At 46.7% G+C, this 57,671-nt stretch carries 57 protein-coding genes and 1 riboswitch; of the genes, 40 read left to right on the forward strand and 17 right to left on the reverse strand.

Annotated features, from left to right (window positions below; translation table 11 throughout):
• Positions 1 to 112: 112 nt before the first annotated feature.
• From C1T29_RS02530 to C1T29_RS02545, 4 genes are all read right to left on the reverse strand, one after another.
• Positions 113 to 1,531 (reverse strand): MDR family MFS transporter, encoded by a 1,419-nt coding sequence (locus tag C1T29_RS02530; protein ID WP_095432786.1) that lies wholly within the window; start codon positions 1,529 to 1,531, stop codon positions 113 to 115.
• 19 nt (positions 1,532 to 1,550) lie between these two features.
• Positions 1,551 to 2,429: a TetR/AcrR family transcriptional regulator gene (locus C1T29_RS02535; RefSeq protein WP_103749867.1), complete on the reverse strand. Its 879-nt coding sequence runs from the start codon at positions 2,427 to 2,429 to the stop codon at positions 1,551 to 1,553.
• 163 nt (positions 2,430 to 2,592) lie between these two features.
• The gene (gene nfsA, locus C1T29_RS02540; RefSeq protein WP_014662779.1) at positions 2,593 to 3,342 is read right to left on the reverse strand and encodes an oxygen-insensitive NADPH nitroreductase; all 750 of its coding nucleotides are present in this window, start codon (positions 3,340 to 3,342) and stop codon (positions 2,593 to 2,595) included.
• A gap of 16 nt (positions 3,343 to 3,358) precedes the next feature.
• Positions 3,359 to 3,646, reverse strand: a complete 288-nt coding sequence (locus tag C1T29_RS02545; protein WP_014662780.1) for a putative quinol monooxygenase — start codon at positions 3,644 to 3,646, stop codon at positions 3,359 to 3,361.
• A gap of 140 nt (positions 3,647 to 3,786) precedes the next feature.
• Here C1T29_RS02545 and C1T29_RS02550 point away from each other — a divergent pair, with 140 nt between their 5' ends.
• Positions 3,787 to 4,101: an ArsR/SmtB family transcription factor gene (locus tag C1T29_RS02550; protein ID WP_003234476.1), complete on the forward strand. Its 315-nt coding sequence runs from the start codon at positions 3,787 to 3,789 to the stop codon at positions 4,099 to 4,101.
• A 1-nt stretch (position 4,102) separates the two neighbouring features.
• On the opposite strand, the gene gabR is transcribed toward C1T29_RS02550, so the two are convergent.
• A complete protein-coding gene (gabR, locus tag C1T29_RS02555) occupies positions 4,103 to 5,542 on the reverse strand; it encodes a MocR-like transcriptional regulator GabR (RefSeq protein WP_103749792.1) in 1,440 nt (479 codons plus the stop codon).
• Positions 5,543 to 5,647: 105 nt separating this feature from the next.
• Here gabR and gabT point away from each other — a divergent pair, with 105 nt between their 5' ends.
• The 4 genes from gabT (at position 5,648) to gdh (ending at position 10,206) form a co-directional block, all read left to right on the forward strand.
• Complete coding sequence (gabT, locus tag C1T29_RS02560; RefSeq protein ID WP_103749791.1) at positions 5,648 to 6,958, forward strand: 4-aminobutyrate--2-oxoglutarate transaminase; 1,311 nt, start codon at positions 5,648 to 5,650, stop codon at positions 6,956 to 6,958.
• 68 nt (positions 6,959 to 7,026) lie between these two features.
• Entirely contained in the window at positions 7,027 to 8,415 is a 1,389-nt protein-coding gene (gene gabD / locus C1T29_RS02565; protein WP_071581043.1) for a succinate-semialdehyde dehydrogenase, read from the forward strand.
• Between the two features lie 122 nt (positions 8,416 to 8,537).
• Positions 8,538 to 9,401 carry a glucose uptake protein GlcU gene (gene glcU / locus C1T29_RS02570; RefSeq protein ID WP_014662784.1) on the forward strand — a complete coding sequence of 288 codons (864 nt, stop codon included), beginning with the start codon at positions 8,538 to 8,540 and terminating at the stop codon, positions 9,399 to 9,401.
• A gap of 19 nt (positions 9,402 to 9,420) precedes the next feature.
• Positions 9,421 to 10,206 (forward strand): glucose 1-dehydrogenase, encoded by a 786-nt coding sequence (gdh, locus tag C1T29_RS02575; protein WP_103749790.1) that lies wholly within the window; start codon positions 9,421 to 9,423, stop codon positions 10,204 to 10,206.
• Positions 10,207 to 10,250: 44 nt separating this feature from the next.
• On the opposite strand, the gene C1T29_RS02580 is transcribed toward gdh, so the two are convergent.
• The 3 genes from C1T29_RS02580 to ycnK are packed head-to-tail and all read right to left on the reverse strand — an operon-like array spanning position 10,251 to position 13,111.
• On the reverse strand, positions 10,251 to 10,865 hold the full coding sequence (locus C1T29_RS02580; protein ID WP_103031563.1) for a YcnI family copper-binding membrane protein: 615 nt from the start codon (positions 10,863 to 10,865) through the stop codon (positions 10,251 to 10,253).
• Between the two features lie 13 nt (positions 10,866 to 10,878).
• Positions 10,879 to 12,504, reverse strand: a complete 1,626-nt coding sequence (ycnJ, locus tag C1T29_RS02585) for a copper transporter YcnJ (protein ID WP_103749789.1) — start codon at positions 12,502 to 12,504, stop codon at positions 10,879 to 10,881.
• 34 nt (positions 12,505 to 12,538) lie between these two features.
• Positions 12,539 to 13,111: a copper uptake transcriptional regulator CutR gene (gene ycnK, locus C1T29_RS02590; RefSeq protein ID WP_014662788.1), complete on the reverse strand. Its 573-nt coding sequence runs from the start codon at positions 13,109 to 13,111 to the stop codon at positions 12,539 to 12,541.
• Between the two features lie 164 nt (positions 13,112 to 13,275).
• On the opposite strand from ycnK, the gene C1T29_RS02595 reads away from it, so the two are divergent.
• The 6 genes from C1T29_RS02595 (at position 13,276) to sipU (ending at position 18,673) form a co-directional block, all read left to right on the forward strand.
• Entirely contained in the window at positions 13,276 to 13,629 is a 354-nt protein-coding gene (locus tag C1T29_RS02595; protein ID WP_103749788.1) for a hypothetical protein, read from the forward strand.
• Positions 13,630 to 13,802: 173 nt separating this feature from the next.
• Positions 13,803 to 15,239: a PTS mannitol transporter subunit IIBC gene (locus C1T29_RS02600; protein WP_103749787.1), complete on the forward strand. Its 1,437-nt coding sequence runs from the start codon at positions 13,803 to 13,805 to the stop codon at positions 15,237 to 15,239.
• A 24-nt stretch (positions 15,240 to 15,263) separates the two neighbouring features.
• Positions 15,264 to 15,695 (forward strand): PTS mannitol transporter subunit IIA, encoded by a 432-nt coding sequence (locus tag C1T29_RS02605; RefSeq protein ID WP_003234440.1) that lies wholly within the window; start codon positions 15,264 to 15,266, stop codon positions 15,693 to 15,695.
• Between the two features lies 1 nt (position 15,696).
• A complete protein-coding gene (locus C1T29_RS02610; RefSeq protein WP_103749786.1) occupies positions 15,697 to 16,818 on the forward strand; it encodes a mannitol-1-phosphate 5-dehydrogenase in 1,122 nt (373 codons plus the stop codon).
• Positions 16,819 to 16,911: 93 nt separating this feature from the next.
• Positions 16,912 to 17,976: a tartrate dehydrogenase gene (locus tag C1T29_RS02615; RefSeq protein ID WP_103749785.1), complete on the forward strand. Its 1,065-nt coding sequence runs from the start codon at positions 16,912 to 16,914 to the stop codon at positions 17,974 to 17,976.
• Between the two features lie 133 nt (positions 17,977 to 18,109).
• A complete protein-coding gene (gene sipU, locus C1T29_RS02620; RefSeq protein WP_103749784.1) occupies positions 18,110 to 18,673 on the forward strand; it encodes a signal peptidase I sipU in 564 nt (187 codons plus the stop codon).
• Between the two features lie 61 nt (positions 18,674 to 18,734).
• On the opposite strand, the gene C1T29_RS02625 is transcribed toward sipU, so the two are convergent.
• Positions 18,735 to 19,343 (reverse strand): dienelactone hydrolase family protein, encoded by a 609-nt coding sequence (locus C1T29_RS02625; protein ID WP_103749783.1) that lies wholly within the window; start codon positions 19,341 to 19,343, stop codon positions 18,735 to 18,737.
• A gap of 85 nt (positions 19,344 to 19,428) precedes the next feature.
• Between C1T29_RS02625 and C1T29_RS02630 the strand changes: the two genes are divergently transcribed.
• Positions 19,429 to 19,821, forward strand: a complete 393-nt coding sequence (locus C1T29_RS02630) for a 3-hydroxyacyl-ACP dehydratase FabZ family protein (protein ID WP_095431757.1) — start codon at positions 19,429 to 19,431, stop codon at positions 19,819 to 19,821.
• A gap of 32 nt (positions 19,822 to 19,853) precedes the next feature.
• Here the strand turns inward: C1T29_RS02630 and C1T29_RS02635 are convergent, their stop codons facing one another.
• Positions 19,854 to 20,018, reverse strand: coding sequence for a hypothetical protein (locus C1T29_RS02635; protein ID WP_014662796.1), 165 nt, complete (start codon positions 20,016 to 20,018; stop codon positions 19,854 to 19,856).
• 132 nt (positions 20,019 to 20,150) lie between these two features.
• Here C1T29_RS02635 and C1T29_RS02640 point away from each other — a divergent pair, with 132 nt between their 5' ends.
• The 9 genes from C1T29_RS02640 to C1T29_RS02680 all read left to right on the forward strand — a co-directional run bounded on the left by C1T29_RS02640 (position 20,151) and on the right by C1T29_RS02680 (position 27,570).
• Positions 20,151 to 20,900: a Cof-type HAD-IIB family hydrolase gene (locus C1T29_RS02640; protein ID WP_103749782.1), complete on the forward strand. Its 750-nt coding sequence runs from the start codon at positions 20,151 to 20,153 to the stop codon at positions 20,898 to 20,900.
• 202 nt (positions 20,901 to 21,102) lie between these two features.
• Positions 21,103 to 21,876 (forward strand): 5-oxoprolinase subunit PpxA, encoded by a 774-nt coding sequence (pxpA, locus tag C1T29_RS02645; RefSeq protein WP_014662798.1) that lies wholly within the window; start codon positions 21,103 to 21,105, stop codon positions 21,874 to 21,876.
• Positions 21,877 to 21,890: 14 nt separating this feature from the next.
• Positions 21,891 to 23,105: an NRAMP family divalent metal transporter gene (locus C1T29_RS02650; protein WP_014662799.1), complete on the forward strand. Its 1,215-nt coding sequence runs from the start codon at positions 21,891 to 21,893 to the stop codon at positions 23,103 to 23,105.
• A 23-nt stretch (positions 23,106 to 23,128) separates the two neighbouring features.
• On the forward strand, positions 23,129 to 23,902 hold the full coding sequence (locus C1T29_RS02655; RefSeq protein WP_080478305.1) for a putative hydro-lyase: 774 nt from the start codon (positions 23,129 to 23,131) through the stop codon (positions 23,900 to 23,902).
• Between the two features lie 44 nt (positions 23,903 to 23,946).
• Complete coding sequence (gene pxpB / locus C1T29_RS02660; protein ID WP_014662801.1) at positions 23,947 to 24,669, forward strand: 5-oxoprolinase subunit PxpB; 723 nt, start codon at positions 23,947 to 23,949, stop codon at positions 24,667 to 24,669.
• A gap of 2 nt (positions 24,670 to 24,671) precedes the next feature.
• Positions 24,672 to 25,679 carry a 5-oxoprolinase subunit PxpC gene (gene pxpC / locus C1T29_RS02665; protein WP_103749866.1) on the forward strand — a complete coding sequence of 336 codons (1,008 nt, stop codon included), beginning with the start codon at positions 24,672 to 24,674 and terminating at the stop codon, positions 25,677 to 25,679.
• Positions 25,680 to 25,694: 15 nt separating this feature from the next.
• Positions 25,695 to 26,447 carry an IclR family transcriptional regulator gene (locus C1T29_RS02670; protein ID WP_103749781.1) on the forward strand — a complete coding sequence of 251 codons (753 nt, stop codon included), beginning with the start codon at positions 25,695 to 25,697 and terminating at the stop codon, positions 26,445 to 26,447.
• 63 nt (positions 26,448 to 26,510) lie between these two features.
• Positions 26,511 to 27,152, forward strand: coding sequence for a spore germination lipase LipC (lipC, locus tag C1T29_RS02675; protein ID WP_071581031.1), 642 nt, complete (start codon positions 26,511 to 26,513; stop codon positions 27,150 to 27,152).
• Between the two features lie 172 nt (positions 27,153 to 27,324).
• Complete coding sequence (locus C1T29_RS02680) at positions 27,325 to 27,570, forward strand: YczI family protein (protein WP_014662805.1); 246 nt, start codon at positions 27,325 to 27,327, stop codon at positions 27,568 to 27,570.
• A 5-nt stretch (positions 27,571 to 27,575) separates the two neighbouring features.
• Here the strand turns inward: C1T29_RS02680 and C1T29_RS02685 are convergent, their stop codons facing one another.
• The gene (locus tag C1T29_RS02685) at positions 27,576 to 27,863 is read right to left on the reverse strand and encodes an antibiotic biosynthesis monooxygenase family protein (RefSeq protein WP_069839882.1); all 288 of its coding nucleotides are present in this window, start codon (positions 27,861 to 27,863) and stop codon (positions 27,576 to 27,578) included.
• Positions 27,864 to 28,013: 150 nt separating this feature from the next.
• On the opposite strand from C1T29_RS02685, the gene pbpC reads away from it, so the two are divergent.
• From pbpC to C1T29_RS02705, 4 genes are all read left to right on the forward strand, one after another.
• Entirely contained in the window at positions 28,014 to 30,020 is a 2,007-nt protein-coding gene (pbpC, locus tag C1T29_RS02690; protein WP_103749780.1) for a penicillin-binding protein 3, read from the forward strand.
• Between the two features lie 89 nt (positions 30,021 to 30,109).
• Positions 30,110 to 31,012, forward strand: a complete 903-nt coding sequence (locus C1T29_RS02695) for an aldo/keto reductase (protein WP_071581029.1) — start codon at positions 30,110 to 30,112, stop codon at positions 31,010 to 31,012.
• Positions 31,013 to 31,198: 186 nt separating this feature from the next.
• The gene (mtlR, locus tag C1T29_RS02700; protein WP_071581028.1) at positions 31,199 to 33,283 is read left to right on the forward strand and encodes a mannitol operon transcriptional activator MtlR; all 2,085 of its coding nucleotides are present in this window, start codon (positions 31,199 to 31,201) and stop codon (positions 33,281 to 33,283) included.
• A 211-nt stretch (positions 33,284 to 33,494) separates the two neighbouring features.
• The gene (locus C1T29_RS02705; protein ID WP_071581027.1) at positions 33,495 to 35,006 is read left to right on the forward strand and encodes a class I adenylate-forming enzyme family protein; all 1,512 of its coding nucleotides are present in this window, start codon (positions 33,495 to 33,497) and stop codon (positions 35,004 to 35,006) included.
• Positions 35,007 to 35,024: 18 nt separating this feature from the next.
• Here the strand turns inward: C1T29_RS02705 and C1T29_RS02710 are convergent, their stop codons facing one another.
• Entirely contained in the window at positions 35,025 to 35,621 is a 597-nt protein-coding gene (locus C1T29_RS02710; protein ID WP_071581026.1) for a class I SAM-dependent methyltransferase, read from the reverse strand.
• Between the two features lie 155 nt (positions 35,622 to 35,776).
• Here C1T29_RS02710 and C1T29_RS02715 point away from each other — a divergent pair, with 155 nt between their 5' ends.
• From C1T29_RS02715 to amj, 5 genes are all read left to right on the forward strand, one after another.
• Positions 35,777 to 36,637 (forward strand): SDR family oxidoreductase, encoded by an 861-nt coding sequence (locus tag C1T29_RS02715; protein WP_103749779.1) that lies wholly within the window; start codon positions 35,777 to 35,779, stop codon positions 36,635 to 36,637.
• A 15-nt stretch (positions 36,638 to 36,652) separates the two neighbouring features.
• The gene (lyxE, locus tag C1T29_RS02720; protein ID WP_069148974.1) at positions 36,653 to 37,162 is read left to right on the forward strand and encodes a D-lyxose ketol-isomerase; all 510 of its coding nucleotides are present in this window, start codon (positions 36,653 to 36,655) and stop codon (positions 37,160 to 37,162) included.
• Between the two features lie 81 nt (positions 37,163 to 37,243).
• Positions 37,244 to 37,789: a GNAT family N-acetyltransferase gene (locus C1T29_RS02725; protein ID WP_014662814.1), complete on the forward strand. Its 546-nt coding sequence runs from the start codon at positions 37,244 to 37,246 to the stop codon at positions 37,787 to 37,789.
• Between the two features lie 83 nt (positions 37,790 to 37,872).
• Positions 37,873 to 38,295, forward strand: a complete 423-nt coding sequence (locus C1T29_RS02730) for a pyridoxamine 5'-phosphate oxidase family protein (RefSeq protein ID WP_014662815.1) — start codon at positions 37,873 to 37,875, stop codon at positions 38,293 to 38,295.
• Positions 38,296 to 38,801: 506 nt separating this feature from the next.
• Positions 38,802 to 39,611, forward strand: a complete 810-nt coding sequence (gene amj / locus C1T29_RS02735; protein WP_003234394.1) for a lipid II flippase Amj — start codon at positions 38,802 to 38,804, stop codon at positions 39,609 to 39,611.
• A 44-nt stretch (positions 39,612 to 39,655) separates the two neighbouring features.
• On the opposite strand, the gene C1T29_RS02740 is transcribed toward amj, so the two are convergent.
• Positions 39,656 to 39,946: a DUF3817 domain-containing protein gene (locus tag C1T29_RS02740; protein ID WP_014662816.1), complete on the reverse strand. Its 291-nt coding sequence runs from the start codon at positions 39,944 to 39,946 to the stop codon at positions 39,656 to 39,658.
• A 184-nt stretch (positions 39,947 to 40,130) separates the two neighbouring features.
• On the opposite strand from C1T29_RS02740, the gene lrpC reads away from it, so the two are divergent.
• The 10 genes from lrpC (at position 40,131) to C1T29_RS02790 (ending at position 54,620) form a co-directional block, all read left to right on the forward strand.
• A complete protein-coding gene (gene lrpC / locus C1T29_RS02745) occupies positions 40,131 to 40,565 on the forward strand; it encodes a transcriptional regulator LrpC (protein WP_071581021.1) in 435 nt (144 codons plus the stop codon).
• 64 nt (positions 40,566 to 40,629) lie between these two features.
• Positions 40,630 to 42,813: a DNA topoisomerase III gene (locus C1T29_RS02750; protein WP_103749778.1), complete on the forward strand. Its 2,184-nt coding sequence runs from the start codon at positions 40,630 to 40,632 to the stop codon at positions 42,811 to 42,813.
• Positions 42,814 to 43,014: 201 nt separating this feature from the next.
• Complete coding sequence (locus C1T29_RS02755) at positions 43,015 to 44,103, forward strand: glycosyl hydrolase family 8 (protein ID WP_103749777.1); 1,089 nt, start codon at positions 43,015 to 43,017, stop codon at positions 44,101 to 44,103.
• Positions 44,084 to 44,935 (forward strand): cyclic-di-GMP receptor EpsK, encoded by an 852-nt coding sequence (gene epsK, locus C1T29_RS02760; protein ID WP_014662819.1) that lies wholly within the window; start codon positions 44,084 to 44,086, stop codon positions 44,933 to 44,935. Before C1T29_RS02755 ends, epsK begins: the two co-directional genes overlap by 20 nt.
• A 10-nt stretch (positions 44,936 to 44,945) precedes the next feature.
• Entirely contained in the window at positions 44,946 to 46,655 is a 1,710-nt protein-coding gene (locus C1T29_RS02765; protein ID WP_103749865.1) for a DUF2334 domain-containing protein, read from the forward strand.
• The gene (locus C1T29_RS02770; protein ID WP_069839898.1) at positions 46,648 to 47,910 is read left to right on the forward strand and encodes a glycosyltransferase family 2 protein; all 1,263 of its coding nucleotides are present in this window, start codon (positions 46,648 to 46,650) and stop codon (positions 47,908 to 47,910) included. Before C1T29_RS02765 ends, C1T29_RS02770 begins: the two co-directional genes overlap by 8 nt.
• Positions 47,911 to 47,915: 5 nt before the next feature.
• Positions 47,916 to 50,027, forward strand: a complete 2,112-nt coding sequence (locus C1T29_RS02775; RefSeq protein ID WP_103749776.1) for a cellulose biosynthesis cyclic di-GMP-binding regulatory protein BcsB — start codon at positions 47,916 to 47,918, stop codon at positions 50,025 to 50,027.
• A 135-nt stretch (positions 50,028 to 50,162) separates the two neighbouring features.
• Positions 50,163 to 50,306: riboswitch (cyclic di-AMP (ydaO/yuaA leader) on the forward strand.
• Positions 50,307 to 50,499: 193 nt separating this feature from the next.
• Positions 50,500 to 52,323, forward strand: a complete 1,824-nt coding sequence (gene kimA / locus C1T29_RS02780) for a potassium transporter KimA (protein WP_103749775.1) — start codon at positions 50,500 to 50,502, stop codon at positions 52,321 to 52,323.
• 56 nt (positions 52,324 to 52,379) lie between these two features.
• Positions 52,380 to 52,829, forward strand: coding sequence for an NUDIX hydrolase (locus C1T29_RS02785; RefSeq protein WP_103749864.1), 450 nt, complete (start codon positions 52,380 to 52,382; stop codon positions 52,827 to 52,829).
• 66 nt (positions 52,830 to 52,895) lie between these two features.
• On the forward strand, positions 52,896 to 54,620 hold the full coding sequence (locus C1T29_RS02790; protein WP_103749774.1) for a pyruvate oxidase: 1,725 nt from the start codon (positions 52,896 to 52,898) through the stop codon (positions 54,618 to 54,620).
• A gap of 294 nt (positions 54,621 to 54,914) precedes the next feature.
• On the opposite strand, the gene C1T29_RS02795 is transcribed toward C1T29_RS02790, so the two are convergent.
• The 4 genes from C1T29_RS02795 to C1T29_RS02810 form a co-directional block, all read right to left on the reverse strand.
• Positions 54,915 to 55,181: a hypothetical protein gene (locus C1T29_RS02795; RefSeq protein WP_040084133.1), complete on the reverse strand. Its 267-nt coding sequence runs from the start codon at positions 55,179 to 55,181 to the stop codon at positions 54,915 to 54,917.
• Between the two features lie 102 nt (positions 55,182 to 55,283).
• The gene (locus C1T29_RS02800) at positions 55,284 to 56,561 is read right to left on the reverse strand and encodes an Nramp family divalent metal transporter (protein ID WP_071581013.1); all 1,278 of its coding nucleotides are present in this window, start codon (positions 56,559 to 56,561) and stop codon (positions 55,284 to 55,286) included.
• 234 nt (positions 56,562 to 56,795) lie between these two features.
• Entirely contained in the window at positions 56,796 to 57,053 is a 258-nt protein-coding gene (locus C1T29_RS02805; protein WP_003246519.1) for a GlsB/YeaQ/YmgE family stress response membrane protein, read from the reverse strand.
• 77 nt (positions 57,054 to 57,130) lie between these two features.
• Complete coding sequence (locus tag C1T29_RS02810; protein WP_103749772.1) at positions 57,131 to 57,583, reverse strand: DUF2188 domain-containing protein; 453 nt, start codon at positions 57,581 to 57,583, stop codon at positions 57,131 to 57,133.
• Between the last annotated feature and the right edge of the window lie 88 nt (positions 57,584 to 57,671).

A 57,671-nucleotide genomic window follows, 5' to 3' on the forward strand; every position in this document is an offset into this window, starting at 1 on the left:
TATAGTTTTGATGTGATGGCCTTAGGTCAGGCGAATGCGATTAATCTTGGTATTAATTATCGTAAGCAAACGACTTAATATAAAAAAAGCAGCCCTAAACAGGGCTGTTTTTTTAGCGTGCCGGCTGCTGTTCGGCAGGGCGCTGAGGTTTCTTTAGTGTGAATGAGAGAAGGAAGCCGACAAGTGCTATGACGGCAGCCACAATAAAAGCGGCGTTCATGCCGTGCAGGGCGGCGTGCTTTACATTTGTCGTGCCTGCATGTGCCGCCTGGTTGCTCATCACGGAAACCAATAGCGCGGTTCCGATCGAGCCGCCGACTTGGCGAATCGTGTTGTTCATCGCCGTTCCATGCGGAATCAGGTGGCGCGGCAGCGCATTGATGCCGGCTGTTGTCACCGGCATCATGATCATGGCGGTGCCTAAGAGACGAACGGTGTATAAAACGACAATCCAAGCGAGTGACGTATGATCAGTCAGCTGCATAAACGGCAGTGATGTCAGGAAGATGATGCAGAAACCGGCAATCGCCAGCCCTCTTCCGCCGACACGGTCAAAAACTCTGCCGATAATCGGCGACATGAAGCCCATCACAACGGCTCCCGGCAGAAGCATAAGCCCTGTATCAAAAGCTGTGACGTTTCTGACGTTTTGTGTATAAAGCGGCAGGATGGTTTCCGTACCGATCAATAATGCAAAGACAAGGGTTCCCAGCAGTGTTGTTAAGCTGAAAACGCCAAACGTGAAGACGCGGAATTCCAGCATCGGTTTTTCAAGCTTCATTTGTCTTGTGATAAATAAGAGCAGCGCGATGACACCCACCAGCAGTGAAATCAAGACGGTTGAACTGGTCCAGCCGTAAGAGCCGACGCTTGAGAAGCCGTACAGAAGGCCGCCGAATCCAAATGTTGAAAGGATCACTGATAAAATATCAATCTGTGTTTTTCTTAAAGTCGTCACGTTTTTCATCAGAATGCTGGCAAGAATCAAATCAATCACAGCAAACGGAAGAATAATATAAAACAATGATCTCCAAGAGAAAGCTTCGACAGCCCATCCGGAAAGAGTCGGTCCGATCGCAGGCGCGAATGAGATGACCAATCCAACCATACCCATAGCCTGGCCGCGCTTTTCAATCGGAAAGATTGTCAGGAATACAGTCTGCATGAGCGGCATCATAATGCCGGCTCCGGCCGCTTGAATGATACGAGCCGTCAGCAGAACCGGGAAGTTCGGCGCGAATGCCCCGACAATCGTTCCGGCGGTGAAAATGCTCATTGCTGTGATGAGCAGCGCCCGGCTTGTGAATTTCTCAATTAAAAACGCAGTGATCGGAATTAAGATCCCGTTGGTTAACATAAATGACGTGGTCAGCCACTGTGCTTGGTTGGCATCGACATTGAAATCCCTCATGATATGGGGGAGGGCGGTAATCAACAATGTTTGATTTAAAATCGCCACAAACGCTCCGGCTAACAAAATGCCGACAATGACAGAACGGTTAAAAGGTTTCGGTTCAATACTTGTGTCCAATACATATCCCTTCTTTTCTCTAAGTAATTAACAGTGTTTTTAACATGGAAACGGGCTGTGTTAAAACACCGGTTTGTTCCAGATAGCCAATCAGTGATTTGAGTAAAAAAGCGCGGGGTTCTTCCTTCTTCGCTTCTTCCTCCAGCATGGCGGCTGCGGATGTCAGTTCATCTACGTTATAGTCCGCGGCAGGCAGGGAAGAGATGCCTTTATGTAATTCCTTCAGGCTTTCCGATAATAGGACTGACTTATCCTTTGGCTTGTAGGAGGATGCCGAATGAATATAAAGATCGATGGCTTCGGGCGGGAGAAGAGACTGATGGGTTTCCCTGTTTTTGACAATCTGATTGAGGGTGCTGATGATAAACGCTGCGATCGGGTCAAGCTCAAGCGGTTTTTCCTCGATTTTGATCAGCATTAAAAACTCACGCATCATGCCGTGAAGAATGATGACCAAATCCCACACAAACGGGAGAATGGTTTCTCCATACGCCTGGATCAGCGAATCACGGTGCCAGCAGATAATCGTCGATCTGGTCTGATGGATATGCTGTTTGACCCGGTCATTATGCAGCTTGGGATTTCCGTAGGTCAGCATATTGAAAAACTGCTGATTCCGCCTGAAGCCCTCCAGTTCCATTTTGACCTTTTGCGTCAAACGCTCCTCCGGTGTAAGTGCGGTATTTTCCTGAAGTCTTGAGGCCGCGGCCACCATTTGCTTCTGGTTAAATGACAGCAGCTCCAAAAGCAGGTCTTCTTTAGATTGAAACAGCTTATATATCGAAGCTTTTGACATCTTACATTCTTCTGCGATCGCCTGCATGGAAACCGACGTAAAATCCTTTTCCGAAAAAAGCTTTCGCGCGGCTAACAAGATATCTGTTTTTTTATCAAGCATCTCATGGCTTCCTTCTTTCTTGAACATTAGAAAACCCATTGGTTCACAGAAAACCAATGAGTAACAATGAAAAAATTTTACCAAATAAACAAAATAGAAGTCAATGGATTTTAACCGGGTAAATGAAAGGCCTGCCGGAAAATCCGACAGGCCGGGTGAAGGCTTATTTTTCAACCTTAAATCCTTGTTTTTCAAGCATTTCACGGATATGCGGATAGTACAGGCGCTCATAGTAGGAAGCGATGCTCTGTGACCAGTTTCTTGTTTCTTTTCCGTTTGTCCGTTTATTCATGTATTCAGACATCTGTTCGTCGTATGCCTGAATGTGAGACGTCAGCTCATCCTGGTTCAAATAAGTTTCCTGATGATTGACTGCTGCCTGCGGGAGGCGCGGTTTTTTCGCGGAACGGTCAGCAGGATGCCCAATGACAAGTCCTGATAAAGGGAACACGTATTTCGGAAGCTCAAGCAGTTCGATCAGCTCTTGAGGGTTTCCGCGAACCGCGCCGATCGGAACTGTGCCAAGTCCGAGTGACTCAGCCGCTGCTGTCGCTGTGCCGAGGGCAATACCAGCGTCTACTGCGCCGACAAGAACAGATTCCAATCCATTTGTGATTTCCATTTTGAAATCATGCAGATCTTCAAGCGCGATTTTGGCCCGGTTGAAATCTGCGCAGAACAGCAGGAAAACAGGGGCTTGATCGATCCATGGCTGGCCGCCTGCCAGCTCAGAGATTTTCTTTTTGCGCTCTTTATCCTGCACTGTGATCACAGTCACTTGCTGCCCGTTGATAGAAGAAGGGGCTGCTTGCACCGCTTCAATGATTTGGTCCAATTGCTCTTGAGCTACAGGTTCATCTGTGTAGCTGCGAATCGAGCGGTGGTCTGTTAATGATTTAATCACTTCATTCATATGAGACACCCTTTCTTTACTCGCTAAGCTCTGTGCGGACAACATCAAGAGGAGCGCTCAGCAGTTCTTTTGCTTTTGCGACAAACCCTTGGAAGTGTGCAGTTTCATTGTGGGATTTCATCGCTGCTTCACCTTTCCATTGTTCAAGCATGACAAATGTATTTTCTTCGCCTACTTTTTCAAATAGGTCGTACTGCGCGTTGCCTTCCTCAGCTCTTGAATGCTGAACAAGCGATTGCGCCTCGCTCAAAAATTCCTCGCGTTTTTCTGGTTTTACTTTCATGTAAGCTTGTAATACGATCATTCTAATCTCCTCCAATGTTATGCTGAATTTATTGTTCGAATTTCATCGAACTAACTGTACCATGTATTATACATGAGGTAAAGGAAAAACCCTTAATTAGTAAAATTGTCATTCTAATTGTTGTGTGATACATTTGTGTCATGAACATTCCAAACCATCCAGAAACAGAAACATTGCAGCTGACAAAGGTTCTTCATGCACTTAGCGATCCGCTTCGTTTAGAGCTGGTCAAGCAATTAGCTGAAGCGAAAGAAAAAACGTGCAGCACCTGTGCGGATGTGCAGGTTGCTAAATCGACTTTGTCGCATCACTTTAAAGTTTTGAGAGAATCAGGCATCGCGCAAGTTCGGATAGAAGGAAAGCGCCGGTATTACTCGCTTCGCGCTGAAGACCTTGAAAAGGCATTTCCGGGCCTGCTTGAAGCCGTGCTGAATGTAGACCAGGACCGCTGGTGAATCAATCCCCTGTAACGGGGATTTTTTTATGTCCGTAAACAGCTTTGAAAAGCCGCTGCACACCCTCCTGAATATCCTCTTCCTTCAGCCGGGCAAAGCCAATAATGAGTGCTGGCCTGCCTGTTTGCCGCTGGTTTTTCTTCAAGTTAAACCGGCTCATACCGAATATTTCAAGCTGCAGGCCGGCGGCATGTGAGAGGATGTCTTGTTCGGTGCGGCTGGTATCAAATTCGGTAACAAAGTGCAGCCCCGCATTTGCTCCTTTAACGGTAACTGCTCCGCAGAACCCTGCTTCTAAAGCGGTGATCAGGCGTTCTCTCTTTTCTTTATAATGCTGCTTCATTTTTTTTATATGCTTCTGATATTCGCCAGACTCGATAAATTCCTGCAGGGTGAGCTGCGTCAGTGACGAGCAAGTCTGCAGATCATAGCCCCGCTGTTTGTATGTCCTCAACAGCTCAGGCGGCAACACCATATAGCTGATCCTCAAGCCGGGGAGAAGGGACTTCGAAAACGTTCCCATATAGATGACATTTTGAAAACGATCTAAGCTTTGCAGTGCCGGTATACTGTCTACATCATATGTAAATTCACTATCATAATCGTCCTCAATGATGTATCGGCGCGGCTTCCCGGCTGCCCAGTTCAGCAGCTGAATTCTTCTGGATACAGGCATAATCGTTCCGGACGGAAACTGATGCGACGGGGTCGTCACCAGCACATCAGGCTGCTGTCTGGTGATTTCAGCAATCGACATGCCTTTTTCATCCAGCATGATCGTTTTTACTTGTTTTCCGGCATTCCTCAAAAGCTGGTACATGCGCCTGTAGCCAGGCTCCTCCATCGCATACACGGCTTCCTTGGGCAAAAGCTCAGTCAACAGCTGCATGAGCACCTGTGTGCCTGCCCCTATGATTATTTGTTCCGGCCTGCATTTTACACCCCGCGTCAGAGAAATGAGCCTGGTAATGGCCGCTCTCACTTCATATATCCCTTGCGGATGCGACATCTCGCCGAGCGTGCGGTATGAGCGGGAGGCCGCTTTTTGCTCGCAGCGAAACCAGCTTTTGATCGGAAAATGGTCTGTATCGGAGCTCATGTGTGAAAACGAAATCCAATCGCTCTGATCAATGTGTATCTCTTTTAGGTCATCGGGCAGTGCATATGGAGTATGCTCCTCGGCGGAAAACATGTCTAGCTCCTCCACGAAGAAACCCTTTCGCTCAATGGCGTACAAATACCCCTCAGCCAGCAGCTGCTGATAGGCTGAATTCACTGAATTTACGCTGACCTTCAGATTTTCAGCCAGCTCCCGCTTGGAGGGAACCTTCGAGTGTGGCAGCAAATTGTGGCTGAGGATTTCTTTTTTCAGCTTTTGATAAATTTGCTGATAGATATAATCAGCTTGTTCTGAACGATCGAGTGTAATCGTGATATCCATTTGCAGATTCTCCTTCTGATACCATCCAAAAGTTATAATTGGTACTTTTCATCATACCAAAGAGAAGTCAGAATGATAAGAAAATAACGACAGGGGGATATTCACATGAGTCAAACAACAGCAAGCATCACAACTGCACAATGGCAGCAAAAACGAGATCAATTTGTGTCAAAAGGTGTGAGCAACGGCAACCGCAGTCTGGCGGTCAAAGGAGAAGGGGCTGAGCTGTATGATCTGGACGGCCGGAGATTTATTGATTTTGCAGGCGCCATCGGAACGTTAAACGTCGGACACTCGCATCCGAAGGTGGTTGAGGCTGTGAAGCGGCAGGCGGAGGAGCTGATTCATCCAGGCTTCAATGTCATGATGTATCCGTCTTATATCGAATTAGCCGAAAAACTGTGCGGCATTGCACCGGGCGGCCACGAGAAAAAAGCGATTTTTCTTAACTCAGGGGCGGAAGCGGTCGAAAACGCTGTGAAAATCGCTAGAAAGTATACAAAACGTCAAGGGGTTGTCTCGTTTACCCGCGGGTTTCACGGGCGTACGAATATGACGATGAGCATGACAAGCAAGGTAAAACCTTATAAATTCGGTTTCGGGCCTTTTGCGTCAGAGGTTTATCAAGCGCCGTTCCCTTACTATTATCAGAAGCCGGCCGGCATGACTGATGAAAGCTATGACGACATGATGATCCAAGCGTTCAATGATTTCTTTATCGCTTCCGTTGCGCCTGAAACGGTAGCGTGTGTCGTGATGGAGCCGGTGCAGGGAGAAGGCGGATTTATTATTCCTTCGAAACGCTTTGTGCAGCATGTTGCTTCATTCTGCAAAGAACATGGCATTGTTTTTGTTGCTGATGAAATTCAAACCGGCTTTGCCAGAACTGGCACTTATTTTGCGATTGAGCATTTTGAAGTAGTGCCTGACCTGATCACGGTGTCTAAATCGCTTGCGGCAGGCCTGCCATTAAGCGGTGTGATCGGCCGTGCGGAAATGCTAGATGCGGCAGCGCCAGGCGAGCTAGGGGGCACGTATGCCGGCAGCCCGCTCGGCTGCGCGGCGGCTTTGGCTGTCTTGGATATTATTGAAGAAGAAGGGCTGAATGAGCGATCTGAAGAAATTGGCAAAACCATTGAAGGCAAGGCGTATGAGTGGAAACAAGAATTCCCGTTCATCGGTGACATCCGCAGACTCGGGGCGATGGCGGCAATCGAAATCGTCAAGGATCCTGACACGCGTGAGCCTGATAAAGCAAAAGCAGCAGCGATTGCTGCCTATGCGAATCAAAATGGATTACTTTTGCTGACAGCGGGAATTAACGGTAATATCATCCGCTTTTTGACACCGCTTGTCATCTCAGACAGCCTTTTAAATGAAGGGCTAAGCATCCTGGAGGCGGGCCTGCGAGCTTAATCATTGGAAAGAAAACGGCTGGGTCTGCTATCATTTTAAGTAATCATGAAAAGAAAGGAATGTTCAATATGCCTAATCAATTAACGGTCTACAACCCGGCTACGGGCGAGGAGATCAAAACGATCCCTCAGCAATCAGCCAAAGAAGTAGAAGAAGCCATTGAACGTTCACATCAAGCGTTTAAAACGTGGTCTAAAACATCAGCGAACGAAAGAGCGTCTCTTTTGAAAAAATGGTATGAGCTGATTGTTGAACATAAAGAAGAACTTGCAGATTTAATTACAAAGGAAAACGGAAAACCCTATCAGGAAGCAGTCGGAGAGGTATTATACGGCGCAGGCTACATCGAATGGTTCGCAGAGGAAGCGAAGCGTGTGTACGGAAGAACGGTCCCCGCTCCGACAACGGGTAAACGAATTGTGGTCACACGCCAGCCTGTCGGTCCCGTTGCTGCTATCACGCCTTGGAATTTTCCGAATGCGATGATTACACGCAAAGCGGCGCCTGCTCTTGCTGCGGGCTGTACATTTATCATCAAGCCGGCGCCGGACACACCGCTGTCTGCCTATGAACTGGCGCGCCTCGCATATGAAGCGGGCATTCCGAAGGATGTTCTTCAGGTTGTGATCGGCGATGGAGAAGAAATCGGAAATGTGTTCACAAGCAGTCCGAAAATCCGCAAAATCACGTTCACAGGATCAACACCTGTAGGGAAAATCCTTATGAAAAACAGCGCGGACACCGTGAAGCACGTCTCAATGGAACTCGGCGGACACGCCCCGCTGATCGTAGATGAAGATGCGGACATTGACCTTGCCGTTGAACAGGCGATGGCGTCCAAATACCGAAACGCCGGGCAAACCTGCGTATGTGCCAACCGCCTGATCGTTCATGAATCCATTAAAGATGAATTTGCTGCGAAACTGAGCGAGCAAGTGTCTAAGCTGAAAGTCGGAAATGGACTTGAGGAAGGCGTCAATGTCGGCCCGATTATCAACAAACGAGGCTTCGAAAAAATCGTCAGCCAAATTGATGATGCGGTTGAAAAAGGCGCGAAAGTGATTGCTGGGGGCACATATGACCGAAACGATGACAAAGGTTGCTACTTTGTGAATCCGACAGTGCTTACCGATGTTGATACGTCCATGAATATCATGCATGAGGAAACGTTCGGCCCAGTCGCTCCGATCGTCACGTTTTCTGATATTGATGAAGCGATTCAGCTTGCCAACGATACACCGTACGGCTTAGCTGCTTACTTCTTCACAGAAAACTACCGCCGCGGCATCTATATTTCCGAAAATCTAGAGTATGGCATTATCGGCTGGAATGACGGCGGACCATCAGCGGTTCAAGCGCCATTCGGCGGAATGAAAGAAAGCGGCATCGGCCGTGAAGGCGGTTCGGAAGGCATCGAGCCGTACCTTGAAACAAAATATTTGTCCATCGGTTTGTAAATGAATGCAAGCTCCTGAGAGCTGCCGGATTTTCCGGCAGCTCTTTTTGTGTTCCGGCGAATAATCACAACAATTCCAGCCAAAATAACAGCAAATACATTTTGAAAGAAGGTTCCCCAACAATGGATTTATTATTGGCTCTTCTCCCAGCTTTGTTTTGGGGGAGCATTGTTCTCTTCAATGTGAAATTAGGCGGCGGGCCGTACAGCCAGACACTGGGAACGACGATCGGGGCGCTCATTGTTTCTATCGTTATTTACTTTTTTGTTCAGCCCGTTCTGTCACTTCGCATCTTTATTGTTGGAATCGTATCCGGCTTATTTTGGTCACTTGGACAGGCCAACCAGCTGAAAAGCATTCAATTGATGGGCGTATCTAAAACAATGCCGATTTCCACAGGAATGCAGCTCGTTTCCACCTCGCTGTTCGGTGTGATCGTGTTCCGCGAATGGTCAACACCGATTGCGATTACACTTGGCGTTCTCGCTTTGATCTTTATCATTGTGGGAATCATTCTCACGTCCTTGGAAGATAAGAATGATAAAAAAGAAGGCGAGCCAAGCAATCTGAAAAAGGGCATTTTGATTCTCCTCGTCTCGACTCTTGGTTATTTGGTTTATGTAGTCGTAGCTAGATTGTTCAATGTGTCCGGCTGGTCCGCGCTGCTGCCGCAGGCAATTGGCATGGTGGTCGGGGGGTTAGTTTTAACCTATAGACACAAACCCTTTAACAAGTATGCAATCAGAAATATCCTCCCAGGCTTAATCTGGGCAGGCGGAAATATGTTTTTGTTTATTTCCCAGCCGCGAGTTGGCGTTGCAACGAGCTTCTCCCTTTCACAAATGGGAATTGTCATTTCTACGCTCGGGGGTATTTTCATCCTGCGTGAAAAGAAAACGAAACGCCAGCTAATAGCAATTGCAATCGGGATTATCCTGATTATCGCGGCCGCCGTCTTCTTGGGAATCGCGAAATCAAATTCATAACAAATGGAGGAAGATGTATATGTATCCGGATTTAAAAGGAAAAGTCGTTGCCATTACAGGAGCTGCATCAGGGCTAGGAAAGGCAATGGCCATCCGCTTCGGCAAGGAGCAGGCAAAAGTGGTTATCAACTATTATAGTAATAAACAGGATCCAAACGAGGTAAAAGAAGAGGTCATCAAGGCGGGCGGTGAAGCTGTTGTCGTCCAAGGAGATGTCACGAAAGAGGAAGATGTAAAAAATATCGTACAAACGGCAATTAAAGAGTTCGGCACACTCGATATTATGATTAATAATGCCGGGCTTGAAAATCCTGTGCCGTCTCACGAAATGCCGCTTAAGGATTGGGAAAAAGTCATCGGCACGAACTTAACGGGTGCCTTTTTAGGAAGCCGTGAAGCGATTAAGTACTTCGTGGAAAACGATATCAAGGGAAATGTCATCAATATGTCCAGTGTGCATGAGATGATTCCGTGGCCGCTATTTGTCCACTATGCAGCTAGTAAAGGCGGAATTAAGCTGATGTCTGAAACGTTGGCTTTGGAATACGCGCCGAAGGGCATTCGCGTCAACAATATCGGGCCAGGTGCGATCAACACGCCAATCAATGCTGAAAAATTCGCTGACCCTAAACAGAAAGCGGATGTAGAAAGCATGATTCCGATGGGATATATCGGCGAACCGGAGGAAATCGCAGCAGTAGCGGTGTGGCTTGCTTCGAAGGAATCCAGCTACGTCACAGGCATTACGCTGTTTGCAGACGGCGGAATGACGAAATATCCTTCCTTCCAGGCAGGCCGCGGTTAAACATAAAAAGCGACCCAGACATGACATCTGGATCGCTTTTTTTATTAGGCGCGTTTTTTCTTAACAAGCGCTGCTACAGATAAAATAATGGCAGCCGCGGACAGCACAATCGCTGTAATGTCTAGAGCTGAAGAACCTGCGTTTGCGGAATCATCTTCTGTTTTCGTGGCGCCGTGCTCATCTGTCACTTGTTTTGCAGAAGTGATCTTTGTAATGGAGTGAGGTGTATCGGCATTCTCGTCACCTGTCCATTCAACAATGCTGCCGTCTTTATAATATTGATATGCGTCCCAAGCGGCTTCCTCCGCTTTGTCAGGGTTTTTGGCAACAAAGGTAAACTGCTGGAACTGACCTTCCTGAATGCCGCCGCCAGTCGCTTCCCACGTCACAGACACTGATTTGTCATCATGTTTTTGGGTGGAAACCTTCCAGCCTGGAATTGGCTCGTACTGCTGGAATTCAACATCCTTCGGCATTTTGAGGACAACCTTCGTTGTCGGCAGATTTTTCTCGGAAGGAACCTTCATTGTATATGTTTCCCAAGAGCCTGCAGCGGATTCAGCCGGTTTTACAGAAACGTGCGCGCTGGCAGGAGCCGTAAAGAATAAGAGAGAGCCGACAATAGCCGGACATAGTGTCAATGCGATTTTTTTCAACAACGTAAACACTCCTTTAATTGGTCTTTGTAAACATGATATTGATTTCGTTAAAGTCACCGGTCAGTCCGTGGACTTTGATCTTCCAGTTTCCCTTCTCATTAATGGACAGGTTTTCATCCTGGAAGACGCCTTTTGTTTTCTCTTTTAATTGAAACGTGCTTTTGTTTTCGCTGCCTGACAGCCCTGTTTTATAAATGGTTAACGTGATTTGCTGAATGTTTTTCACCGGATCTCCGTTATGGTCGGTGACTCGCAGCTCAAAAACATTTTTCCCGGGCTGGTTTGGGCTGATGCTGAGTGAAACGCTTTGTCCGTTCTCAATCGCTTTGGTTTGGTAGAACGGTTCCGGCTGCGGCTTAGGCGGGCTTGGCAGGCTTGTAAACACGGCAGCCGTGATCAATACAGCAATGCCGATTGCCCACTCCGCTTTCAACGTTCGGCTGATTCCTGTGCGGCGCTGCTTTCTGGTGAGAAGAAAATGAATCGCGCCTAAAACCAGCATGAAAACAAACAGCCCGCTTTTCACTAAAAGAGCTTGACCGTACGCTGTATGGAACAGTGAATCCATTGAACGAATGATGAAAAACCCATTGAGCAAGCCTGAAAACAAAATGACGCCGACTGCAGTGAGTGCCCATGGGGAGAACCGGCTTACCGTTTCCCATGCGAGCGTTTTGTCAGGCTGCCTCCATTCTTTTGAGAGCAGCAAAACGAGTGCCGCAATTCCGCCGACCCAGATGGAAGCGGAAGATAAATGAAGGAAATCCATCAAAATGCCCACTGTTTTTTCTTCCACGACAGCCGCATGCCCTGTAAACGCCTTGGCAAGCAGGAGACCGAAAAAGAAAATGAGCGGCGCAGTCCAATAGCCAAAGGACGAAAAGCGGTTTTTCCGTATTGCAGGGATTACAGACAGTGCGAGCAGCACGAACAGTGCGGCCTGTATAATCCAAATAGAGCCGCCTGCTGTCTCAAACAGTGTTTCTCTGATGTAGCCCGGCTGGAATGCGCTGCCCCAGCCACCGCCTGCGTTCGCTTTTGTTTGAATCGGAAGCTGAAGCAAAAGCGCCAGACCCAGTGCTGCGATCGAGACGATCAGGATACGTCTCGTCCGTTTCACGAGCTGTTCTGGTTTCCCTTTATACCAGAAAAGATGGAAGAAAACCGTTCCGATAAACAGAGATAAGGCTGTATACAGAATCGCGCGATCTGCGGCTGTTCCCGGATTCAGCGCTGAAACGGATGCTTTTTGGCTGCTGAATCCGCCATCCGCTTTCCCGATACTGAACGGAATGACGCCGGAAACCGGATGCCCGTCCGCGGATACCGCATTCCATTCCGCTCTGTACACATCATGAGGCAGATTCTTTTTTAGCTTCACTGTCATGATGTGATTGTTGTCTTTTTTGATTTCCGTCTTGTCCATATCCACCCGGTCGCCGTTTGAATTATAGACTTTAATGTAATGAAACCCTTCTTCAACAGGTTCATTAAATTCAATCTCCACCTGTGCAGGCGCGCTTTTTAATTCGCTGTTTTCCCCAGGTGAGGATTTGACAATATAGGCGTGAGCAAAGCTTGTTTTCGGCAGGAAAACAAGAAAAAGCAGCAGGATGATCCACCATCTGTTTCGCTTCATCACTCAGACACCACCTTCCGCTGTATGTGTTGTGTTATTTCTTGGTGCAGGTGCAGCGTTTCTTTCTGTCTTTGAGCATGTCTTCCAGCGCTTGGTCGAAAGTACGGACGGCGCCGCCGAATCCTTTTTGAAATCGTTCGGCATGATCGAGCGTCGCAAACGGAATGGCCTGCGGCTGGCAGCAGTGCAGGTTTAATTCAGCATTTACGACGAAATAAGCCGAACCGGCACTGACGGTTGTGTGTAACAGAAAATCTCTGCAAATCAAGTGTGAAACCTCTTCCGTTTTATCGGCGTAACGCAAAAATGCACAATGTGCGCAGCATAGCTGTTCAATGTCTTGGTTTACCGTAATCAGCTGAACCGAATGAGCTTGATTGACTGGCTTCAAGCAATAGCTGCACATATGATCTGTTTGAGGTGTTCGGACGGGAAGCGTGATACCGCCGGCTGTTTTGATGACTTGATTTGACTGAACCAGCTGATTGACATCTCTATATACCGTCATTTCCGAAACGCCGAACCTTGCGCTGATGTCAGAAATTCTAAGCGAGCCTTCTTCTTTCAGCCACTTTAGTATGTGTTGCTGTCTATTAATCGGAAGCATGCATACACCCTCTTCATTAAGATCTATTTAAGCGTAGAGGATTTTAGAGACGGAGACAAGTAAGTGGATGATAAAAAATGTGAAAATGTGTTGAACAGCAACAAAACGTAACAGAAGGGACTCTGGTATAATAGACAGATGGAATAGAAAGTGAGGAATACCCTATGAAAGAAACAACATGCCCGAACTGCGGCAAACCTTTGACAGGCGATATGGTCAGATCATCAAATGTGCCTTGTCAATTTCGCTGCGGCCACTGCCGGGAACGGCTTTATGAATATAAAGTTTCAGCTCCGATTATGCTGGTATCATTAGCGGCTATCGTGCTGCTTATTTATCTTTTGATGCTCCTCCGCAATGCGGCAGGCTCAGTGCTGCCAGCTGTACAGCACGTGCCGATGGCTGTATTTGCGCTTGTATGCGCGTATCCCGTTTTTATTGTGAGTGAGCGGATGATTGCAAAGTACGTGATTCAAAACGGCAACATTATTTATAGAGGAAAAAGAAAAGGCTCCTGATATCAGGAGCCTTTTTATTTTTAAAAAATTGTCACAGTCATGTGCCAAAGTCCTCTTTACTTTCAATTGTATAGGGGCTGTAAGCGTTTTAACATAGAGTCAAAGGGAAGGCATCATTCTCTAAACATATCTTTGTATTTTATAGCGACAAACAAAACAGGGAGGGTTTATATATGCAGCAGCAAGAACAGCAGCAAGGCGGCATGAAAGTGAAAGTGCAGCGCTTTGGGAGTTATTTGAGCGGAATGATCATGCCGAACATCGGCGCGTTTATCGCGTGGGGCATCATTACCGCGTTGTTTATTCCGGCAGGATGGTTTCCAAATGAACAGCTGAATACGCTTGTCAGCCCGATGATCACGTATTTACTGCCGCTTTTGATAGCGTATACAGGCGGAAAAATGATTTACGACCACCGCGGCGGAGTGGTCGGGGCGACAGCGGCAATCGGGGTGATTGTCGGGTCAGATATTCCAATGTTTCTAGGCGCAATGATTATGGGTCCGCTTGGCGGATACCTCATTAAACAAACTGATAAATTGTTCAAGGATAAAGTCAGACAAGGCTTTGAAATGCTGATCAACAACTTTACGGCAGGGATTGTCGGCGCGGCTTTAACGATTCTCGCGTTTTACGCCATCGGCCCGGTTGTCCTGACACTAAACAAATTGCTGGCGGCTGGTGTGGAAGTCATTGTACACGCGAATTTACTGCCGGTAGCCAGTGTTTTTGTAGAACCGGCGAAAGTGTTGTTCCTCAACAACGCCATTAACCATGGAATCTTAAGCCCGATTGGAATCGAGCAAGCATCTCAAACAGGAAAGTCCATTTTGTTTTTAGTGGAAGCAAACCCAGGACCGGGGCTCGGCATTTTGCTGGCGTACATGTTCTTCGGTAAGGGATCTTCAAAATCAACGGCTCCCGGTGCGGCGATCATCCATTTCTTCGGCGGGATTCACGAGATTTATTTCCCGTACATTTTGATGAAACCGGCCCTGATTCTCGCGGCCATTGCCGGCGGAGCAAGCGGACTTTTAACATTCACGATCTTTAATGCCGGACTTGTCGCAGCGGCGTCACCGGGAAGCATTATCGCATTGATGGCGATGACGCCAAGAGGAGGCTATTTCGGCGTATTGGCGGGTGTATTGGTCGCTGCAGCTGTATCGTTCATCGTTTCAGCAGTGATCCTGAAATCCTCAAAAGCAAGTGAAGAAGACCTGGCTGCCGCAACAGAAAAAATGCAGTCCATGAAGGGGAAGAAAAGCCAAGCAGCCGCTGCTTTAGAGGCGGAACAAACCAAAGCGGAGGAAGCGTCTGAGCTGTCTCCTGAAAGCGTAAACAAAATTATCTTTGCGTGTGATGCGGGAATGGGATCAAGTGCCATGGGGGCATCCATCTTAAGAAACAAAGTTAAAAAAGCAGAGCTTGACATCAGTGTGACCAACACGGCCATTAACAATCTGCCAAGCGATGCGGATATTGTCATCACCCACAAAGATTTAACAGACCGCGCGAAAGCAAAGCTGCCGAACGCGACACACATACCAGTGGATAACTTCTTAAACAGCCCGAAATACGATGAGCTGATTGAAAAGCTGAAAAAGTAATCTTATAGAAAGAGAGTGATACTCATGCAAGTACTCGCAAAGGAAAATATTAAACTCAATCAAACGGTATCATCAAAAGAAGAGGCCATCAAATTGGCAGGCCAGACGCTGATTGACAACGGCTATGTGACAGAGGATTACATTAGCAAAATGTTTGAACGTGAAGAAACGTCTTCTACGTTTATGGGGAATTTCATTGCCATTCCACACGGCACTGAAGAAGCGAAAAGCGAGGTGCTTCACTCTGGAATCTCAATCATTCAGATTCCAGACGGTGTTGAGTACGGAGAAGGCAACACGGCAAAAGTGGTATTCGGCATTGCGGGTAAAAATAATGAGCATTTAGACATTTTGTCTAACATCGCCATTATCTGCTCAGAAGAAGAAAACATTGAACGCCTGATCTCCGCTAAAAGTGAAGAAGATTTGATCGCCATTTTCAACGAGGTGAACTGACATGATCGCCTTACATTTCGGTGCGGGGAATATCGGGAGAGGGTTTATCGGCGCGCTGCTTCACCACTCCGGCTATGATGTGGTGTTTGCGGATGTAAACGATACGATGGTCAGCCTCCTCAATGAAAAAAAAGAATACACAGTCGAACTGGCAGAAGAGGGACGTTCATCAGAGGTCATTGGCCCGGTCAGCGCGATTAACAGCGGCAGCCAGCCGGAGGAGCTGTACCGGCTGATTAATGAGGCTTCACTCATCACAACAGCTGTCGGCCCGAACGTGCTGAAGCTGATCGCTCCGTCTATCGCAGAAGGTTTAAGACGGAGAAGCGCTGCCAACACACTGAATATTATTGCGTGCGAAAATATGATTGGCGGAAGCAGCTTCTTAAAGAAAGAGATATACAGCCATTTAACGGAAGCAGAGCAGAAATCCGTCAGTGAAACGGTAGGTTTCCCGAATTCTGCCGTTGACCGGATCGTCCCGATTCAGCATCATGAAGACCCGCTGAAAGTATCGGTTGAACCATTTTTCGAATGGGTCATTGATGAATCAGGCTTTAAAGGGAATACACCAGTCATAAACGGCGCGCTGTTTGTTGATGATTTAACGCCGTACATCGAACGGAAGCTGTTTACGGTTAATACCGGACATGCGGTGACAGCGTATGTCGGCTATCAGCGAGGACTTAAAACAGTCAAAGAAGCAATCGATCATCCGGAAATCCGCCGTGTCGTTCATTCGGCGCTGCTTGAAACTGGTGACTATCTCGTTAAATCGTATGGCTTTAAGCAAACTGAACACGAACAATATATCAAAAAAATCATCGGGCGCTTTGAAAATCCTTTCATTTCGGACGATGTGACCCGCGTAGCGAGATCGCCTCTCAGAAAATTGGGAGAGAATGATAGACTCGTAGGCCCGGCAAAGAAAATAAAAGAGCCGAACGCACTGGCGGAAGGAATTGCCGCAGCCCTGCGCTTCGATTTCACCGGTGACCCTGAAGCGGTTGAACTGCAGGCGCTGATCGAAGAAAAAGGATACAGCGGCGTACTTCAAGTGGTGTGCGGCATTCAGTCCCATGAACCGCTGCACGCCATTGTTTTAAAGAAACTCAATCAATAACCAACCACCACCCGTGACACAATGTCACGGGCTTTTTTTACAATCTCGCTATCTAGTATAATAGAAAACGCTTACGATAACAGGGGGAGGAGAATGACGATGAAACAATTCGAGATTGCGGCAATACCGGGAGACGGAGTAGGAAAAGAGGTTGTAGCGGCTGCTGAAAAAGTGCTTCATACAGCGGCTGAGATGCACGGGGGTTTGTCATTCTCATTCACGGCTTTTCCATGGAGCTGTGATTATTACTTGGAGCACGGCAAAATGATGCCCGAAGATGGAATACATACGCTTACTCAATTTGAAGCCGTTTTCTTGGGAGCCGTCGGAAATCCGAAGCTGGTTCCCGATCATATTTCGTTATGGGGGCTGCTGCTGAAAATACGGAGGGAGCTTGAGCTTTCCATTAATATGAGACCAGCCAAACAAATGGCGGGCATTACGTCGCCGCTTTTGCATCCAAATGATTTTGACCTCGTGGTGATTCGCGAGAACAGTGAGGGTGAATACAGTGAAGTCGGCGGGCGCATTCATAAAGGCGATGATGAAATCGCCATCCAGAATGCCGTGTTTACAAGAAAAGCGACAGAACGTGTCATGCGCTTTGCCTTCGAATTGGCGAAAAAACGGCGCGGCCATGTGACAAGTGCGACAAAGTCTAACGGCATTTATCACGCGATGCCGTTTTGGGATGAAGTCTTTCAGCAGACGGCCGCTGAGTATAGCGGAATTGAAACGTCATCCCAGCATATTGATGCGCTGGCCGCTTTTTTTGTGACGCGTCCGGAAACGTTTGATGTTATTGTGGCGAGTAACTTGTTCGGTGATATTTTAACCGACATCAGCTCGAGCCTGATGGGAAGCATCGGCATTGCGCCTTCTGCGAACATCAATCCATCCGGCAAATATCCATCCATGTTTGAACCGGTTCACGGCTCAGCTCCTGACATTGCCGGACAGGGCCTTGCCAATCCAATCGGCCAGATTTGGACAGCGAAGCTGATGCTGGACCACTTCGAGGAGGAAGAACTGGGGGCGAACATTCTGGATGTAATGGAGCAAGTAACGGCCGACGGCATCAAAACACGCGACATTGGGGGGCAAAGCACAACGGCTGAGGTCACTGATGAAATCTGTGCGCGTTTAAGAAAGCTCTGATGAAACAGGCCGGGGAAGTTGGCTGCCCCGGCCTGTCCATTTCCTTACGAAAATTTCCACAAAAGTCTAACCAAGCTGATCCAAATGCTGTATAATAATTTGGAATTCTTAGGAAAGCACTGGGTGAAGGAAGTTGAATGCAAAAACAATCACGTTAAAGAAAAAAATAAAAATCAAATGGATCGTTGTACTCAGTATCGTTGTAATAGCAGCTCTCATTTTTACGATTAGATTGGTGTTTTTCAAGCCCTTTCTCGTTGAAGGCCAATCGATGGCCCCAACGCTTAAAGATTCAGAAAGAATTCTGGTTGACAAAGCAGTCAAATGGACTGGCGGGTTTCATAGAGGCGACATCATAGTCATTCATGACAAAATGAGCGGCCGCTCTTTTGTCAAACGTTTAATCGGTTTGCCTGGTGACAGCATCAAAATGAAGAATGATCAGCTATACATAAATGATAAAAAGGTGGAAGAACCGTACTTAAAGGAACAGAAACAAGAGGTCGAAAAGTCGGGTGGAACCTTAACAGGCGACTTCGAAGTTGAGGTGCCATCCGGTAAATATTTTGTAATGGGAGATAACCGTCTCAATTCATTGGATAGCAGAAATGGAATGGGCATGCCTTCTGAGGAAGATATCATCGGTACTGAATCTCTCGTCTTTTATCCATTCGGTGAGATGAGACAGGCAAAATAAAACGCAATGCAAAAAGTACATGGAACGTATGACGGCACTGATAAAAAAGCGCCGTGCACGTTTAAAAAAATGATGATGAAGCAGGGCGGAGACGTTTTTCCGCCCCGTTTTTTATGATGGAAAGCGTTTTGAAGAAAAGGGCCCTCTCGAAATAAACAGAATCAGGATTGGCGAAGCCGTGAAGCGCATCAAATTGATAAATCTTCAGATGGGCATGCTGTTTCTCCCGAAGTTTTTTGATCAGAAGCGCCACGTCAAACGATGGCTCATAAGAAGGGAAAAACAATAGGACCGGGCAGGCTGGCACGTGATGAAGAGAATCACGTATCCGGGAACCATAATAACAAACAGCTCCGCTAACCTCGGGCATACTGCTGCATTTCCATGCGATGGTAGCCCCTACGCTGAATCCAATCACAAAGATGTGCCGTCCGGCGTTTTGCCTGATCACATTCTGGATGATGGTTTCTCCCGTTTTCAGCCGTTCATTTTTTGTAAATTGTTCGTATGCCGTTTTTTCCTCTAGCAGTGTGTAGACTTCTTCCGGTTCGAGCAAGTTGGGCGTCAGCACGTCATATCCAGCCATGTTGATCAGCCGGGCCATCTTTTTCATATGGCTGTTTACACCGTATATTTCGTGGACAAGAATGACAAGCGGTTTTGGGGACATAACGGCCTCCTTTTGTGTTTTTTCCATTATATCCTATCGTTACGCTTTAGGCTGATATATAATGGTCAAAAAAAGGAGATATACAATGAACCCATTATCTTTGCCTCACCGCTATCCTTTTTTATTTATTGATGGCGTGACAGAAAGTGAGCCCGGAAAACATGCGGCAGCTTATAAGCTGGTTAGTGAGAACGACTGGTTTATTACTGAGACGCAAACAGAAATGCCGTTTTCACTTGTGATTGAAGCGCTAGCGCAAACTGCTGCTTTTACAGGGATTACAGATGAGAACAGCTTGGGGTTATTGTCTTCGGTGAAGAAAGCGGAAAAGCTGGGAGCGGCTGTGCCTGGTGACCGGCTTGATCTTACGTTTGAAGTCACGCGAAATCGGCGGGGATTTGTGTTCGGACATGCCAAGGCGTCAGTAGGAGAGCAGCCTGTTGCTGAAGCTGAAATCGGCATCTATATTGAAAAATGAAAAAAACCCTTCACAACATTTTGTGAGGGGTTCTATTTTGTGTCGTAATCCCGTTCGCTTTGAGAGTCATCTCTTTGCTGGCGTTTGTGTTTTTCATCATTCATATTTTCCTTCAGCTCTTCATTAGGAATTGGATCGGTTAAGTCGTTGTGCTCGGGATTTTCATTTGGTTTGTTTTGCTGTTTTCTTTCTTTCATGTTTGATCACCTCACCGTTTGTTTTCCTCTTATCCGTTCACCTTAAACATGGGAAATCGCTTTTTTGTCCCGCTGGGTATAATGTATTAGAATAGAGAGAAGCACAACAAAAAGATAAAGAGAGGTACATATATGTCTGTTCAAAGAGAAGATGTAGATATCAGGCTGATCGCAATTGATATGGATGGAACATTGCTGAACGACGAGCAGCTGATCTCGGATGAAAACCGCAAAGCCATTCGTGAAGCGGAGGATAAAGGTGTGTATGTGGTAATCAGCACGGGCCGGACGCTGATGACGTGCCGGGAGCTGGCGGAGTCGCTGAAGCTGTCATCCTTTCTAATCACGGCAAACGGCAGCGAAATCTGGGACTCGAATTTTAATTTGGTGGAACGGAAGCTGCTCCATACAGACCATATTCAAATGATGTGGGATTTGCGGAATAAACACAACACCAATTTCTGGGCTTCTACCGTGAACAAAGTATGGAGAGGCGAGTTTCCGGAAAACATTACGGATCATGAATGGCTCAAATTCGGCTTTGACATCGAGGATGACGACATCCGAAACGAAGTGCTGGAGGAGCTGAAAAAAAACAAAGAGCTCGAAATCACAAATTCAAGTCCGACAAACATTGAAGTCAACGCGCTCGGCATCAACAAAGCGGCAGCCCTTGCCAAGGTTACGGAAAAACTCGGCTTTGCGATGGAGAATGTGATGGCGATGGGCGACAGCCTCAATGACATCGCGATGATTAAAGAAGCGGGTCTGGGCGTCGCAATGGGCAATGCGCAAGACATCGTGAAAGAAACGGCTGATTGGATCACGGATACAAATATTGAGGATGGTGTCGCTAAGGCGATTCGCCATTGGGTACTATAAAAAAGAGAGTCCTAAGACGGACTCTCTTTTTTGTTTGGCAGGTTTTCTTCTGGGACCATGGTAGGTTTTCTGACAAAAGTATTTCACAAACTAATATGCTTGACTTATAATGAAATAAAGTTCAAAAATTCGGAATAGTCGTTCCGAATTTCGGGACAATAAATACATAAAGCATATCGTTTGCTTTGGCAGGAGGGATTCTGTGTTTCAAATTGATTTAAACTGTGATTTAGGAGAAAGCTTCGGAGCCTACAAGATAGGCCTTGACCAAGATATTTTAGAGTATGTGACATCAGCGAATATCGCATGCGGATTTCATGCTGGAGATCCTAGTGTGATGCGAAAAACCGTCACGCTTGCAGCAGAAAGAGGTGTGAAAATCGGCGCGCATCCGGGCTTGCCGGATTTACTCGGTTTTGGGCGCCGCAATATGGCGATTTCACCTGAGGAAGCGTATGATCTTGTCATTTATCAAATTGGCGCGCTCTCTGGCTTTCTAAAAGCAGAGGGACTTCACATGCAGCACGTCAAGCCGCATGGCGCTTTATACAATATGGCGGCAGTCGATCAAAAACTGTCGGATGCGATCGCGAAAGCTGTCTATAAGGTTGATCCCGGCCTGATTCTTTTCGGTCTTGCTGAGAGCGAGCTTGTAAAAGCGGGAGAACGGATCGGACTTCAGACCGCAAATGAAGTGTTCGCCGACAGAACATACCAATCGGACGGCACGCTGACACCGCGCTCCCAACCGGACGCACTCATTGAAAGTGATGATGCCGCCGTCACCCAGGTCATCAAAATGGTGAAAGAAGGGGCGGTCAAATCTCAGCAAGGACATGATGTGTCATTAAAAGCAGATACAGTCTGTATTCATGGAGATGGAGCCCATGCGCTGACATTTGCCCGAAAAATCAGAAAAGAGCTTAAGGCGGCAGGAATTGAAGTGACAGCTATTTCAGAACAGAAGTCGACATAAAGGAGGAACAATAGATGGAGCAGGAGAAAAAAACAGCAGGAAAAAAAGCGGGCAGCTGGTCATTGCTGATGGGCGCCGCCTTTTTAATGGCAACCTCAGCAATCGGACCGGGTTTCCTCACCCAAACTGCAACTTTCACAAACACACTCGCGGCAAGCTTCGGTTTTGTCATCTTAATCTCTATTATTTTAGATATTTTTGCCCAAACCAATGTGTGGCGCATCATCGCAGTTTCTGGAAAACGCGGTCAGGAAATTGCGAATATGGTGCTTCCGGGACTGGGGTATTTCATCGCCATTCTCGTCGTACTTGGCGGGCTTGCCTTTAATATTGGGAATATCGGAGGTGCCGGGCTGGGGCTTCAGGTGCTGTTCGGCATTAAACCGGAAACAGGCGCATTGATCAGCGCTGTTATCGCCATTTTGATTTTTGTCATTAAAGAAGCGGGAAAAGCGATGGACCGTTTTACGCAAATTGCGGGCTTTGCCATGATCATCCTAACGCTGTATGTCGCAATCACGTCTGCACCGCCAGTCGGACATGCTGTGGCGAACACGTTTGCCCCTGAACACATCAGTATTTTTGCTATTGTTACGCTGGTGGGCGGAACTGTCGGCGGATATATCACATTTGCCGGTGGACACCGTTTGCTGGATGCGGGCATTAAAGGGAAGGAATCCATTCCCCAAGTAACAAAAAGCTCGGTTGTCGGCATTTTAATTACCTCTGTCATGCGGATCGCTCTTTTCCTTGCGGTGCTTGGCGTTGTTTCAAAAGGCCTGCATATCGATGAAAGCAACCCTGCGGCTTCAGTCTTCAAGCTTGCTGCTGGAAATGTCGGTTATAAAATTTTCGGATTGATCATGTGGTCTGCGGCCATTACATCTGTGATTGGAGCAGCTTATACATCTGTTTCGTTTTTCAAAACCTTTTCTCCAAAAATTGAAAAGAATTCACGCGGCATTATTATCGGATTTATTGTGATTTCTACGTTAGCTTTTGTCACAATCGGACAGCCTGCGAAGATCCTCGTCCTTGTCGGATCGCTGAACGGCTTGATTTTGCCGATTGCACTCGGAACGCTGCTTGTTGCCGCCTACAAGAAAAACATTGTTGGTGATTATAAGCATCCGCTATGGCTGACAAGCACAGGGGCGCTTGTAGTGATTGTAATGGCAGTTATGGGAATCTACACGTTATGTACACAACTTCCTCAATTGTGGAGCTGATATAAGTGGAGCAATTAAACAAAATGGCGCCAAAAGATGTACGCGCCCTGATACGAGAGGGAAAAATAAACGGGCCGACCGCAGGCATGTCCGGCGGATATGCCCAAGCGAATCTTGTGGTTTTGAAGAAAGACCTTGCTTTTGATTTCCTGCTGTTTTGCCAGCGAAATCAAAAGCCCTGTCCTGTGCTCGATGTGACTGAAACGGGTTCGCCTGTGCCGTCTCTGGCTGCGCCGGATGCTGATATCAGAACGGACTTTCCGAAATACCGTATTTACAGGCACGGTATCTTAACGGAAGAAGTATCTGATATTACGCCATACTGGGAGGACGATTTTGTCGGCTTTCTGATCGGATGCAGCTTCTCCTTTGAACAGGCACTGATCAACAATGGGATAGCGGTCCGGCATATTGATGAGGGGACAAATGTCCCGATGTATCAAACGAATATCGATTGTGTTCCGGCGGGGGCGTTTCACGGACGGATGGTTGTCAGCATGAGACCGGTTCCTGAACGGCTGGCTGTACGTGCCGCGCAAGTGACCTCGCGTTTTCCGGCTGTGCACGGAGGGCCGATCCATATCGGCAATCCGGGAGCAATCGGCATTCGCAATCTGGACAAACCGGATTTCGGAGATGCCGTTTCCATTCGTGAAGGCGAGGTTCCTGTTTTTTGGGCATGCGGAGTGACACCGCAAGCCGTGGCTATGAATGTAAAACCTGAAATGGTCATCACACATGCGCCGGGGCATATGCTCATCACAGATATTCGAGACGAGTCGCTTGCGGTGCTGTAACCTCTCGTCATCCTGATGAACGAGAATTAAAAGAGGTGAGAAAGATGACTGTACGATATCAAATCGAACAGCTCGGTGATTCTGCAATGATGATCCGATTCGGAGAAGAAATCAACGAACAGGTCAACGGCATTGTCCATGCCGCGGCCGCTTATATAGAAGAACAGCCATTTCCGGGATTCATTGAATGTATCCCGGCTTTTACAAGTCTAACCGTATTTTATGATATGTATGAAGTGTACAAGCATTTGCCTCGGGGTATAAGCTCACCTTTTGAGAAGGTCAAGCGCGATGTCGAAGAGCGGCTGGTAGAAATAGCTGAAGACTATGAGGTCAACCGCCGTATTGTGGAAATTCCCGTCTGCTATGGCGGTGAATTCGGTCCTGATTTAGAAGAGGTGGCGAAGATCAATCAGCTGTCACCGGAGGAAGTGATCGACATTCATACAAGCGGTGAATATGTGGTGTATATGCTCGGATTCGCGCCCGGTTTTCCTTTTCTAGGCGGGATGTCAAAACGCATTGCAGCTCCGCGAAAATCATCGCCAAGACCGTCGATTCCCGCAGGTTCGGTCGGTATTGCGGGATTGCAGACAGGTGTTTATCCGATTTCAACGCCGGGCGGCTGGCAGCTGATCGGCAAAACGCCGCTGGCGCTTTTCCGGCCGCAGGAAAATCCGCCGACATTACTGCGGGCGGGAGATACTGTGAAGTTCGTTCGCATCTCAGAAGAAGACTATCACGCCTATAAGGAGGAGTCCAATTGAGCATGAAAGTATTAAAGCCCGGACTGCTCACAACGGTTCAGGATATAGGCAGAACGGGTTACCAAAAATACGGCGTTCTGGCCAGCGGCGCCATGGACACGGTTTCACTGCGCATTGCCAATTTGCTGATCGGAAACGGCGAAAATGAAGCAGGTCTCGAAATAACGATGATGGGGCCGGGTCCGTCGTTTCATGTTGCAAAAACGACGCTGATTGCGGTGACAGGGGCGGACTTCACGCTGCGTATTAATGACGAGGAAGCGCCTTTATGGAAGCCTGTGCTCGTCAAGGAAAACAGCACGGTCAGCTTCGGCCCCTGCAAGCTCGGCAGCCGTGCTTATGTAGCCGTAGCCGGCGGCATCGATGTGCCTGCCGTCATGGAAAGTAAAAGCACATACGTCAGAGCAGGCATCGGCGGACTTCATGGCAGAGCGCTTCAAAAAGAAGATGAACTGTCTATTGGAGAGATGTCAGCTCTTTCGCAAACCATCCTTTCCCGTTTAAGTCCGCAGCTTGAAAAACAGGGATTTGCAGCACCGAAGTGGTCGGTCAGCCGCAGCAGATTTCTGCCGCTGAAGAAGAATCCCATCATTCGGGTGCTGGAAGGAAAGCAATTCGCCTTTTTCACAGAAGAATCAAAAACGCGTTTTTATGAAGAAGCATTTCGTGTCACGCCGCAATCCGACCGTATGGGCTACAGGCTCAAAGGAGAGCCGCTCGAACTGAAAGCCCCGCTTGAGATGGTGTCAGAAGCGGTTTCGTTTGGAACAGTTCAGGTGCCGCCTGACGGCAACCCGATTATCCTGCTTGCAGACCGGCAGACGACTGGCGGCTATCCGAGGATCGCGCACATCATATCCGCTGATCTTCCGATTGTTTCCCAAATCATGCCGGGCGAGCACGTCCAGTTTGAGCCTGTGTCCCTTCAGGAGGCAGAAGCGCTTGCGGTAGAACGGGAACAGCATATAAAAGAACTGAAAACGAGAATGAAGATGGAATGGCTGACATAGCAAAGGGGATGAATGATGCAGAATAAAAATAAAACCGTAGTCAAATCTATGGCGCTGCTCAATTTGTTTTTGCATAAACCAAGCCTAACCTTAAGTGAATTGGTGTCGCTGACTGAAATGCCGAAGACCTCTGTTCACCGGATGGTCAGCTCTTTGGTGGAAATGGGGTTCCTCAGTCGGGATGCGTCCGGCGCTTATTCGCTGGGATTGGTGTTTTTGGAATTCGGACAGCTTGTCGCTGACAGGCTGGATATCAGAAAAATAGCGAAACCCGTGATGGAAGAGCTGTGCCGGGAAGTGGACGAGGCTGTGCAGTTGATCATGAGGGACGGCAATGAAGCGATATACGTTGAGAAAATAGAAGGGACACAGACTGTGCGGCTGTATACGGCAATCGGCAGGCGTTCCCCACTGTATGCGGGAGCGTGCGCCAGAAGCATTCTGTCCTTTCTTCCCCGTGAAGAAATCGAAGCATACATCAAACAAACCGAGTTCATTTCGATTGGCTCCGGAACGATTACCGATCCCGAAAAACTGCTTCAGGAAATTGATGCCTCCGTGCAAAATGGCTATACTGTCAGCTATTCAGAGCTCGAAAACTATACGGCGGCGATCGGCGCCCCAATCTTTAACCATAAGCGCCAGGTGGCAGCCGGCATTAGCATCGCAGGCTTTGAAGCGAGATTTACAGAAGACAGGATGCCCTATTTAACAGAAAAGGTGAAGGACGCCGCTTTACAAATTTCAAGAAAAATAGGATATACATAAGTAGCCAATCTTTACTCTGCTGCGTACATTAACGTATCGACGTTCAGGAGTGGAGGAAAGAACATGGTGCTTCGATATACAGCTCTGGGCGATTCCTTGACGACAGGGAGAGGCTCCGGGCTGTTTTCACCCGGCTTCGTCCATCGTTTTGGAGACATGATGTCAGCTGACTTGAAAACAAAAACGGCAATAGCCATATTTGCCAGATCAGGCCTGAATACAGAGGAGATTTTGGGGCTCCTGTCATATTCCTATGTGCAAAAATGCATACGAGATGCTGATATGATAACGATCACAGGCTGCGGAAACGATCTTATCGATTCGGTCTTAGCCTACCAAACCTCTAAGGATGAAACAATTTTCAGCCGTGTATCCGCCCATTGCCATGAGAATTTTGAAAAGATGATTGCCAAGATCGCCGAGATCAAAGGAGAAAACCCTTCCCCGTACGCCATCCGTGTGTTCAACTTATACAACCCGTTTCCCGGCATTGAAATCGCCGGCAAATGGATCACATCCTTCAATTCACATTTAGCAACACTTGCATCAGCACCCCATGTCAAAATCGCGGATGCCTACAGCATCTTCAAAGGCAAGGAGCAGGAATACCTGTCCTTTGACGGTGTCCATCCGAACAGCAAAGGCTATCAAGCGATGGCTGAAGCCGTTCACAAGTTAGGCTATAAAGAATTGTCAGTTTCATAGAAAACGCGCCTCATGACAGGCGCGTTTTTTATGTGTGATCGAAATATTAAAAGAAACTTAAAATTCCCTTTCTTCTGTTCTACATCCCCAAAAAGTGCGCTAGAATAATGGAGGGCGTAGGCAAATATAGCCATAACGTTCAATATTTCGTATATAAGGAAGGATGGTCCTTTTGTTTCGCATTGTTAAAATGTCCTTTGCGGTTATCATTATTTTATTGGCGCTTATTGCTTTTAAATATACGGAACACACCTCTGTTATCCAATCGGTTATGCTTGTTTTTCTTGGTGCAGTCATGTTTATGCAGGGGCTTGAAGAACGCAAAAAAGAAAATGACGGCTCAGGCGCTTTTAATATTTATACCGCCGTTTTTGTATGGTCTGTCTCCCTTATCGGTTTTACACTTCATATTATATAAATCTATTACACATCCTGAAAATGCTCGACTGTCGGGAACGGGGTATAGAACCGATGAAGCAAGGCTTTCCACTCTTGATACTCTGAAGAACCGCGAAAGCCTTCCGTATGGTCCTCAAGTGTTTCCCACTCCACAAGAAGCAGATATTTATGCGTTTCCTCCATGCATTTTGATAACGAGTGAGTGATATAGCCCTTCATGCTGGAAATGATCGGCGCCGCTTGCCGGAACGCCGCCTCAAACTCTTGTTCAAGCCCTTCTTTAATGTGAAGCATTGCTGCCTCTCTGACCATGCTATCCCTTCTTTCTGTCTTTTCAAATAGTCTACAGCAAACGATAGGAGATTTCTGCAAAATCGGTGAACTTTTCCTTCATTTTCAAAAAAATCTTGCACGCACCAATTCAATTAAGAGAAAATAACAAGTGGAAGGCAGGGGAAAGTCATGTTAAAAAAGTGTATTCTACTAGTATTTCTATGCGTCGGGTTGATTGGATTGATCGGATGCTCCAAAACAGATTCACCAGAGGATCGCATGGAAGCATTCGTGAAACAGTGGAACGATCAGCAATTCGATGACATGTATCAAAGCCTGACTAAAGATGTCAAAAAAGAAATCTCCAAAAAAGATTTCGTCAACAGGTATAAAGCCATCTATGAGCAGGCCGGCGTAAAAAACTTGAAAGTCACTGCGGGAGAAGTAGATAAGGACGATCAAGACAACAAGACAATGAAACATATCCCGTATAAAGTCAGCATGAACACAAATGCCGGCAAAGTCAGCTTCAAGAATACTGCTGTGCTGAAATTAGAAAAAACAGATGACGAGGAGTCATGGAATATAGATTGGGACCCATCGTTTATTTTCAAGCAGCTGGCTGACGACAAAACCGTGCAAATTATGAGCATTGAACCGAAACGAGGCCAAATTTACGATAAAAATGGAAAAGGCTTAGCCGTCAATACAGATGTTCCGGAAATCGGGATTGTTCCCGGAGAGCTTGGCGATAAAAAAGAGAAAGTCATAAAAGAGCTCGCGAAAAAACTTGATTTGACTGAAGACGACATCAAGAAAAAGCTGGATCAAGGCTGGGTAAAAGACGATTCGTTTGTGCCGCTCAAAAAGGTCAAGCCTGACCAGGAGAAGTTAGTTTCTGAAGCGACGTCATTACAAGGCGTAACAAGAACGAATGTCAGCTCCCGCTACTATCCGTATGGCGAAAAGACAGCCCATTTGACAGGCTATGTCCGCGCCATTACAGCGGAAGAACTAAAGAAAAAGAAAGAAGGAACGTACAGCGATACGTCTAACATCGGCATCGCCGGACTTGAAAATGTATATGAAGACAAGCTAAGAGGCACAACTGGCTGGAAAATTTACGTGCCGCAAACCGGGGAAGTCATCGCTGAAAAGAAAGCAAAGGACGGCGAGGATCTTCATCTTACAATTGATATTAAAACGCAAATGAAGCTGTATGATGAACTCAAGGATGACAGCGGGACGGCAGTCGCGCTGCAGCCGAAGACAGGCGAAACACTTGCACTTGTCAGCGCGCCTTCCTACGATCCGAACGGGTTTATTTTCGGCTGGAGCGATAAGGAATGGAAAAAGCTAAACAAAGATAAAAACAACCCGTTTTCAGCGAAATTCAATAAGACATATGCACCAGGTTCCACCATTAAACCGATTGCAGCTGCTATTGGAATCAAAAACGGCACCCTTAAAGCCGATGAAAAGAAAACAATCAAAGGTAAGGAGTGGCAAAAAGATTCGAGCTGGGGCGGCTATTCAGTGACACGTGTGTCTGAGAGACTTCAGCAAGTCGATTTGGAAAATGCCCTTATTACGTCAGACAATATTTATTTTGCCCAGAATGCGCTTGATATGGGAGCGGACACCTTCACAAAAGGCTTGAAGACATTCGGTTTTTCAGAGGACATTCCGTATGAATTCCCGATCCAGAAATCGTCTATTGCAAATGACAAGCTTGATTCAGACATTTTGCTTGCGGATACGGGCTACGGACAAGGGCAAATGCAAATGTCTCCGCTTCACTTGGCAGCTGCTTACACGCCATTTGTTGACAATGGAGACCTTGTCAAACCGAAGCTGATCAAAAAAGACTCGCAAACAGCTGATGTTTGGCACAAGCAAGTGGTCACGAAGGAAGGAGCGGCAGACATTACAAAAGGTCTGAAGGGCGTTGTCGAGGATGAGCGCGGATCAGCCTATCAGCCTGTCGTGAAAGGAATCACAGTGGCCGGAAAAACAGGAACAGCCGAGCTGAAAACATCCAAAGATGATAAGGATGGCGCGGAAAATGGCTGGTTTGTCGGCTACGATTACAAAAACAAAGACCTGCTTGTCGCCATGATGATCCAAAATGTGCAGGACCGCGGCGGCAGCCACTACGTCGTTGAGAAAGCGAAAAAGCAATTTCAATCGAATTAAAATGTCTTTTTAAAAGGGGCGAAAGGAAAAAGGGGATCTGAGGCCGAATGAACTAGTAAGGGGCAAAAAAAGGAAAAGAGGGATTTTGCATGCAACGTATTCAATTGGCGGAGGATCTTCAATTTTCAAGAGTCGTACACGGCCTTTGGCGGCTGAATGAATGGAACTATTCAGATGCTGAACTGCTGAGTCTCATTGAATGGTGTATCGATCACGGCATCACGACCTTTGATCATGCGGATATTTATGGGGGCTATACGTGCGAAAAGCTGTTTGGAAACGCCCTCGCCCTTTCGCCCGGATTAAGAGAAAACATAGAGCTGGTCACAAAATGCGGCATTGTTCTTGAATCGCCTGAACGGCCAGCTCACAGATCGCATCATTATAACACAAGCAAATCGCATATTTTGGCATCCGTTGAGCAATCACTTATGAACCTTAGGACGGATTATATCGATGTGCTGTTGATTCACAGACCGGACCCGCTCATGGATCCGGAGGGGGTAGCAGAGGCGTTTCAAGCGCTGAAATGCTCTGGCAAGGTCAGGTACTTTGGTGTTTCAAATTTTAAAGATCACCAGTATCGGATGCTGGAATCGTATTTGCCTGAGAAGCTCGTGACCAACCAGATTGAGCTTTCCGCATATGAATTAGAAAATGTGCGCGACGGCACTTTGAACCTCTGTCAGGAAAAACGGATACCGCCGATGGCTTGGTCGCCTCTGGCAGGCGGCAAAGTTTTCACTGGTGACACGGAAAAAGACCGGCGTGTCCGCACGGCGCTTGAATCCGTTCAAGCAGAGATCGGCGCCGCTTCTTTGGACGAGGTCATGTACGCATGGCTGTATACGCATCCGGCAAACATCATGCCGATTGTCGGAAGCGGAAAGCGCGAGCGGATTACCGCCGCGATAAACGCGATGTCATACAAGCTTGACCAAGATCAATGGTTTCGTATTTTTACAGCCGTACAGGGTTACGATATTCCATAAAAAGCATCAGCTTACCAGCTGGTGCTTTTTCAATGTTGTCACACCGCTTAGTGCCAAATTACCATTTATAAGTGATTGATTCTTATTTGAAAGCGTTTTATATTAAAAGGAAACCTCTCTATATCCTCTACTGCATCTCCTTGCGACTTCATCCGCACATCAAGATTGTCTAGGAGGTCTTTTTTTATGTATATGACTGCCAGAGAACAAAAGCTGTTAAAGCACTTGTTATTACAAAATAGATATATAACCGTAACTGAGCTTGCTGAGCTTATGGAGGTCAGCACGAGAACCATTCACAGGGAGCTCAAATCAATTAAGCCGCTGATGGAAACCGTCGGGCTTACGCTTGATAAACAGCCCGGCAAAGGGTTGAAAGCAGTGGGAAGTCCCGAGGATAAACAAAAGCTGCTCACCGATTTATCATATGAACAGCATGAATACAGCGCGGACGAAAGGAAACTGCTCATTCTTTGTTCGCTATTAGAGTCTCAGGAGCCCGTCAAACTGTACACGCTTGCTCATGATCTTCAGGTGACAAATGCCACGGTAAGCTATGACTTAGACGAGCTGGAGAAATGGATTTCTCCCTTCGGATTGACACTGATCCGCAAAAGAGGTTTTGGCATCCAGCTCATAGGGCCGGAGAATGCGAAACGGAAAATTGTCGGCAACTTGATTGTGAACCGCCTTGACATCCAAATGTTTTTGGAAGCGGTTGAATTAAACATCAAAGGAAAACCTGATTCTTCAGAGAAAATGTTCGGTGTTGTCAGCAAAGGTGAGCTGCTAAAAATGGAGCGCATCTTATTTCAGCTGAAGGAAAAAATCGCTTTTTCATTGTCCGACAGCTCCTATATAGCGCTCGTTGTCCATCTGACGTATGCGATCGAACGGATTAAGCTTGGGGAAACCATCACCATGGAGCAAAATGAGCTTGAGGAGATGAAGAATGCGAGAGAATACAGCTCGGCTCTTGAAATCGCAGGCGAGCTTGAACGAGCCTTCGGCGTGACGATACCGGAGGCGGAGGTCGGCTATATTACAATCCACCTTCGAAGCGCCAATCGAAAATACAAAACAGAATACAAAGCGCAGGAAATTGAGCTGGAAACAGCCCTGCAAACAAAGCGGCTCATTGCCTTTATTTCAGATAAAATCCGAATGGATCTCACGAAAAACTACTCTTTATATGAAGGCTTGATCGCCCATTTGGAGCCGGCCGTCAGCCGCATAAAAGAAAATATTGAGATATACAATCCGATGAAGGAACAGATCAAGCGCGATTATTTTCTGCTTTACATGGCAATCGAAGAAGGCGTCGAAAAATATTTTCCGGGCATGTCCTTTTCTGATGATGAAATCGCTTTTATCGTTCTTCACTTTGGCTCGGCTCTTGAAATCAAAAAAGAAGAAGCAAAAGTGAAAGCGCTTGTCGTCTGCTCAAGCGGGATCGGCTCTTCGAAAATGCTTGCCTCAAGGCTGAAGAAAGAACTGCCGGAAATAGAATCGTTTGATATGTCATCCCTGATCGAGCTAAAGGGGAAGGATGTTCAAGCGTATGATATGATTGTATCCACTGTTCCGATTCCTTATGAAAACATTGATTACATCATGGTCAGCCCGCTATTAAATGAGGAAGACGCAAACCAGGTTAAGCAGTATATCAAGCGGAAAATTCCCCTTATTCTTAACAAAAAAAGAAGCCCCAAGGAAGAAACGCAGCAAGCTGATGCACCTGATATGCTGGAAGCGGCGGAAAGCATAGGTCGGTATATGGAGGTTATTCAAGATGTTTTGCGCCATTTTTCACTAACTCAACTCAAAACAAACCCGGATCATAGCATGCTTCTATTAGAGCTTTTTCAGCAGCTGAAAAAGGATGGCTTGATCCGTGATCCAAAAAAAGCCGCGGTTTGCCTGGCTGAGCGGGAGAAACAAGGGGGATTGGGCATCCCAGGAACAAACATGGCGCTTTATCATCTCAAAAATGATGAAATCGTCCTGCCTTTTTTCAAAATGTTTGATCTCAGCGCCTCCTATGAAGTGGATGGCATGGACGGAAATACCCTCATCATGACACGCATCCTCGTCATGATGGCGCCTGGTTCATTATCTGCTGAAGGCTCGGAAATTTTAAGCGCGATCAGCTCGGCAATTATCGAGAGCGGAGAAAGCATGGCGGGGTTTCAGGAAGAAGGAGAACAAGAATTGTATCAGCGGTTAAACCGCATATTTTTCACTTGGATGAAAGAAAAAAACATACTGTAATCCTTCATGGCACACGTCAAAAAATTGGTGTGTGTTTTTCTGTGGACGGGGAACAAAATAAGAAAATGTGGGACTATTTTATCATTCAGTATTGGAATAATTCCAAAATGAAATAGTTTTACAAGTTATCTTTTTTGGGTTAAAATGGGTGAGGTAAGGAAGAAAATCTAACAAATTATTGAAGATTCAAGAGAATATAGGAGATGACGATATGGAAACATTACAGCATCTGATTCTGCATGACATGCCGGATAGCGAAGAAATAGAGGCTGTAAAAAGCGGAGACCATACACTGACATATAAAGGTTACCGTAAACGGATTAATCAGCTGGCGAATGCCATGCTGCAAAAAGGAATTCAAAAGGGCGACCGTGTTGCATTGCTTTGCAAAAACGGCCATCCCGCATCAACTGTTATGTTCGCCGCGCTTGAAATAGGTGCTGTTGTTGTACCTGTCAGCTGGCAGCTGAAACCATATGAAATGACAGGCATTTTAAAAGCAAGTGAACCGAAAGCGATGTTTTACGGAGCGGAGTTTAAAGAGACGCTGGAGGAAATTCTTCCTGAATTGTCCTCACTGTGTTTAACAATGGAGACAGGAACAGCTTACGAAACATCTGCTGAATTTGAAGCGCTGTTTGCCGGTCCTGATCAATTGCCGGAAACGGAAATGGTTTCCCCAGATGATACAGCACTTCTCATGTTTACGTCTGGCACAACGGGAAACCCGAAAAGATGCATGATCACACATGGCGGCATATACAGATACGTCAAAAAATCCAACAGCTCAGTAACACGGATGAAGGGCCTTCGTTTTCTCGCGTGCCATCCGATTTATCATACGAGTGCGCTCATTTGCATCATGCTTGGAACGTTTGCAGGAACAACCTTTGTGTTCACAAAGGATCAGGATCCTGTTCACATGCTGAAGGTCATTGAAGAGGAGAAAATTCAGACCGTGATGGCTCTTCCTGTGTTTTACACGTATTTGCTTGAAGCGTGGGAAACGCACCAAACTGACTTATCTTCGCTTGTTATTTTAATGACAGGCGGAACGAAAGTGCCGAGCAGCCTAATCCGCCGCTATCTTGATATCGGCATTCCGCTCGCGCATGGCTATGGAAGTACTGAGGCTTGGGGAATCAGCACATGGATGCCTGATATGGGAATGGATAAAGCGGCATCTGCGGGGAAACCTGTGGAAGGCGTTAAAGTCAAAGTGGAAGATCCTCTGACGGGAGAAGAACTCCCCCAAGGAGAAATCGGCGAAATCGTTGTTCATACTCCATTCTTATTTAAAGGCTATGAAGACAACCCTGAAGCAACAGCGAAAGTGCTGCAAAACGGATGGTTCAGAACCGGAGATTCAGGCTATGTGGATGAAGATGGCTTTATTTTCATCACTGGACGCTACAAGGATGTCATTATTTACGGAGGTGATAACGTCTATCCTGATCAGGTTGAAGAAGTTATCCAGCAGATCCCGGGAATCCTTGAAACGGCGGTGGTCGGAATACCAGACCCGCTTTACGGTGAAAAACCGAAAGCTTTTATCGTGAAAAATGGCGGCCAGCGCATAACGGAAGAGGATGTTATCGCATTTTGTAAAGAGCGCCTGTCCGCTTACAAAATACCTGAAGTTGAATTCGTTAACGAACTGCCGAAAAACAACCTCGGCAAGGTGAAAAAAGACGTCCTGCGCAACCAGGCTGTACATTCATAAAAGAAGAAGCCCGCCACTTTATGTGGCGGGCTTCTTTGCAGTCGCACAAACGGCAAGCTCAGGCCTAATGTTCTTAAATTGTATATCAATGTCCTCGAAGCCGGCTGCTTTGAAGTCGGCAATCATCTGTTTTCCAAATGATTTTGTTTTCTCAGGACTGGCATCCGCTTCCCGCGGCTGCATCGTAATGGCTGCTTTGCCGCCGGGCTTTAATGCACGATAAATCTGTTTCATGCCTTTTGTTTGGTCATTCCAAATGGTGTAGTTGTTAACGGAAATCACTTTATCATAAAACGAGGCGGAAAGAGGAAATGTCTCGACGCTTCCTTGTATCAGGCGTACCCCCTCTGATTTCACTCTGCGGGCGGCCAGCTTCAGCATGGCTTCTGACACATCAATCCCATGAAGATGAACATCCTTTTCGCGTTTCAATATCTGCTGCATGCAGTATCCAGGGCCAAACCCGACTTCTAAAATGCTGTCCCCGCGCATGATCTCAAGCTGATTGATTGTCCACTGATTCAGTGTCTGATTTTCAGCAGCCATGATGTACCCGGCAATCATGCCGATGACGCCCTTTGGCCTGCTGAATCTTCTAGAAAGCATGTTAATCATTCAGCAACCAACCCCCTTTTTGAGTTATTTCCTCCCAGCGTTCCATGTGAAACATTTTTCTGATAAAGCAAATACGAAGGTGCCGAGCCATGTTTATCCAAAGAGCGTGTGAGGTACACAACAAATAGACAAGAAACCAAAGGAGGAGAATCATCATGGCACATTATCCAAAAGAACTGCCGGCACAAACCCAAAATCGCCAGCCGGGAATTGAAAGCGAAATGAATCCAAGTCCGGTGTATGAGTACGAGAATTACAAAGGAGCGGACAAATTAAAAGGGAAAGTTGCGCTCATTACAGGCGGCGACAGCGGGATCGGACGCGCGGTTTCGGTCGCTTACGCAAAGGAAGGCGCTGATATCGCTATTGTATATAAGGATGAGCATGGAGACGCCGAAGAGACGAAGAAACGCGTTGAACAAGAAGGTGTAAAATGCCTGCTGATTGCCGGTGACGTCGGTGAAGAGGAATTCTGCAATGACGCGGTTGAAAAAACGGTCAAAGAACTAGGCGGCCTTGACATCCTTGTCAACAATGCCGGTGAACAGCATCCGAAGGAAAGCATCAAAGACATTACAAGTGAACAGCTTCACCGCACATTCAAAACAAACTTTTATTCTCAATTTTATTTGACTAAAAAAGCAATTGATTACCTGAAACCGGGGAGCGCCATCATCAATACGACATCCATCAACCCGTACGTAGGAAACCCGACACTCATTGATTATACAGCGACAAAAGGCGCGATCAATGCCTTTACAAGAACAATGGCGCAGGCGCTTGTCAAAGACGGCATCCGTGTGAATGCAGTAGCGCCGGGACCAATCTGGACGCCATTAATCCCAGCTACGTTCCCTGAAGAAACAGTCGCTCAATTTGGGCAAGATACGCCGATGGGCCGTTCTGGACAGCCTGTTGAGCACGTCGGCTGTTATGTGCTGCTGGCATCAGATGAATCATCTTACATGACAGGCCAGACACTGCATGTCAACGGCGGTAATTTTGTGACGACATAAGAGGGAGTGTGACATATGGGCATCACGAAAGAAGAAGTGAACAGCTACTATCAAAAGGCAGGCATTGTATTAACGGACGAGGAAGTAGACCAAATCCAGCTGATGGACTACGGCTTAGGAAAAGAAAAAACAGTCGGGCTCCAGCTCTTTGTCTACGTCAATACAGACCGTTATTGTTCAAAGGAACTGGTGCTGTTTCCGGGACAGACTTGCCCGGAACACCGCCATCCGCCGGTCGACGGCCAGGAAGGCAAGCAGGAGACCTTCCGCTGCCGCTACGGAAAAGTGTATCTTTACGTAGAAGGAGAAAAAACGCAGCTGCCAAAGGTTCTCCCTCCTCAGGAAGACAGAGAACACTATACGGTCTGGCACGAAATTGAGCTAGAACCGGGCGGGCAATATACGATTCCCCCGAATACAAAGCATTGGTTTCAAGCCGGTGAAGAGGGAGCCGTCGTGACGGAAATGTCTTCGACGAGCACAGATAAGCATGATATCTTTACCGATCCAAGGATAAAAGGATGAGGCTTAGCAGCCCATCCTTTTTTGTATTGAAAAAAACGGAATCATCGCTATAATGGGTAAAAAAGGAAAGAGGGAGAGGCAATGTTCACTTGCAAGGTAAATGAGCACATCACCATCCGATTATTGGAGCCGAAGGATGCGGAGCGGCTGGCCGAACTCATTATCGAAAATCAGCAGCGGCTTGGCAAGTGGCTGTTTTGGGCGGAAAATCCAAGCAGCGCTGAAACGTACAGAGAAACGATCATTCCAAATTGGCGGTGGGAATATGCTGATCTGACCAGCATTGAGGCGGGGCTCCTTTATGACGGCAGCCTATGCGGCATGATCGGACTGCATAACCTTGATCAAGTGAATCGGAAAGCGGAAATCGGATACTGGATTGCCAAAGAATTTGAAGGGAAAGGCATTATTACCGCTGCCTGCCGAAAACTCATTACTTATGCTTTTGAAGAGCTTGAGCTGAATCGTGTGGCGATCTGTGCGGCTGTCGGAAACGAAAAAAGCAGAGCGGTTCCGGAGCGGCTCGGCTTTCTAGAGGAAGGAAGGGCACGGGACGGCTTATTCGTAAACGGCAGGCACCATGATCTTATCTATTACAGCTTGCTAAAGCATGAATGGAAAGGATGAAAATAAAGAGCACACTTTCTTGTTTAAATCTTCCCCGGATGTGGAAAAGTAACAGCGGAGACGTTAAAAAGGAGTGATTCGAGATGAATCAGAAAGACATAAAACAAAAAGTGCTTGATGTTCTAGATCACCATAAAGTAGGTTCGCTCGCAACGGTTCAAAAGGGCAAACCGCATTCCCGCTACATGACTTTTTTCCATGACGGGCTGACGATTTACACACCGACAAGCAAGGAAACTCATAAAGCGGAAGAAATTGAGAACAACCCCAATGTCCACATTTTATTAGGCTATGATTGTGAAGGCTTTGGCGACGCCTATGTCGAAGTTGCCGGAAAAGCCAAAATCAACAATTCGGCAGAACTGAAGGACAAAATATGGAGTTCTAAATTAGAGCGCTGGTTTGATGGCAAGGATGATCCGAATCTGGTGATTCTTGAAATTGAACCGGAAGATATCAGATTAATGAATGCCGGAGAGAAAACACCGGTCTCACTTGACCTGTAAAAAATAATTGTGTTTTCAGGGGCGATATGTTATTATGAATAGCTAGTAAGAAAAATAAGCAAATAAAAAAGAAAGTAAACTTCTTTTTTCTGTTTTGAGAGAGAAGCTTACCGCTTCCCAAGCAGCATAATCAGCTGCCCTTATTCTTTTCCTTCATAACAAATCGCCCCTAACGATGAGATGGAAAAAAGACTTTTTTGTTTTACAATTCACACCGGCGCGGCTTCGGAGCCGCAGTGACGATTGAGAGGTAGGGCTTTCGTTGTCTTGTGTTCAAGAAATTTCCATGGTGTTTACTTTCCAGAAAGATTCTTCGGAACAATGCTTTATGAATCTAACCCGCCCGAGCTGGCGGATGATATAATCTTTATTTGCGTATAGAAAAGAATAAGACAAACCGCTCGGCGTTCGCCGGCGGTTTTTTTATTGCAAAAAACACATCGTACTGAAACCTAATTGCCTTCTTTCCAGTCTTATCTCTAGGATGAAATTGGAGGAAGAATAACGTGCATGTCATTACAACACAAGTACTTTTTATATTTTGTTTTTTATTGCTGATTCATTCGATAGAAACCTTAGCCTATGCCACAAGGCTTTCCGGGGCCCGCGTTGGATTTATTGCGTCCGCGCTTTCCCTGTTTAATGTCATGGTCATTGTGTCCAGAATGTCGAACATGGTGCAGCAGCCCTTTACCGGGCATTTAATTGATGATGCGGGAAAAAACGCACTGGCGATTGTAGGCGAGCAGTTCCGCTTCTTGATTTTCGGATCGACAGTCGGCACCATCCTGGGCATCATCCTGCTCCCGTCTTTTGTCGCTCTTTTTTCACGGGCGATTATTCACTTGGCGGGCGGCGGCGGCTCCGTTTTTCAAGTATTCCGAAAGGGATTCTCGAAACAAGGATTCAAAAATGCCCTTTCCTATTTGCGTCTGCCGTCTATTTCATATGTAAAAGGATTTCATATGCGCTTGATTCCGAAGCGTTTGTTTGTCATCAACATGCTGATCACATCGATTTATACGATTGGCGTGCTTTCGGCTTTGTACGCAGGCCTGCTGGCGCCGGAGCGCAGCACGACAGCCGTCATGGCATCGGGTTTGATCAATGGAATTGCGACGATGCTGCTGGCCATTTTTGTTGATCCTAAGGTATCCGTTCTTGCCGATGATGTGGCAAAAGGAAAACGAAGCTATATCTATTTAAAATGGACCTCTGTCACAATGGTCACATCAAGGGTAGCAGGCACACTCCTCGCCCAGCTCATGTTTATTCCGGGGGCCTACTATATCGCCTGGCTCACAAAGTGGTTTTAATAAGAAAGGCTGGATCAAAAAGATCCAGCCTTTTTTGTGTTTCCTTATTTAAAATTCCTCAATCCGCGATCGTACAAAAAGTTTCCGAATGGGACGAAAGCGACGATGAAGCCGGCGGCTGACCATTTCAGCGGCCATTTGACAGAGAAGGTTGCATAAGCCAAGACAAGCAAATACAAAATGAACAACCCTCCGTGAACCGAACCGACAATTGTCACTGCAAGCGGAAGGCCTGCCCAATATTTAAGCGGCATAGCGATGAACAGCAGGATTAAGAGTGACATTCCTTCAATAAAACCCATCGTGCGAAGTCTTCCGATCGGCGTGTGCAGCATAAATTGCCCTCCTTGTGGACACGTTTTCATTTTATACTATAAACAATCCGGAGGGGCATATGACAGCTTTCGAAAAATGTTCGGAAAACATTCATTTTTACATGCCTTTTTCAGGGAACTGTACTTGTCATTTACAAAAATACCCGAGATAATGTGTACAAAATCATAAAAGAAGGATGTTGAAATGAAACTTGACCAGATTGATCTGAATATCATTGAGGAGCTGAAGAAGGACAGCCGGTTGTCGATGAGGGAATTAGGCAGAAAAATTAAGCTGTCACCTCCATCTGTGACAGAACGGGTAAGGCAGCTTGAATCGTTTGGCATCATCAAGCAATACACGCTGGAGGTCGACCAGAAAAAACTGGGCCTTCCCGTTTCCTGCATTGTGGAAGCAACCGTCAAAAATGCGGATTACGAGCGGTTCAAAAGCTATATTCAAACATTGACGAATATTGAATTTTGCTACCGAATTGCGGGTGCAGCCTGCTATATGTTGAAAATCAATGCCGAAAGCCTCGAAGCGGTAGAAGATTTCATTAACAAAACATCGCCCTACGCGCAAACCGTCACTCACGTCATTTTCTCAGAAATTGACACGAAAAACGGGCGCGGTTAGAGAGTGCCGCGCGAAGTCTGTTATAATAACAGGATGAGCGTGAAAGAAAGAGAAGTGATCAAGCATGTCAAAAACAGTTGTATTAGCTGAAAAACCTTCAGTCGGCCGGGATTTAGCCCGGGTGCTGAAGTGCCATAAAAAAGGAAACGGTTATCTCGAAGGTGATCAATATATTGTGACCTGGGCTTTAGGTCATTTGGTGACACTTGCTGATCCGGAAGGCTATGGAAAAGAATTTCAATCATGGCGTCTGGAGGATCTGCCAATTATCCCAGAACCATTAAAGCTTGTGGTGATTAAAAAAACCGGAAAGCAGTTCAATGCGGTCAAATCGCAGCTTACCCGTAAAGACGTCAATCAGATTGTCATCGCGACTGACGCAGGCCGGGAAGGAGAGCTTGTTGCGCGCTGGATCATTGAGAAAGCGAATGTCCGCAAGCCAATCAAGCGGCTGTGGATTTCTTCTGTAACGGATAAAGCGATCAAGGAAGGATTTCAAAAGCTTCGCAGCGGCAAAGAATACGAAAACCTGTACCATTCTGCTGTCGCCAGAGCGGAAGCGGATTGGATTGTAGGGATTAATGCGACCCGTGCGCTGACAACCAAATTCAATGCCCAGCTCTCATGCGGGCGTGTGCAGACCCCGACGCTTGCCATGATTGCAAAGCGCGAGGCAGACATTCAAGCGTTTACGCCAGTCCCGTATTACGGCATACGTGCAGCAGTCGACGGCATGACGCTGACGTGGCAGGATAAGAAATCAAAGCAGACGAGAACGTTCAATCAAGACGTAACAAGCCGTTTGCTAAAAGACCTCGAAGGAAAGCAAGCGGTCATAGCTGAGCTGAAAAAAACAGCGAAAAAAAGCTTTGCGCCTGCGCTTTATGATTTAACGGAGCTGCAGCGTGACGCCCACAAGCGCTTCGGTTTTTCTGCTAAAGAAACGCTTTCTGTGCTGCAGAAGCTGTATGAGCAGCATAAGCTCGTCACATATCCGCGGACGGACTCTAGATTTTTATCCAGTGACATCGTCCCGACGTTGAAAGACCGCCTGGAAGGCATGGAAGTAAAACCGTACGCCCAATATGTCAGCCAAATTAAAAAACGCGGCATCAAATCCCATAAGGGCTACGTCAATGACGCGAAGGTGTCAGACCACCATGCGATTATCCCGACCGAAGAGCCGCTCATTCTCAGCAGTCTGAGTGATAAGGAACGAAAGCTGTATGACCTGATTGCGAAACGTTTCCTTGCAGTATTAATGCCTGCATTCGAATATGAAGAAACAAAGGTCATCGCAGAAATCGGCGGAGAAACCTTTACGGCAAAAGGCAAAACCGTACAGTCGCAAGGATGGAAAGCCGTTTATGATATGGCGGATGAGGATGATGAGCAGGACGATGACAGAGATCAGACCCTTCCTGCGCTTCAAAAAGGCGACACACTTGCCGTCCGCACGTTAACGGAAACAAGCGGCCAAACGAAGCCGCCCACCCGCTTTAATGAAGGGACCCTGCTGTCAGCGATGGAAAACCCAAGCGCATTTATGCAGGGAGAAGAGAAAGGCCTCGTCAAAACGCTTGGAGAGACAGGCGGCCTTGGCACGGTGGCAACGCGTGCCGACATCATTGAAAAACTGTTCAACAGCTTTTTAATCGAGAAAAAAGGCCAGGATATTTTTATCACTTCTAAAGGAAAACAGCTCCTGCAGCTTGTTCCGGAGGATCTGAAATCACCGGCCTTAACGGCAGAATGGGAGCAAAAGCTGTCTGCGATCGCCGCAGGCAAATTGAAATCGGCTGTCTTTATTAAAGACATGAAGGCTTACGCACACCAAACGGTAAAAGAAATCAAAAACAGCAGCCAAACCTTCCGACACGACAACATCACGGGAACGGCATGTCCGGAATGCGGCAAAATGATGCTGAAAGTAAACGGCAAACGCGGGACGATGCTCGTGTGCCAAGACCGTGAATGCGGCAGCAGAAAAACGATTGCCCGAAAAACAAACGCGCGCTGCCCGAACTGCCATAAAAGAATGGAGCTTCGCGGCCAAGGTGAGGGCCAGACCTTTGCGTGTGTGTGCGGCCACCGCGAGAAGCTCTCTGTATTTGAAAAACGAAAAAACAAAGACAAAGCACGTGCTTCCAAACGGGACGTGTCCTCTTATTTGAAAAAACAAAATAAAGATGAGCCGATTAACAACGCGCTGGCAGAACAGCTGAAAAAACTCGGTTTGGATAAATAATAAAAAACCTGTGCCTATCGCACAGGTTTTTCTATTGGACTTAGGACCCGTTTTTTTAATGTTCAAAAAGGGAAAAAAAAGCTAGCAATCTGCATTTTTTTCTTTTATAGTAAATGTACTTTGTAACATGGCAGTCATATTTTCTTCTATAACTATTTGTGAGCGTCTGATTCGCTTCAGGCGACAAAGGGGGATTTGCCTGTGAGGCATGCACTAATTGCTGTCATCTTATTCTTTTTATCTATCGGACTTTCCGCAGGGTGTGCTGAAGCTGGAAATAAGGCCCAAAATCAGTCGGCGGCAGAAGTGAACACCAGCCCGCTGCAGCCAGCGGAATATTTCATCTATCATAATCTAATGAATGATCAAGGGCTGATCAAAACCGATTTTTCAGACCAGCCTTCGTATTTATCAGAATCTCTCGGCCTGTGGATGGAGTTTCTGCTCAGCAAAAATGACGCACCGCATTTCCAGGATCAATATCAGCATCTGACTGATTCATTTCTGATGAGCAATCACTTGGTGACGTGGAAGATTCAAAATGGCCAAGCGAGCGGGACGAATGCGCTGATAGATGATATGAGAATTATGCTGTCTCTTGACCAAGCCGCCGCAAAATGGGGCCGCAGCGACTACGCGCAAACGGCTAAGGATATCGGCACGGCTTTGAAGACATACAATATGAACAACGGGTTATTTACAGACTTTTACGACTCACAGGCCGCTTCAAAGGATGTGACGCTTTCATACGTCATGCCTGATGCCTTAGCTGTCTTAAAGAAGAATGGAATCATAGACGAAGAAACAGAACAGCGGAATGCCAATGTTCTCTATTCAGCTCCTTTAAAAAATGGCTTTCTGCCGAAGGCATACAGCTCGGAGACGAAGGAATACACATATGACAGTGAAATCAACCTGATTGATCAGCTTTACACTGCTTGGCATTTGCCGGAAGGGGATGAAAAAGCATCAGTTTTAGCGGACTGGATCAAGCAGGAATTTCAGACAAACGGAAAACTGTACGGGCGATATTCGGCAGATACGAAGGAGCCTGCCGTGCAATATGAATCGCCATCCGTATATGCATTAGCCGTATTGTTTTTGACAAAACAGCATGAAAACAGCTCTGTCATCAAAGCCATATATGACAGAATGAATGACTTTGAAATTCATGATCCGGTGAAATCGTATTATGGAGGCTATATGAGCGGCACTCAGACGCATTCATTTGACAATCTGCTGCCGCTGTTAGCCGAAAGGAAGCTTTTTAATGAAAATATCATTCAATGAATCACAAAAATTATTTGCTTATTTTTCAGGGCTCATCGCGGCCCTGTCTCTGTTTATTTATTATGTGTCAGCCCAGCAATCGGAAGGCGCCCTGATCCTTTGCATCACGTTTGTCGTCATCGCCGCAGGCATCTGGTTCGGCCCGATTTACGCGCTGGCGGTGACCTTAATCGTACTTTTTGTTCTCGGCACCTTAATGATGTTTTTCCAGACTGGACAGGCATCGCTCTTTCCAGCTGAGGAAGGGCTGCGAATGCTTGTCGTGTGGGGAATCGCGCTTTTGCTGTTTTCTTTTATTTCCGGAAGAATCCACGATATCACAGCAGAGCTTCGGCGCTCAATCACACGGCTTCAATCCGAAATCAAAAGTTTTGTTGCTGTTGACAGAGTGACTGGGTTTGATAACAAGCAAAGGATGCAGCTGGAACTTTCAGAAGAAATGAAGCGGGCTGAGCGCTACGGCAATTCTTTTGTGTTTTTGCTGCTCCATATGCATTATTTCAAAGAGTTTAAATCCTTGTACGGTGAAAAAGAAACGGATCGCCTCTTCCAATATGTCGGTCAGCAAATCAGGACGAGTGTTCGGGAAACGGATAAGAAATTCCGCCCCTCTGACGAGCGTATCGGGATCGTGCTGACGCACACGCCTGCTGAACATATGCCAGCCGTTCTGACCAAGCTGAAGAAACAATTGGATACATATCAGCTGGAAAATGGAAAGTATGTCTCGCTTACGTTCCACGTTTGCTATTTGCCCTACCGGAAAGATATCAAAACAGCTGATCAATTTTTAGAAGAACTGGAAAATGAGATGATGATGAATGAACTATAAAGGAATCACACTGCTCTGCATCATGCTGCTTCTGTTTTCAGCGCTTGCGTCTTTTCCCGTTTCAGCGCAAGCGAAGGAGCGGGATGCCGGCATTCTCATCATCTATTCAACCTTGGACGGCAAAGAGTCGTCTCAAGTCAAAATGCTCGATTTGCTTGCGGGACACTTTACATCCCATGTGACAGTCAAAAGAGATTCAGATGTTGAAGCGTCGGATTTCAAAGGAAAAGATCATGTGATGTATTACGGCCAAACGAAAAGAAAGCTCAGCAAAAAATTGCTGTCTCTTATCAGCGGCGTAAAAAAACCGGTTGTCGCCATTGGCTATAACGCAGGACAAATCAGCCAATTTTCCGGGCTTTCATTAGCCCGCAAAGAAAATGTGTTTCAGGTTCACAGCAGGCCGGAAAAGGCCGATGTGTCTCTGGAAAGCGGGCTTAATGTGCTGAGCGTATCAGGCCTGAAAGGAACGGCGCTTTACACCTTCAAAGCCGACGACGGCAAAACGCATTCTTTTATATGGAAAACAAAAAAAGGGAATGTGTACATTGGATTAACGAATTTGTTAAATGACAATTTGATCGTGGCGAAACAGCTCAGAGAAGCCTTCGGAGAGAAGGCGGGGACGACGTTATTGTATTTGCGGCTCGAGGATATCAGCCCGATGTCTGATGAAAAATTGCTGCTTCAAGCCGGTACATATCTGCATAAGCGGCATATTCCTTTTATCCTGGCGGTCATTCCGGTTTACTTGAATCCGGAAACAGGCGACAAAGTGTATTTGTCTGATCAACCGAAGATGGTCAAGGTGCTGAAAAAGCTGCAAAGCATGGGTGGCAGTATCATTGTTCACGGCTATACTCACGCTTATCGCTACAGTGAAACAGGAGAGGGCTTTGAATTTTGGGATGCAAAGGCGGATCAGCCGATTACATCCGGAAATGCCGAAGACCCCCCGTCCATTTTGGAGAAGGCACAGGACTTCCCGAACGAACAAGCCTACCGCAGCTATCTCGAACCATTTCGGGAAAAGGAAGAAACGTATACAAAGCAAAAACTGACGCGGGCCATTGAGGATTTGACATCATCGGGTCTTTACCCGCTGGCGTTTGAAGCGCCGCATTACACGATGTCCGAATACGGCTATCAAATCGCTTCACAGTATTTTTCAAGCATTTTCGGCCAGGTTCAGCTCAGCGACACAACGTGGAAAACCTCCGGTGCACCTCCGTTCGTGACCGCTCCCTCGATGCTGCATGGAATGACGCTTTATCCGGAGACGATCGGCTTTGTTGATACATCAAAGCAAAACCCGCTAGGTGAGATGGAGGAGCATATCTCTCAGATGATTGATTTTGAAGGCGGAGTAGCCGGTGGGTTTTATCACCCGTATCTTGGGATGAAATATCTGCCGGAGCTGGTTGATCAGATGGAACGCATTCCAGACAGTGAATGGCTTGATTTAAAGAAAACGCAACAAACCGTCAAAACAGACAAAGTGGAAATTCATACAAGCGGTGATGGAACGATTCAGGTGAAAAACGGCGTAAGCGCCATAGACGAGTTTTTCGATCATCATCGGCAAACCCCTCTGGAAAAGGCATTATGGATTCTCTCCGCTGTCGTGCTCTTATTTGTCATCATGTTTGTCAGTTATACGTTTTACTTGAGAGCCACATTGAAAAAACGAATTTTTAAGGAGAGAAGAAGCCTTGGGTAATACGCTGTTCTTTATCTCGCTAAGTTTAATATGGGTGATGCTTCTCTACCACATGTTCCTCATGCAGGGCGGGTTCCGCCACTATATGACCTTCGAACGGAATATCCCGAAGTGGAGAGAAAACATGAAGGAGCTGCCAAAGGTCAGCGTCCTCATCCCGGCGCATAACGAAGAGGTTGTGATTCGGCAGACGCTGAAGGCGATGGTCAACCTTTATTATCCGAAGGACCGGCTGGAGATTATCGTCGTGAATGACAATTCATCAGACCGGACGGGTGATATCGTCAATGAATTTTCCGAGAAATACGATTTCATCAAAATGGTGATTACGAAGCCGCCGAACGCAGGTAAAGGAAAATCCTCTGCACTCAACTCGGGTTTTGCCGAATCGAATGGCGATGTGATCTGTGTGTATGACGCCGACAATACGCCGGAGAAAATGGCCGTGTATTATCTCGTGCTCGGCCTGATGAATGACGAAAAGGCAGGCGCCGTGGTAGGGAAATTCCGCGTCATCAATGCGGCAAAGACGCTGCTGACGAGGTTTATCAATATCGAAACGATCTGTTTTCAGTGGATGGCTCAGGGAGGCAGATGGAAGTGGTTTAAAATCGCCACGATCCCAGGCACCAACTTCGCGATTCGCAGAAGCATTATCGAAAAGCTCGGAGGCTGGGATGACAAAGCGCTCGCTGAGGATACGGAGCTGACCATTCGGGTGTACAATCTCGGCTATCACATTCGCTTTTTCCCTGCGGCCATCACGTGGGAGCAGGAGCCGGAAACATGGAAGGTATGGTGGCGCCAGCGCACCCGATGGGCGCGCGGCAATCAATATGTCGTGCTCAAATTTTTGGCGCAGTTTTTTAAGCTGAAACGAAAACGGATTATCTTTGATTTGTTTTATTTTTTCTTTACGTACTTCCTGTTTTTCTTTGGCGTGATCATGTCGAATACGATTTTTGTAGTGAATTTGTTTTATGATTTGCATTTATCGGTTGGATTTTTGGCAATGATTCTCTGGATTTTGGCATTTTTCTTATTTATGACAGAGGTCATGATTACGTTGAGCATTGAAAAAACAGAAATGAACAGGCAAAACTTTTTTATCGTGTTTCTCATGTACTTCACATACTCGCAGGCATGGATTGTGCTTGTGATCTACTCTTTATTCGTAGAAATCAAGCACCGTTTATTCAAGCAGGAGGTCAAATGGTACAAGACAGAACGATACAATCAACATAAAAGCGGGTGACCTTTTTGAAACAAATAATGATTTTTCTCACAAGCTTCATGCTGCTGGCGATGGCTGGACAACCGGCTCTTGCCAAGGATGTACAGGTCAGCGATTCGCTTCTTGGGAAAAGCAGCCAAGAACAAGCCAAACAGCAGGTGCTGACAAGCGAGCTGATTACACTGTATGGATCAAAAGACAGCGCGGAGTTGACGTATCAGATCCCGGCAGGCGCCTCTTCAGGCAATCAGCAATTGGTCATTGAATACGAAGCATCAAATCTTTTAATTTCTCCTTCATCGTTAACGGCTGTCATTGATGATGAACCAGTCAAAACGTTAAAGCTTGATGGTGATTCCAAGCGGAAAACAGTGAAGCTGAATCTGAATAAAAACCAGTCAGCGCAAGGTTATCACAACGTATCGCTGAAATTTTACGGCGTAATGAAAGAGGGCGTGTGTGTCAGACAGGATACGTCTGGCAACTGGATCAAAATTTATCCGGACAGCCGGCTGACACTTGCTGAAAGCGGTGAAGCGAAAGGAACGTCGCTGGACCATTATCCGTACCCATTCGCCCAATCTGGAAACACAACCGAAGAAACCGCCCTCGTCATTCCGGATGACCCAAGTTCGGCGGAAATTGAAGCTGCGGTTAAAACAGAAGGCTATTTGAAAACGGTGGACAGCAGTGTCAGGATTGCGTATGTCACAGAATCTGAGCTGAAAAAAATCGATAAGCCGACGATTGTTATCGGAGTGGACAAGCATTGGAACGGCAAAGTGAAAAAACTGATGAAACAAGCCGGCTTACAGGCAAAAGGAGAAGAACTTCTGCTTGCTGAGCGGGTGCTGAAAGCAGAGGGCAAGCAGCAGCCGGTTCTGTTTGCGCAAGCGGCATCCGAGGACGTGCTCGCTAAAAAAATCAGCGTGATGACAGATCAGACATACACAGGCCAGCTCAGCGGCGATACACTTTCAATCAGCAAGCTTAAGCAGACTGAAAAAAAAGAAAGCGATAAGCTGACCCTCGAGAATTTTGGAGCGGGCGATATCACAATTGGAGCCGACAAAACATCTTCAGCACATTATTTTTATCCGGCTTCGGCGATTTTAGATGAAAACCAATCAGCGAAGCTGTCGCTTAAACTGAAAAAGTCTGAAACGATTCAAGCTTCAACGGACGAAAGTGAATCGGCTTCTCAGGCTTCAGAGCTGAAAGTGATGATCAACGGCCAGCCGCACTCGGTCCGGCTTGATGACTTAGGAAAAGAAGATAAAAACGGATTCTATCATGTTACGGTGAAAGTGGACCCTAAGCTGCTGCAAAAAAACCGCTACATTGATATTCAGTTCGTCACAACCGGGTTAAAGGAAAACAACCCTTGCAACACGACTGATGAAGAAAAGTGGGTCTTTATTGATAAAAGCAGTACATTATCATACGCCATCAAAGGGATGTCCCCGTCAGCGGATTTTCAAGAGTGGCCGCTTCCTTACGCCGGAAATCAGGATCAAACAACGGTAATCGTGCTTCCTGACACCGTAAGCCAATCGAAGCTTGAGGAGCTTTCTCTCGTAACAGAATCCTTTGGCAGCGAAGCACAGCATTCATACACGGTAAAGAAATCATCTGACGTTACAGCAAACGATGCGAAAGGCCGAAACCTCATTTTTATAGGAGGGATCAATCATTTTTCTCTTCTGAAGGAGAAATCATCAGACCTGCTTGTGCCGCAGGCAAAAAACGGCTCGTTTGATGTATCTGGTTTCGAGATGCTGAATGAGACGACAAAACAAGTGGTATTTACCCAAGCATCGCCTTGGGATTCACACTATACAATGGCTGTATTTGCACCGGCAAAAGGAGAAGGCACGGCTGTCACGAAAGAGATCATCAATTATCTGAACAGCAACGATGATTCGGCAACTGTCCTTAATGAAACAAATAGCCAGCAGGTGTTTACAAACCACCAGCAGCTCAAATCAGAGACAATCAGCTCCGGCGCAGAACAACCAACACAGGATCATAGCCAGAAATGGATGTATATTGGTGTGCTGGCACTTATTATGGTGATTGCGGCAGTGTTCATTTGGGTTGCCGTAAGACGAAGAAAAAGAAAGACAGATACAGAATAAAAACAGAGGCTAGATTGCCTCTGTTTTTTTATTTTTGGTATGTAAATTCCATTTGTGGAACCTATCATTTTATTTTTTCCGCCCGGCCAATAAGCCTCTTTACAACGTGTGGGAACGGGAGTATGATCTCTTTTAGAAAACAAATCGCTTAATCTGAAATCAGAGCGGGGGACCCATTAGAATGGCTTTTTGCCGTTGGGGTGAATCCTTTTTAGGTAGGGCTAACTCTCATATGCCCGAATCCGTCAGCTAACCTCGTAAGCGTTCGTGAGAGGAGATGAATGAAACCTGTGTTCGATGTTATGGCACAGGGGCATCCGTTTGCCTCTGTGTTTTTTGCCGTTCATTTTTAGGAATGTAAATCGCATACAGAGACATCATAGCAGAAAGGACTATTGCAAAATGTGAGAGCAAGACACTGATGTTTTATTGTTTTAATTGAAAAATGAGAAATTAAAAGGGGAAGACATCGATGTATCATTCAATCAAACGTTTTTTGATTGGGAAACCACTAAAATCTCAAGCAGCGGGAGAGCAAAAACTGACGAAATTAAAAGCCTTGGCAATGCTTTCCTCAGATGCGCTGTCATCTGTCGCATATGGGACAGAGCAAATTTTAATCATTTTAGCAACAATCAGTGCTGCCGCATTTTGGTACTCCATTCCGATTGCGGTCGGCGTTCTCATATTACTGCTCGCACTGATTCTTTCATACAGGCAAATTATTTACGCTTATCCGCAGGGCGGCGGGGCTTATGTTGTTTCGAAAGAAAACCTCGGCGAAAAGCCGGGGTTGATCGCGGGCGGTTCATTGCTTGTCGATTATATTTTAACGGTAGCGGTAAGTATTTCCGCAGGCACGGACGCCATCACGTCGGCCTTTCCTGCATTGCATGATTATCATGTGCCGATCGCTATTTTTCTCGTGTTAGTGATTATGATTTTGAACCTGCGCGGGCTTTCGGAATCGGCATCCATTCTTGCCTACCCGGTTTATCTGTTTGTGGTGGCGCTATTGGTTCTCATTGCAGTCGGGTTGTTCAAGCTCATGACAGGACAAATAGACCAGCCGGTTCATCATACACCGCTTGGCACACCTGTAGCCGGCATTACGCTGTTTTTGCTGCTTAAGGCTTTTTCCTCCGGATGCTCAGCGTTGACCGGAGTTGAGGCCATTTCTAACGCCATTCCTGCTTTCAAAAATCCGCCTGCGCGAAACGCGGCAAGAACGCTTGCGATGATGGGGATTTTGCTGGCGATTCTGTTTTCCGGCATCACGGTGCTCGCATACGGATATGGAACGGCGCCTAAGCCCGATGAAACAGTGGTTTCACAAATTGCGTCCGAAACCTTCGGGCGGAATGTGTTCTACTATGTCATCCAAGGTGTCACATCGCTTATTTTGGTCCTTGCGGCAAATACGGGATTTTCAGCCTTCCCGCAGCTTGCCTTCAACCTGGCGAGAGACCAGTATATGCCGCGAATGTTTACAGTTCGGGGTGACCGCTTAGGCTTCTCAAATGGGATTATCTTTTTAGGCTTTGCCTCCATTATTCTCATTATCTTATTCGGAGGACAGACGGAGCACTTAATCCCGTTATATGCTGTGGGCGTATTTATTCCATTTACGTTTTCACAAACCGGCATGTGCATAAAATGGATCAAGCAAAAACCAAAAGGCTGGATCGGAAAAATGCTGATCAACTCCTGCGGCGCTCTGATTTCATTTATGGTTCTATCTATCCTTTTTGTGACAAAGTTTAATGTCGTATGGCCTGTGTTAATCTTTATGCCTATCGTCGTTTTGCTGTTTTTTGCGATTAAAAATCACTACACAGCGGTTGGTGAACAGCTTCGCATCGTAGACAAAGAGCCGGAAGAAATCAAAGGCACCGTTGTGATTGTGCCTGTAGCAGGTGTCACCACCGTCGTGCAAAAATCGATTCACTATGCGAAATCACTGTCCGATCAGGTGATCGCCGTTCACGTGTCATTTGACAGAGACCAGGAAAAGAAAGTCGAAAAACGCTGGGAAGAGCTCAATAATGGAGTGCGTCTCGTTACCCTTCACTCCTCGTACAGAAGCCTTGTTCATCCGTTTGATAAATTTTTAGAAACAGTTGAGGCAAAAGCGAAGAAGGAGCAGTTTTCTGTCATGGTGCTGTTTCCGCAATTTATAACGAAAAAACGCTGGCACACCATCCTTCACAATCAATCGGCCTTCCTCCTCAGAGTCCGGCTGTTCTGGAAAAAGGACATAATGGTTGCCACACTGCCGTATCATTTTAAAAAGTAAAGTCTAGGACCAAGGGAATCACCTTGGTCTTTTTTGCGGGAAAGAGAGGAATGGCGGTGTATACTCAAGGTGCTTTTGTAATCGTACTGAACGAAAATCAGCAGATTCTATTGGTCAAACGAAAAGATGTCCCTTTATGGGATCTGCCGGGCGGCAGGATTGATTCCGGGGAATCGGTTGAGGCAGCGGCGGTACGTGAGGTATTGGAAGAGACGGGATACAATACAGCGCTTTCCGCGAAAATAGGTGTCTATCAAAGGCCAAAGTTTCTAGATGAACAGCATGTGTTTTTCGGAAGCATAACAGGCGGACAAGCAATAGCGGACGGCACAGAGACAGCACGATTAAAGTGGTTTTCTCCGCGGCGTTTGCCGCTTTTTATGGTGCCGAACCGAAAACGGCAAATCAAAGATTACGTGAATGGCGCCTTAGATGCAACCATCACCCTCAAGGACGTCGGCATGCTTGCGGCGATCGATCTGTTGAAAAGAAGACTGGGCAAGTGATTTAGGTCTCCGGGTTTTAAAGCCTTTCTCCTGTGGTATTGAAAAAAGGAAAAAGGAGGATACGTTATGGCACACAAAACTGCAGGACAAGCAATGACAGAGCTGCTTGAACAATGGGGAGTTGATCATGTTTACGGCATCCCCGGAGATAGTATAAATGAGTTTATTGAGGAATTAAGACACGAAAGAAATCAACTGAAATTCATTCAAACCCGCCATGAAGAGGTGGCAGCACTGGCAGCCGCAGCTGAAGCAAAACTCACCGGCAAGATCGGAGTCTGTCTGTCGATCGCTGGGCCGGGAGCGGTGCACTTATTAAATGGTTTATATGATGCAAAAGCGGACGGCGCCCCTGTGCTGGCCATTGCAGGACAGGTTTCATCAGGTGAAGTCGGACGGGATTATTTCCAGGAGATCAAGCTGGAGCAAATGTTTGAGGACGTGGCTGTGTTCAACAGAGAGGTACATAGCGCGGAAACACTGCCGGATCTCTTGAATCAGGCGATCCGCACCGCCTACAGCAAAAAAGGCGTTGCGGTATTGAGCGTGTCAGATGATCTGTTTGCGGAGAAAATCAAACGCGAGCCCGTGTATACTTCACCAGTGTATATTGAAGGGAACCTTGAACCGAAAAAAGAACAGCTCGTCACCTGCGCGCAATATATTAATAATGCTAAGAAGCCGATTATCTTGGCGGGGCAGGGAATGAAAAAGGCGAAACGGGAGCTCTTAGAATTTGCGGACAAAGCCGCCGCTCCGATCGTAGTCACACTACCGGCAAAAGGCGTCGTTCCCGATAAGCACCCGCATTTTCTCGGCAACCTCGGACAAATTGGCACAAAGCCGGCTTACGAGGCAATGGAGGAATGTGATTTATTAATCATGCTCGGAACGTCATTCCCGTACCGCGATTATTTGCCAGATGATACACCGGCCATCCAGCTCGATTCAGACCCGGCGAAAATCGGAAAACGCTATCCGGTGACAGCGGGCCTTGTCTGCGATTCGGCTCTCGGCCTGCACGAATTGACAGAGTATATTGAACGCAAGGAAGACAGAAGATTCCTGAATGCCTGCACAGAACATATGCAGCATTGGTGGAACGAAATTGAAAAAGATGAGACAGAGGCAACAACACCGCTTAAACCCCAGCAGGTCGTGGCACGTCTTCAGGAAGCGGCTGCTGATGATGCGGTGCTCTCTGTAGATGTCGGCACTGTGACAGTTTGGATGGCGCGTCATTTCAAAATGAACGCGAAACAGGATTTCATCGTTTCAAGCTGGCTTGCGACAATGGGCTGCGGCCTGCCGGGAGCGATCGCAGCAAGCTTGTCCGAACCGGAACGCCAGGCGATCGCTGTTTGCGGTGACGGGGGATTTTCCATGGTCATGCAGGATCTTCCGACAGCCGTCAAATATAAGCTCCCGATCACTGTCGTCATTTTAAACAACGAAAATCTCGGCATGATCGAATATGAGCAGCAGGTCAAAGGCAATATCGATTATGTCACGCAACTCCAAAATGTCGACTATGCCGCATTTGCAGAAAGCTGCGGAGCAAAAGGCATCAAAGTGACCAAAGCGGAAGAGCTTGCGCCGGCTTTCCATGAGGCGCTGCACTCTGACCAACCGGTCGTTGTGGATGTCATGATTGGGAACGAACCGCCGCTGCCTGGCAAAATCACCTACGGGCAGGCAAAAGGCTTCAGCAAGTACATGCTGAAAAACTTCTTCGAAAACCAAAAAATCGAAATGCCGTCACTGAAGAAAAGTTTGAAACGGTTATTCTAAAAAAGAGGCCCTTTTAGAGGCCTCTTTTTTTGTGTTGGAAACAAATGTATTTCGGGTTATCCTTGTATTATATTGGTATGAGGAGGATTACATGTTTGAGTTTATAAAATTATTGTTGTATGTATTAGGATCTGCAGGAATGATCTATGCGTCATATCACGATTTTCGCCATGCTCAGAACGGGCAAAAGGACAAATGCACCTTCTTTCAAAGCAAAAAGACCAGCGCATTTGTCCTTGTATGTTTCATTTGTTTATTCTTATCAAATCTTGCAGAGCTCTTCTCAGTATAGGGTTATTTCTCTTTTTTCTTCAGCCCGAAAAAGAAAGGAAAAGCAGAACCGACCAAGAAGGTGCCGAATAAAAACATGCCGCCGATAAACACGTGAAAATTCGTGTGTCCGGCTGTAAACGCGGTGATCAAGGAAATGATACTGAACATGATCATGGCCATGCCGGGCGCTATTCTCATTTTCCCTTTGGATTTATAGGCAGCGACAGAACATATAATGCCGATAACAATAGGAACAATCCACAAATAAAACAGAATAAATACTGACATCATCAAAACTCCGATTTTTCTTCTATCATAACAAATTTCTGTCAAAAAGGGTATCAATGAGCTTTTGCCAAAAATAAAAAACCGGCTTTGCAGCCGGTTTTTTTATCGAAACGTATCTACAATTAAAAACACATTCAAAGCGACGATCAATACTGCAATCAGCCAAGACACCACTGTGACCCATTTGGCGTTGATCAGAGATCCCATGATCCGTTTATTGCTTGTAAACAGAATCAGCGGAATGAGGGCAAAGGCGATCCCGAAAGACAGCACGACCTGGCTCAAGACGAGAGCGGTCGTCGGATTTACGCCAGACGCGATGATCAAGATCGGCGGAATGATCGTGATAAACCGCCGTACATACAGCGGGATGCGGTAGTTGATAAATCCTTGCATAATCACGTCGCCTGAAAGTGTGCCGACAGACGAACTGGATAGCCCGGCAACGAGCAGCCCAATTCCGAATAAAGCCGCAGACATAGGGCTGACAAGATGTCCGAATTGCTGAAACGCGACATCAAGGTCCTCAACAAACAGGCCGTTTTTGTAGAATAATGCAGCAGCCACAATCAGCATACTTGCATTAATAGCTCCTGCAATCAGCATCGCTATTAAAATATCAATAAATTCAAATCTGAAGATTTTTTTCCGTTCTGCATCCGTTTTGCCGACCACCCGCCGCTGTGTAAGGGCAGAGTGCAAATAAATGGCGTGCGGCATAACAGTTGCGCCGAGAATACCAGCTGCAAGAAGCACACTGTCAGTGCCATGAAACGCCGGGACAAAGAGGCCCTTCATCACTGACACGGCATCAGGCTTTGCGAAAAAGGTCTGCAGTGCAAAGGCGATCACGACCACAAACAGCATACCGGCAATGCCGGCTTCAAGTGAGCGATAACCGCGGCGCTGAAGCTCCAAGATCGCGAAAGAACCGATCGCCGCTATAATAGACGCTTCAAGCATCGGAATGCCGAACAGCAAATACAGTCCCAGAGCCGCTCCGATAAATTCCGCCAAATCAGTTGCGATAATGACAAGCTCGCCCTGAATCCATAATCCGATCGAGACAGGCTTCGGGAATTCTTCACGGGCAACCTCAGGCAGATTTTTGCCTGTCGCAATCCCAAGTTTGGCGGATAGGGATTGAATTAAAAGCGCCATGATATTGGAAAATAATATCACCCATAAGAGCATATATCCGTATTTAGAACCCGCCGAGATATTCGTTGCGAAGTTGCCGGGATCAATATAGGCGATGGCTGCTATAAATGCAGGGCCAAGAAAAGGGAGCAGCCCTCTGAATCCTCTGATTTTCCCGTCAAGCGCATCTTGGACGGCTTTGGAACGGGGAGATTGTGCTGTGATGTCCTTGTTCATCATGTCTCACCTGAATTCTGTTTGTTTTTGCCGTACAACAAAGAGTTTCCTTAAGGCAAATTATTTTATCTACATCATATGACCATCCCGGTTTCTTGTCAACCGAAAATGTTCAAAATACATTCCTGAATTTTTCCCTGTTATGTAACATGATATGTAGGGATTCGGGATAAGGTCCCATATAAAAAGACATCGTTTCAGTTCGAAACGATGCCTCCTGTATCTAATGAGTCGAGTCTAGGCTTCCTTCCGCAGCCCGCGGAATATAAGGCCCAGCAAGAACACGAAGATGGCTGCCCCGATGATGGCCGGGAAAATAGCAAAGCCGGCGAGGCTCGGTCCCCATGTGCCAAGAAGTCCGTGCCCAATCCAAGCGCCGATCAGCCCGGCAATCATAGAGCCGAAAATTCCTCCCGGCAGCCGGTTTCCTACAATGGCGCTCCCAATTAATCCGATAACAATAGCAACAACTAATGAAACCAAAAAGCTAAGCATCATAATCACCTCTCATAAATGATTTACCAATCAATAACCGCTCCTGATTATTTCGAAACACCTAAAAGCACATCGCTTTATGATCCCGTTTTGATCGTTCTCTGCACACTGCCGTCAGCCAAATGGACAACGACCTCAGTGCCTTTATGCGCAGCGATTTCCTTTGCCCGTTCAATCGCTTCTCTCTTTGTATCCTTGATGTCAGACGCGCGTTGGGCTCCCTCGGCTTTGACTGCCCAGCCGTTTTTATGCTTGATGACATGCTCTGCTTTATCCATGAGTTCTGGGTCTCCGCCGCTGTTGGAACCATCATCGCGTTCTGTCTCGTCATCATGTTTAAGGAAATCATCAATTTCATCTGTAGAGGCGTTTTCCGCCCATTCCTTCGCTTTGCTTGTCGCGATCGGGATCGCACGTCCGTCCTCATAGCCCTCATCAATCATCGCATTCGCAATCTCAATTGCTTTTTTCTTGACCGGCTTCTCAAGGTTTTTTAATGAAGCGGGATAATCCTTCATCGACCATGGCATGTCCCATCACTCCTTTTTCTTTTATAAAAATGGTACCCGCAGGTGAAAAATAAAAACGCATCTGAACAAATGAAGGTATACTATATAG

It is taken from the genome of Bacillus sp. MBGLi79 (genome assembly GCF_002953915.1).

Coding starts and splice junctions, on each gene's coding strand:
- lyxE (WP_069148974.1), top strand. CDS start 36,653: ATGGGCATCACGAAAGAAGAAGTGAACAGCTACTATCAAAAGGCAGGC.
- C1T29_RS02670 (WP_103749781.1), top strand. CDS start 25,695: ATGCAGAATAAAAATAAAACCGTAGTCAAATCTATGGCGCTGCTCAAT.
- ycnK (WP_014662788.1), bottom strand. CDS start 13,111: ATGCTTCCGATTAATAGACAGCAACACATACTAAAGTGGCTGAAAGAA.
- C1T29_RS02730 (WP_014662815.1), top strand. CDS start 37,873: ATGAATCAGAAAGACATAAAACAAAAAGTGCTTGATGTTCTAGATCAC.
- C1T29_RS02635 (WP_014662796.1), bottom strand. CDS start 20,018: ATGAAAGAAAGAAAACAGCAAAACAAACCAAATGAAAATCCCGAGCAC.
- glcU (WP_014662784.1), top strand. CDS start 8,538: ATGGATTTATTATTGGCTCTTCTCCCAGCTTTGTTTTGGGGGAGCATT.
- pxpB (WP_014662801.1), top strand. CDS start 23,947: ATGACTGTACGATATCAAATCGAACAGCTCGGTGATTCTGCAATGATG.
- C1T29_RS02795 (WP_040084133.1), bottom strand. CDS start 55,181: ATGTCAGTATTTATTCTGTTTTATTTGTGGATTGTTCCTATTGTTATC.
- C1T29_RS02810 (WP_103749772.1), bottom strand. CDS start 57,583: ATGCCATGGTCGATGAAGGATTATCCCGCTTCATTAAAAAACCTTGAG.
- C1T29_RS02545 (WP_014662780.1), bottom strand. CDS start 3,646: ATGATCGTATTACAAGCTTACATGAAAGTAAAACCAGAAAAACGCGAG.
- gabD (WP_071581043.1), top strand. CDS start 7,027: ATGCCTAATCAATTAACGGTCTACAACCCGGCTACGGGCGAGGAGATC.
- C1T29_RS02650 (WP_014662799.1), top strand. CDS start 21,891: ATGGAGCAGGAGAAAAAAACAGCAGGAAAAAAAGCGGGCAGCTGGTCA.
- nfsA (WP_014662779.1), bottom strand. CDS start 3,342: ATGAATGAAGTGATTAAATCATTAACAGACCACCGCTCGATTCGCAGC.
- pbpC (WP_103749780.1), top strand. CDS start 28,014: ATGTTAAAAAAGTGTATTCTACTAGTATTTCTATGCGTCGGGTTGATT.
- C1T29_RS02595 (WP_103749788.1), top strand. CDS start 13,276: ATGAAAGAAACAACATGCCCGAACTGCGGCAAACCTTTGACAGGCGAT.
- C1T29_RS02750 (WP_103749778.1), top strand. CDS start 40,630: ATGTCAAAAACAGTTGTATTAGCTGAAAAACCTTCAGTCGGCCGGGAT.
- C1T29_RS02605 (WP_003234440.1), top strand. CDS start 15,264: ATGCAAGTACTCGCAAAGGAAAATATTAAACTCAATCAAACGGTATCA.
- gabT (WP_103749791.1), top strand. CDS start 5,648: ATGAGTCAAACAACAGCAAGCATCACAACTGCACAATGGCAGCAAAAA.
- mtlR (WP_071581028.1), top strand. CDS start 31,199: ATGTATATGACTGCCAGAGAACAAAAGCTGTTAAAGCACTTGTTATTA.
- C1T29_RS02630 (WP_095431757.1), top strand. CDS start 19,429: ATGAACCCATTATCTTTGCCTCACCGCTATCCTTTTTTATTTATTGAT.
- ycnJ (WP_103749789.1), bottom strand. CDS start 12,504: ATGAAGCGAAACAGATGGTGGATCATCCTGCTGCTTTTTCTTGTTTTC.
- C1T29_RS02535 (WP_103749867.1), bottom strand. CDS start 2,429: ATGCTTGATAAAAAAACAGATATCTTGTTAGCCGCGCGAAAGCTTTTT.
- C1T29_RS02685 (WP_069839882.1), bottom strand. CDS start 27,863: ATGGTCAGAGAGGCAGCAATGCTTCACATTAAAGAAGGGCTTGAACAA.
- C1T29_RS02610 (WP_103749786.1), top strand. CDS start 15,697: ATGATCGCCTTACATTTCGGTGCGGGGAATATCGGGAGAGGGTTTATC.
- C1T29_RS02615 (WP_103749785.1), top strand. CDS start 16,912: ATGACGATGAAACAATTCGAGATTGCGGCAATACCGGGAGACGGAGTA.
- C1T29_RS02800 (WP_071581013.1), bottom strand. CDS start 56,561: ATGATGAACAAGGACATCACAGCACAATCTCCCCGTTCCAAAGCCGTC.
- pxpC (WP_103749866.1), top strand. CDS start 24,672: ATGAAAGTATTAAAGCCCGGACTGCTCACAACGGTTCAGGATATAGGC.
- gabR (WP_103749792.1), bottom strand. CDS start 5,542: ATGGATATCACGATTACACTCGATCGTTCAGAACAAGCTGATTATATC.
- C1T29_RS02640 (WP_103749782.1), top strand. CDS start 20,151: ATGTCTGTTCAAAGAGAAGATGTAGATATCAGGCTGATCGCAATTGAT.
- gdh (WP_103749790.1), top strand. CDS start 9,421: ATGTATCCGGATTTAAAAGGAAAAGTCGTTGCCATTACAGGAGCTGCA.
- C1T29_RS02705 (WP_071581027.1), top strand. CDS start 33,495: ATGGAAACATTACAGCATCTGATTCTGCATGACATGCCGGATAGCGAA.
- C1T29_RS02710 (WP_071581026.1), bottom strand. CDS start 35,621: ATGATTAACATGCTTTCTAGAAGATTCAGCAGGCCAAAGGGCGTCATC.
- C1T29_RS02655 (WP_080478305.1), top strand. CDS start 23,129: ATGGCGCCAAAAGATGTACGCGCCCTGATACGAGAGGGAAAAATAAAC.
- kimA (WP_103749775.1), top strand. CDS start 50,500: ATGTATCATTCAATCAAACGTTTTTTGATTGGGAAACCACTAAAATCT.
- C1T29_RS02600 (WP_103749787.1), top strand. CDS start 13,803: ATGCAGCAGCAAGAACAGCAGCAAGGCGGCATGAAAGTGAAAGTGCAG.
- C1T29_RS02805 (WP_003246519.1), bottom strand. CDS start 57,053: ATGCTTAGCTTTTTGGTTTCATTAGTTGTTGCTATTGTTATCGGATTA.
- C1T29_RS02550 (WP_003234476.1), top strand. CDS start 3,787: ATGAACATTCCAAACCATCCAGAAACAGAAACATTGCAGCTGACAAAG.
- C1T29_RS02695 (WP_071581029.1), top strand. CDS start 30,110: ATGCAACGTATTCAATTGGCGGAGGATCTTCAATTTTCAAGAGTCGTA.
- epsK (WP_014662819.1), top strand. CDS start 44,084: ATGAAAATATCATTCAATGAATCACAAAAATTATTTGCTTATTTTTCA.
- C1T29_RS02790 (WP_103749774.1), top strand. CDS start 52,896: ATGGCACACAAAACTGCAGGACAAGCAATGACAGAGCTGCTTGAACAA.
- C1T29_RS02715 (WP_103749779.1), top strand. CDS start 35,777: ATGGCACATTATCCAAAAGAACTGCCGGCACAAACCCAAAATCGCCAG.
- C1T29_RS02625 (WP_103749783.1), bottom strand. CDS start 19,343: ATGTCCCCAAAACCGCTTGTCATTCTTGTCCACGAAATATACGGTGTA.
- lipC (WP_071581031.1), top strand. CDS start 26,511: ATGGTGCTTCGATATACAGCTCTGGGCGATTCCTTGACGACAGGGAGA.
- lrpC (WP_071581021.1), top strand. CDS start 40,131: ATGAAACTTGACCAGATTGATCTGAATATCATTGAGGAGCTGAAGAAG.
- C1T29_RS02725 (WP_014662814.1), top strand. CDS start 37,244: ATGTTCACTTGCAAGGTAAATGAGCACATCACCATCCGATTATTGGAG.
- C1T29_RS02740 (WP_014662816.1), bottom strand. CDS start 39,946: ATGCTGCACACGCCGATCGGAAGACTTCGCACGATGGGTTTTATTGAA.